This window comes from Paenibacillus sp. P13VS (assembly GCF_015143645.1).
GTDB classification, from domain to species: Bacteria; Bacillota; Bacilli; order Paenibacillales; family Paenibacillaceae; genus Paenibacillus; species Paenibacillus xylanilyticus_A.
The window spans coordinates 57,672-115,342 of sequence record NZ_WYEV01000003.1; the positions used below are offsets into that span (position 1 = coordinate 57,672).

General features: G+C 45.0%; 53 protein-coding genes and 1 riboswitch (2 of these 54 cut by a window edge). Of the genes, 35 read left to right on the top strand and 18 right to left on the bottom strand.

From position 1 onward, the window contains the following. Positions 1-805: the 3' portion of an ABC transporter substrate-binding protein gene (locus GUA98_RS05365; RefSeq protein WP_193722289.1), read on the top strand. The gene continues 209 nt to the left of window position 1, outside the view; only the last 805 of its 1,014 coding nucleotides appear in the window; its start codon lies beyond the left edge, outside the window; the stop codon is at positions 803-805. 107 nt (positions 806-912) lie between these two features. Here GUA98_RS05365 and GUA98_RS05370 read toward each other — a convergent pair whose 3' ends face one another. Both GUA98_RS05370 and GUA98_RS05375 read right to left on the bottom strand, forming a co-directional pair. Then, the gene (locus GUA98_RS05370) at positions 913-1,365 is read right to left on the bottom strand and encodes a hypothetical protein (protein WP_153978438.1); all 453 of its coding nucleotides are present in this window, start codon (positions 1,363-1,365) and stop codon (positions 913-915) included. 47 nt (positions 1,366-1,412) lie between these two features. Beyond that, complete coding sequence (locus tag GUA98_RS05375) at positions 1,413-1,859, bottom strand: hypothetical protein (RefSeq protein WP_153978439.1); 447 nt, start codon at positions 1,857-1,859, stop codon at positions 1,413-1,415. Positions 1,860-2,108: 249 nt separating this feature from the next. Here GUA98_RS05375 and GUA98_RS05380 point away from each other — a divergent pair, with 249 nt between their 5' ends. From GUA98_RS05380 to GUA98_RS05395, 4 genes are all read left to right on the top strand, one after another. After that, positions 2,109-2,450 (top strand): iron chaperone, encoded by a 342-nt coding sequence (locus tag GUA98_RS05380; protein ID WP_415753007.1) that lies wholly within the window; start codon positions 2,109-2,111, stop codon positions 2,448-2,450. 177 nt (positions 2,451-2,627) lie between these two features. Then, on the top strand, positions 2,628-3,713 hold the full coding sequence (locus GUA98_RS05385) for a threonine aldolase family protein (RefSeq protein ID WP_227779514.1): 1,086 nt from the start codon (positions 2,628-2,630) through the stop codon (positions 3,711-3,713). A 158-nt stretch (positions 3,714-3,871) separates the two neighbouring features. After that, positions 3,872-5,125: an MFS transporter gene (locus GUA98_RS05390; protein WP_153978441.1), complete on the top strand. Its 1,254-nt coding sequence runs from the start codon at positions 3,872-3,874 to the stop codon at positions 5,123-5,125. Positions 5,126-5,337: 212 nt separating this feature from the next. Continuing rightward, complete coding sequence (locus tag GUA98_RS05395; RefSeq protein ID WP_183521449.1) at positions 5,338-5,691, top strand: MmcQ/YjbR family DNA-binding protein; 354 nt, start codon at positions 5,338-5,340, stop codon at positions 5,689-5,691. Positions 5,692-5,809: 118 nt separating this feature from the next. On the opposite strand, the gene GUA98_RS05400 is transcribed toward GUA98_RS05395, so the two are convergent. The 3 genes from GUA98_RS05400 to GUA98_RS05410 all read right to left on the bottom strand — a co-directional run bounded on the left by GUA98_RS05400 (position 5,810) and on the right by GUA98_RS05410 (position 8,898). Continuing rightward, positions 5,810-6,640: a carbohydrate ABC transporter permease gene (locus GUA98_RS05400; RefSeq protein ID WP_095287216.1), complete on the bottom strand. Its 831-nt coding sequence runs from the start codon at positions 6,638-6,640 to the stop codon at positions 5,810-5,812. A 1-nt stretch (position 6,641) separates the two neighbouring features. Continuing rightward, entirely contained in the window at positions 6,642-7,514 is an 873-nt protein-coding gene (locus GUA98_RS05405; RefSeq protein WP_153978443.1) for a carbohydrate ABC transporter permease, read from the bottom strand. A gap of 70 nt (positions 7,515-7,584) precedes the next feature. Then, positions 7,585-8,898 carry an ABC transporter substrate-binding protein gene (locus GUA98_RS05410; protein ID WP_153978444.1) on the bottom strand — a complete coding sequence of 438 codons (1,314 nt, stop codon included), beginning with the start codon at positions 8,896-8,898 and terminating at the stop codon, positions 7,585-7,587. 209 nt (positions 8,899-9,107) lie between these two features. Here GUA98_RS05410 and GUA98_RS05415 point away from each other — a divergent pair, with 209 nt between their 5' ends. From GUA98_RS05415 to GUA98_RS05425, 3 genes are read left to right on the top strand one after another with little or no spacing between them, the layout of a single operon-like run. Continuing rightward, complete coding sequence (locus tag GUA98_RS05415) at positions 9,108-10,871, top strand: sensor histidine kinase (protein ID WP_193722292.1); 1,764 nt, start codon at positions 9,108-9,110, stop codon at positions 10,869-10,871. An 18-nt stretch (positions 10,872-10,889) separates the two neighbouring features. Next, positions 10,890-12,401 carry a response regulator gene (locus GUA98_RS05420; RefSeq protein ID WP_193722293.1) on the top strand — a complete coding sequence of 504 codons (1,512 nt, stop codon included), beginning with the start codon at positions 10,890-10,892 and terminating at the stop codon, positions 12,399-12,401. Positions 12,402-12,437: 36 nt separating this feature from the next. Next, positions 12,438-12,803, top strand: a complete 366-nt coding sequence (locus GUA98_RS05425; protein WP_193722294.1) for a hypothetical protein — start codon at positions 12,438-12,440, stop codon at positions 12,801-12,803. A 53-nt stretch (positions 12,804-12,856) separates the two neighbouring features. Here GUA98_RS05425 and GUA98_RS05430 read toward each other — a convergent pair whose 3' ends face one another. After that, positions 12,857-13,270 (bottom strand): MerR family transcriptional regulator, encoded by a 414-nt coding sequence (locus GUA98_RS05430; RefSeq protein ID WP_193722295.1) that lies wholly within the window; start codon positions 13,268-13,270, stop codon positions 12,857-12,859. 296 nt (positions 13,271-13,566) lie between these two features. Here GUA98_RS05430 and GUA98_RS05435 point away from each other — a divergent pair, with 296 nt between their 5' ends. After that, complete coding sequence (locus tag GUA98_RS05435) at positions 13,567-14,607, top strand: NAD(P)-dependent alcohol dehydrogenase (RefSeq protein WP_153978449.1); 1,041 nt, start codon at positions 13,567-13,569, stop codon at positions 14,605-14,607. Positions 14,608-14,751: 144 nt separating this feature from the next. Here GUA98_RS05435 and GUA98_RS05440 read toward each other — a convergent pair whose 3' ends face one another. Continuing rightward, a complete protein-coding gene (locus GUA98_RS05440; protein WP_193722296.1) occupies positions 14,752-16,242 on the bottom strand; it encodes a glycoside hydrolase family 43 protein in 1,491 nt (496 codons plus the stop codon). Between the two features lie 176 nt (positions 16,243-16,418). On the opposite strand from GUA98_RS05440, the gene GUA98_RS05445 reads away from it, so the two are divergent. After that, on the top strand, positions 16,419-17,342 hold the full coding sequence (locus tag GUA98_RS05445; protein ID WP_193722297.1) for an ArsR/SmtB family transcription factor: 924 nt from the start codon (positions 16,419-16,421) through the stop codon (positions 17,340-17,342). Positions 17,343-17,641: 299 nt separating this feature from the next. Then, positions 17,642-19,693: a methyl-accepting chemotaxis protein gene (locus GUA98_RS05450; RefSeq protein WP_227779433.1), complete on the top strand. Its 2,052-nt coding sequence runs from the start codon at positions 17,642-17,644 to the stop codon at positions 19,691-19,693. Between the two features lie 121 nt (positions 19,694-19,814). Here GUA98_RS05450 and GUA98_RS05455 read toward each other — a convergent pair whose 3' ends face one another. Continuing rightward, positions 19,815-20,687 carry an AraC family transcriptional regulator gene (locus tag GUA98_RS05455; RefSeq protein WP_153978452.1) on the bottom strand — a complete coding sequence of 291 codons (873 nt, stop codon included), beginning with the start codon at positions 20,685-20,687 and terminating at the stop codon, positions 19,815-19,817. A gap of 234 nt (positions 20,688-20,921) precedes the next feature. Between GUA98_RS05455 and GUA98_RS05460 the strand changes: the two genes are divergently transcribed. Then, positions 20,922-22,121, top strand: a complete 1,200-nt coding sequence (locus tag GUA98_RS05460) for an MFS transporter (protein WP_162009935.1) — start codon at positions 20,922-20,924, stop codon at positions 22,119-22,121. A gap of 86 nt (positions 22,122-22,207) precedes the next feature. Here GUA98_RS05460 and GUA98_RS05465 read toward each other — a convergent pair whose 3' ends face one another. After that, on the bottom strand, positions 22,208-22,897 hold the full coding sequence (locus tag GUA98_RS05465; protein ID WP_227779434.1) for a DUF421 domain-containing protein: 690 nt from the start codon (positions 22,895-22,897) through the stop codon (positions 22,208-22,210). Positions 22,898-23,144: 247 nt separating this feature from the next. On the opposite strand from GUA98_RS05465, the gene GUA98_RS05470 reads away from it, so the two are divergent. Together GUA98_RS05470 and GUA98_RS05475 are read left to right on the top strand one after the other, a co-directional pair. Next, positions 23,145-23,894, top strand: a complete 750-nt coding sequence (locus tag GUA98_RS05470) for a gamma-glutamyl-gamma-aminobutyrate hydrolase family protein (RefSeq protein WP_193722298.1) — start codon at positions 23,145-23,147, stop codon at positions 23,892-23,894. Between the two features lie 177 nt (positions 23,895-24,071). Continuing rightward, positions 24,072-24,689, top strand: a complete 618-nt coding sequence (locus GUA98_RS05475; protein WP_193722299.1) for a hypothetical protein — start codon at positions 24,072-24,074, stop codon at positions 24,687-24,689. Positions 24,690-24,825: 136 nt separating this feature from the next. Here the strand turns inward: GUA98_RS05475 and GUA98_RS05480 are convergent, their stop codons facing one another. Together GUA98_RS05480 and GUA98_RS05485 are read right to left on the bottom strand one after the other, a co-directional pair. Beyond that, positions 24,826-25,413 (bottom strand): hypothetical protein, encoded by a 588-nt coding sequence (locus tag GUA98_RS05480; RefSeq protein WP_193722300.1) that lies wholly within the window; start codon positions 25,411-25,413, stop codon positions 24,826-24,828. 368 nt (positions 25,414-25,781) lie between these two features. Next, positions 25,782-26,642 carry an alpha/beta fold hydrolase gene (locus GUA98_RS05485; protein WP_193722301.1) on the bottom strand — a complete coding sequence of 287 codons (861 nt, stop codon included), beginning with the start codon at positions 26,640-26,642 and terminating at the stop codon, positions 25,782-25,784. A 323-nt stretch (positions 26,643-26,965) separates the two neighbouring features. Between GUA98_RS05485 and GUA98_RS05490 the strand changes: the two genes are divergently transcribed. From GUA98_RS05490 to nspC, 6 genes are all read left to right on the top strand, one after another. Then, positions 26,966-27,544, top strand: a complete 579-nt coding sequence (locus GUA98_RS05490) for a TetR/AcrR family transcriptional regulator (RefSeq protein WP_193722302.1) — start codon at positions 26,966-26,968, stop codon at positions 27,542-27,544. Between the two features lie 168 nt (positions 27,545-27,712). Further along, positions 27,713-28,273, top strand: coding sequence for an NAD(P)H-dependent oxidoreductase (locus GUA98_RS05495; RefSeq protein WP_193722303.1), 561 nt, complete (start codon positions 27,713-27,715; stop codon positions 28,271-28,273). Positions 28,274-28,301: 28 nt separating this feature from the next. Then, positions 28,302-29,015 (top strand): SDR family oxidoreductase, encoded by a 714-nt coding sequence (locus GUA98_RS05500; RefSeq protein ID WP_193722304.1) that lies wholly within the window; start codon positions 28,302-28,304, stop codon positions 29,013-29,015. A 118-nt stretch (positions 29,016-29,133) separates the two neighbouring features. Then, positions 29,134-29,484 (top strand): DUF3221 domain-containing protein, encoded by a 351-nt coding sequence (locus GUA98_RS05505; RefSeq protein ID WP_193722305.1) that lies wholly within the window; start codon positions 29,134-29,136, stop codon positions 29,482-29,484. A gap of 946 nt (positions 29,485-30,430) precedes the next feature. Further along, entirely contained in the window at positions 30,431-31,669 is a 1,239-nt protein-coding gene (locus tag GUA98_RS05510; RefSeq protein ID WP_127535759.1) for a saccharopine dehydrogenase family protein, read from the top strand. 1 nt (position 31,670) lies between these two features. Beyond that, positions 31,671-32,798, top strand: coding sequence for a carboxynorspermidine decarboxylase (nspC, locus tag GUA98_RS05515; protein ID WP_095287195.1), 1,128 nt, complete (start codon positions 31,671-31,673; stop codon positions 32,796-32,798). Between the two features lie 96 nt (positions 32,799-32,894). Here nspC and GUA98_RS05520 read toward each other — a convergent pair whose 3' ends face one another. Continuing rightward, positions 32,895-33,773 carry an aminoglycoside phosphotransferase family protein gene (locus GUA98_RS05520; RefSeq protein WP_193722306.1) on the bottom strand — a complete coding sequence of 293 codons (879 nt, stop codon included), beginning with the start codon at positions 33,771-33,773 and terminating at the stop codon, positions 32,895-32,897. Then, positions 33,770-34,654, bottom strand: a complete 885-nt coding sequence (locus tag GUA98_RS05525; RefSeq protein WP_193722307.1) for an AraC family transcriptional regulator — start codon at positions 34,652-34,654, stop codon at positions 33,770-33,772. Before GUA98_RS05525 ends, GUA98_RS05520 begins: the two co-directional genes overlap by 4 nt. Before the next feature lie 168 nt (positions 34,655-34,822). Here GUA98_RS05525 and GUA98_RS05530 point away from each other — a divergent pair, with 168 nt between their 5' ends. From GUA98_RS05530 to asnA, 4 genes are all read left to right on the top strand, one after another. After that, entirely contained in the window at positions 34,823-35,539 is a 717-nt protein-coding gene (locus GUA98_RS05530; protein ID WP_193722308.1) for a DMT family transporter, read from the top strand. 43 nt (positions 35,540-35,582) lie between these two features. Beyond that, positions 35,583-35,915: a chaperone CsaA gene (gene csaA, locus GUA98_RS05535; protein WP_193722309.1), complete on the top strand. Its 333-nt coding sequence runs from the start codon at positions 35,583-35,585 to the stop codon at positions 35,913-35,915. A 227-nt stretch (positions 35,916-36,142) separates the two neighbouring features. Continuing rightward, a complete protein-coding gene (locus GUA98_RS05540) occupies positions 36,143-36,778 on the top strand; it encodes a LysE family transporter (protein WP_193722310.1) in 636 nt (211 codons plus the stop codon). Between the two features lie 134 nt (positions 36,779-36,912). Continuing rightward, the gene (gene asnA, locus GUA98_RS05545) at positions 36,913-37,926 is read left to right on the top strand and encodes an aspartate--ammonia ligase (RefSeq protein WP_227779435.1); all 1,014 of its coding nucleotides are present in this window, start codon (positions 36,913-36,915) and stop codon (positions 37,924-37,926) included. 60 nt (positions 37,927-37,986) lie between these two features. On the opposite strand, the gene GUA98_RS05550 is transcribed toward asnA, so the two are convergent. Then, on the bottom strand, positions 37,987-39,357 hold the full coding sequence (locus GUA98_RS05550; protein ID WP_193722311.1) for an amino acid permease: 1,371 nt from the start codon (positions 39,355-39,357) through the stop codon (positions 37,987-37,989). 295 nt (positions 39,358-39,652) lie between these two features. On the opposite strand from GUA98_RS05550, the gene GUA98_RS05555 reads away from it, so the two are divergent. Beyond that, the gene (locus GUA98_RS05555) at positions 39,653-40,123 is read left to right on the top strand and encodes a GNAT family N-acetyltransferase (RefSeq protein ID WP_193722312.1); all 471 of its coding nucleotides are present in this window, start codon (positions 39,653-39,655) and stop codon (positions 40,121-40,123) included. A gap of 537 nt (positions 40,124-40,660) precedes the next feature. On the opposite strand, the gene GUA98_RS05560 is transcribed toward GUA98_RS05555, so the two are convergent. The 3 genes from GUA98_RS05560 to GUA98_RS29365 all read right to left on the bottom strand — a co-directional run bounded on the left by GUA98_RS05560 (position 40,661) and on the right by GUA98_RS29365 (position 43,662). Beyond that, positions 40,661-41,941, bottom strand: coding sequence for a glycoside hydrolase family 27 protein (locus GUA98_RS05560; protein ID WP_193722313.1), 1,281 nt, complete (start codon positions 41,939-41,941; stop codon positions 40,661-40,663). Between the two features lie 108 nt (positions 41,942-42,049). Next, on the bottom strand, positions 42,050-42,931 hold the full coding sequence (locus tag GUA98_RS05565; protein ID WP_193722314.1) for a helix-turn-helix domain-containing protein: 882 nt from the start codon (positions 42,929-42,931) through the stop codon (positions 42,050-42,052). Between the two features lie 110 nt (positions 42,932-43,041). Continuing rightward, complete coding sequence (locus tag GUA98_RS29365) at positions 43,042-43,662, bottom strand: YczE/YyaS/YitT family protein (RefSeq protein WP_227779436.1); 621 nt, start codon at positions 43,660-43,662, stop codon at positions 43,042-43,044. Positions 43,663-43,823: 161 nt separating this feature from the next. On the opposite strand from GUA98_RS29365, the gene GUA98_RS05570 reads away from it, so the two are divergent. After that, a complete protein-coding gene (locus GUA98_RS05570; protein WP_193722315.1) occupies positions 43,824-44,342 on the top strand; it encodes a GNAT family N-acetyltransferase in 519 nt (172 codons plus the stop codon). A gap of 141 nt (positions 44,343-44,483) precedes the next feature. Here GUA98_RS05570 and GUA98_RS05575 read toward each other — a convergent pair whose 3' ends face one another. Continuing rightward, positions 44,484-45,815, bottom strand: coding sequence for an APC family permease (locus GUA98_RS05575; protein ID WP_193722316.1), 1,332 nt, complete (start codon positions 45,813-45,815; stop codon positions 44,484-44,486). Positions 45,816-46,076: 261 nt separating this feature from the next. After that, positions 46,077-46,184, top strand: a riboswitch (guanidine-I (ykkC/yxkD leader). A gap of 70 nt (positions 46,185-46,254) precedes the next feature. On the opposite strand from GUA98_RS05575, the gene GUA98_RS05580 reads away from it, so the two are divergent. The 9 genes from GUA98_RS05580 to GUA98_RS05620 form a co-directional block, all read left to right on the top strand. Continuing rightward, positions 46,255-46,977: an urea amidolyase associated protein UAAP1 gene (locus GUA98_RS05580; RefSeq protein WP_153978468.1), complete on the top strand. Its 723-nt coding sequence runs from the start codon at positions 46,255-46,257 to the stop codon at positions 46,975-46,977. Between the two features lies 1 nt (position 46,978). Then, positions 46,979-47,647 (top strand): urea amidolyase associated protein UAAP2, encoded by a 669-nt coding sequence (locus GUA98_RS05585; RefSeq protein WP_153978469.1) that lies wholly within the window; start codon positions 46,979-46,981, stop codon positions 47,645-47,647. Continuing rightward, positions 47,640-51,263 carry an urea carboxylase gene (gene uca, locus GUA98_RS05590; RefSeq protein ID WP_193722317.1) on the top strand — a complete coding sequence of 1,208 codons (3,624 nt, stop codon included), beginning with the start codon at positions 47,640-47,642 and terminating at the stop codon, positions 51,261-51,263. The genes GUA98_RS05585 and uca overlap by 8 nt, the downstream gene beginning before the upstream one ends. After that, the gene (locus GUA98_RS05595) at positions 51,260-53,008 is read left to right on the top strand and encodes an allophanate hydrolase (RefSeq protein WP_193722318.1); all 1,749 of its coding nucleotides are present in this window, start codon (positions 51,260-51,262) and stop codon (positions 53,006-53,008) included. The genes uca and GUA98_RS05595 overlap by 4 nt, the downstream gene beginning before the upstream one ends. Positions 53,009-53,418: 410 nt before the next feature. Next, complete coding sequence (locus tag GUA98_RS05600) at positions 53,419-54,234, top strand: aldo/keto reductase (RefSeq protein WP_227779437.1); 816 nt, start codon at positions 53,419-53,421, stop codon at positions 54,232-54,234. Between the two features lie 138 nt (positions 54,235-54,372). Next, on the top strand, positions 54,373-55,809 hold the full coding sequence (locus GUA98_RS05605) for a spore germination protein (protein ID WP_193722319.1): 1,437 nt from the start codon (positions 54,373-54,375) through the stop codon (positions 55,807-55,809). Positions 55,810-55,813: 4 nt separating this feature from the next. Further along, positions 55,814-57,016 carry a Ger(x)C family spore germination protein gene (locus GUA98_RS05610; protein WP_193722320.1) on the top strand — a complete coding sequence of 401 codons (1,203 nt, stop codon included), beginning with the start codon at positions 55,814-55,816 and terminating at the stop codon, positions 57,014-57,016. A gap of 12 nt (positions 57,017-57,028) precedes the next feature. Then, positions 57,029-57,256: a hypothetical protein gene (locus GUA98_RS05615; protein ID WP_193722321.1), complete on the top strand. Its 228-nt coding sequence runs from the start codon at positions 57,029-57,031 to the stop codon at positions 57,254-57,256. Between the two features lie 13 nt (positions 57,257-57,269). Then, positions 57,270-57,671 carry the beginning of a GerAB/ArcD/ProY family transporter gene (locus GUA98_RS05620; RefSeq protein ID WP_193722322.1) on the top strand. It continues 693 nt past the right edge of the window, so the window shows 402 of its 1,095 coding nt (coding positions 1-402); it begins with the start codon at positions 57,270-57,272; its stop codon lies off the right edge, out of view.

Genomic DNA, 57,671 nt, shown 5'->3' on the forward strand with positions numbered 1-57,671 from the left:
TGAGGTACCCAAAACACCGCAGCGTGTCATTGATTTGACGGCGTTTACGACAGGATACTTTGTAGCACTGGATGTTCCCGTGGTAGGAGCTCTGTCTGGAGCAATGGGCAATAAGTATATCAAGGATCAATTGATAAGTGAAGGAACGACTGATCTGGGTGAGCAGCCTACAGCGGAACAGCTGGTAAGCCTCAAACCAGATCTGATCATTGCTTATACGGGCACAGAGGGCCTTGATCAATTGTCTCAAATTGCCCCTGTGGTTCAAATTCAATATGGCAAACTCAACTATAAAGATCTTATGCTTGAATTAGGCAAGCTAACGAATAGGGAAGATGCAGCGAAAGCCTGGGTTACAAACTGGGAAGCGCAGATTAGCGAATGGAAACCCAAAGTAGAAGCCGCAGTCGGTGACCGCACTGTCTCCATTCTGAATCCATACGCGAAGGGATTGTACGTATTCGGCCATAACTATGGTCGTGGCGGTGAAATCCTCTATGGTGAATTTGGCTTGAAAGCCCCGACCAAGGCTCAGGCAGAAGCAATTGACAGCGGAACAGGCTTTGCTTCGATCTCCATGGAAGTGCTGCCGGAATATGCAGGTGACATCATCTTTACCAGCCCGTGGTCGGGCGATACAAGTGATGCCGAGGTCGTATACAGCAATACACTGTGGGAGAATCTGCCTGCTGTTAAAGAAGGACATGTCTTCCAGCTGGATAACACGTCGGACACTTATAATGATCCGATCACTTTGGAAGGACAACTGAAATTTATTACGGACAGCTTGCTTTCAGTGAAGTGAACATTGTAAATTAAGCATCTGTGAAGTAAACAAGCGAAGAGCACCCTTATGTCACTAACTTGACAAGGATGCTCTTTTTTTGTTTGAATTCATCTGTTTCAGGGCTCTTAGTCATCGGAATACACAGTTGCATTAAAACTTTCGGGTCCGAGCCTGACATTACTTACGCCGGTATCCGGACCATAAGAGAATGTCGCATAGGCGGAGTAGACGAGCTGGCCATTTGCCGGGGGAGCGACATTATAATCAGAGCCCGTAAAACTGAGCACACACGGACTGAAGAAAGGGTTGCCGAGGACAGTCCTTTCTGCACGGTACACCAGCTGCTGCGAGGCTCCCAGACCACGATATACCTCAACGGCAAGAGAACCGTTGTTAAATAACTGATTGGCGGTTACCGTTACGATACCTGAGAAAAGTGTGCGGATGATTGGTCCCGGATTACTTACTTGCAGCCCAACCTGAGCGAACAATAACGGAACACCGTTTGTGAAATTGGGAGTGAGAACGCCCTGACCTTTAGATCCTTGAGAAGTTCTTGCATCCAATAGCTTAACCAATTGAAGTCCTCCTTTCTTCGAAGCTGAGGAGTAATCGAAACGTAGAGTTAATCGTCGCTGTAAGCTACAGCATTGAAGCATTCCGGTCCAAGACGGGTGGCTTGTTCTGATGCGGATACAGGGACGAACGTTGCAAAGCAGGAATAGATGAGCTGCCCGTTGGCTGGTGCAGGCACATTATAATCCGAACCTTCAAAGCTCGCCAGAATCGTACTGTCGTTAGGAAATACAGGCTGGGAAACTACATAGATCGGTTGCCCCGTATAGGTTGCCCCTCTGAATATTTCAAAACGAATAGACGAAGGCAAGGAAGACACATTGGACACCGAGATACGATAGGTCCCATTAAATTGTGTTCGAATGATCGGCCCCGGATTAAAAATATTGAGTCCAACAATCCCCAGCAGGGTAGGAGTATTTGCGCCAAGCATGACGTTGAGCGGGGTAATTCCTGCTGATCCCAGTGACGTACGGGCGTCAAGTGTACGAACCATAGCAATTCCTCCAATCTATCAATTTGCCATATGATATGTTATTCAGTGGAAGGAGTTGTCCGCTTAGCGGCAAGAACTTTAAGCTGCTCCAGAGAGATACAGCACGAATCAAACGATTTTTTATTTGGAGACTTGAGATGAACGTGTATACTTGAGGAAAAGAGTAAGTTAACCAATAAACAAACGAACTTAACTAATTTCCATATAGGAGGAGTTTACTTGAAAGAATTTGAAGATTTTCTGACGCGGATGGATAACCCTGACCAGCGTGCTCGAGCCGAAGAAGTACTGAATTGGGTGGCTACAACATTTCCTAACCTAAAGGCCAAGATTGCATGGAATCAGCCAATGTTTACGGATCATGAGACCTTCATTATCGGATTCAGCGTTGCCAAACAGCATATGGCGATTGCTCCCGAGAAGGCAGGCATTCTTCAGTTTTCAGACGAGATTGTGGAGGCTGGCTATGATCACACGAAGGAATTGATTCGAATCAAATGGAGACAACCCGTGGATTTCTCTCTGCTGGAGAGAATTATTGCTTTCAATATTGCAGACAAGGCAGACTGCTCGACTTTTTGGCGAAAGTAAAAGCAAAGCATGATATAACGGCTTTTCACGAATGACAATGATTATGTAAAGGTTAAATAGAAAGGTGTGAGCCAGATGGGGCAACATACGGGTAACCAAGCTAAAGATCAGATCGAAGAGACATCTGCTGAAGAGACTGCGGGGTATGGCTTGAGCGATACACCGGATACATCATTAATGGATGCGTTCATGGAGGCTGAGTATATCATTGGCGGTCATGGCAGTCGCAAAATCAAGGTTCTCCAGGAAGCATTTCAGCACATTGACGGTGAGATGTACAGCGATCATTACGGGAGCGGAGAAACCATTGAACATTTCCAGCGGCGGATGGCTGAAGTACTGGGCAAGGAGGCAGCCATCTTTTTCCCAAGTGGTACCATGTCACAGCAGATCGCGCTGCGGATTTACTGTGATCAAAAGGAACTGAAGCGTGTAGCTTATCATCCCCTGTGTCACATTGAAATTCATGAAGAAAACACGTTGAAGGAGCTTCATCAGATTGAAGCGGTTCTGCTTGGTGACAAGGACCGGTTGATACGATTGGAAGATGTACAAGCGATCGAAGGCGACATAGCCTGTCTACTGCTTGAATTGCCTCAGCGGGAGATTGGCGGCCAGCTGCCTGCATATGAAGAACTCGAAGCCATCTCGGCTTACTGCCGTGAACGGGGAATCAAAATGCATTTGGATGGAGCCAGACTGTTTGAGATCACACCTTACTATCAGAAGTCGGCCGCAGAGATCTGCAGCTTGTTTGATAGTGTGTATGTATCTTTTTACAAAGGCATTGGCGGAATTGCAGGAGCAATACTGGCTGGAGATACGGATATGATAAAGCAGTCCCGAGTTTGGAAACGCCGGTTTGGCGGGGATTTGATCGGTCTATATCCATATATTCTAAGTGCCCAATTTTATTATGATCAACGCATCAATAAGATGGGAATCTATTACGAACAAGCGAAGCAGCTCGCTTCTTTGCTGAATCAGTGTTACGGAGTACGCACACTGCCCGAAATACCCGTGTCGAATATGTTTCATGTGTACATCGAACGAACCACGGCTGAGGCTGAACCCATTCTCAGCAGAATGACGCAGCAGTTTGGAATAGGGTTTACTTCATATCTAAACGAAAACAGCGAGACCGGGCATTGTTCATTTGAACTTTCTCTGGGAGACCGGTATGAAACCATACCGGAAGATAGGCTGCAATCTGCTCTGATGTGGCTGGATGAACAGCTGCGTTCGCATGGTCCGAAGGACTGAGTTGGACTTCATTGTTAAATTCAAGGAAATCGTCCAATTGGAAAAATCAGTCTTTAGTCGGTGGCGTGGGAAGATGATGTCCGTATAATTATGATTTGAGAGGAGACGTCAGATCATTAAAGTATGGACATCTTTAAGACAAATGGAGGTTGAGGGGATTGAATAGGCAAGTCCAAGGCACGAATGCACCAAGCCTGTTTCGCAATCGGTTTCTTCAGACAATCTTGTTATCCAGCGTTCTCCTACAGATCGGCATCTGGGTTCGGAATTTTGCAATTCTACTGTATGTGGCAGAGACAACGAATAATGATCCATACGCCATTTCACTCATTAGTGTGGCCGAGTTTGCCCCGATTTTTGTGTTTTCGTTCATCGGAGGTACCTTTGCTGATCGCTGGCGGCCCAAACGAACGATGATTTGGTGTGATGTATTATCTGCCGTATCCGTATTTGCAGTTCTCCTGACCATACATTACGGCTCATGGCATTCGGTCTACCTTGTTGCATTTATTTCGGCAATTCTGTCGCAGTTCTCCCAGCCTTCAAGCATGCGGTTGTTTAAGTATCATGTTGCAGAAGAACAGCTGCAGCAGGGCATGGCTCTGTTCCAATCCCTGATGGCCATTTTTATGGTGCTTGGCCCGATGCTTGGCACCTTCGTATACAGCACGTTTGGCCTGGAAATATCCATCGCTGTTATGGGCATCGTTTTCCTGCTATCCGCACTCGTTCTCGTTCGCCTGCCCGAGGATCAGATGCAGACACAAACGGCTGGGGCTAAAGGGCAGTTCCGAAAAGAATTCGTCGAAGGGTTTCGTTACGTTTGGCAAAGTCAGGTGCTCCGAATGCTCGGGCTGGCGTTTATACTTGCGGGTCTCTCCGTTGGCGTAGCTCAAGCGCTCAACCTGTTCATTGTTACCGAGCAGCTTGGCAGGAGAAAGGAATTCCTGCAATATCTTCTGATGGTGAATGGTGCAGCCATGCTAATTGGTGGGGGAATAGTAGCCACATTTGCGAAGAAGGTTCCACCACAAATTCTGCTGGCGATTGGAATGGTAGCCGGTGCGGTATGTACAGCCATCGTAGGTTATTCAACAAGTGTTCCCGTCACGCTGACCGTTCAATTTCTGAATGGATTGGTGTTCCCTTGCATTCATATAGGAATCAGCACCATGATTCTGAAATGGTCGGAGGCTTCGATAGTTGGCCGCGTAAATGGCGTTTTGAATCCGATGTTCGTAGGCATGATGGTCATTTCCATGTCCTTCGCAGGTCCGTTAAAAGATGCCTTTTCACTGAGCACGATCTATAGCGGAGCAGGGTTTTTGTTTCTTATTGGCGCATTGGCCATGATTCCAATCATGAACCACAAAGCTCCGGATAAATTACCGCAAGTTGCACAAGAGGTATAGTACAGCAGTAGCTTCATATTAAGTAATGCACGGGAATCGGCATGAAGTGCCGGTTCTTTTTTGTCATTCACGATGAAGTAACCTTGCATATAACCAGCGGTTCATCCAAAATGGGATGGGAAGGATCTCTCTACGAGCGTCGTTCGACACGGCCTGGTTCATTACAGCGAGGATGGATTAAACTCAGAGAACGAAAACGGAGGAAATAGATCATGACATTGGAAGAATTAACGGAATACTGCTTGTCGTATCCCAGTTCATATGAAGATCATCCATTTGGAGAAGGCTGGACGGCGATACGCCACCAAGGAAACCAAAAATTATTTGCACTCATATTGCACAACTATAACGGACATGTCAGTGTGAATCTGAAGTGTGATCCGGAACGTTCGGATTTCCTGCGAAACGCATTCCCGGAGGTTATTCCCGGTTACCATATGAACAAGGAACACTGGAACACCGTTAACGTGGAAGGTAATCTGCCTGTGGAAGATGTGCAAGGAATGATTAAGCACAGTTACGAATTGACACGGCCCAAGCGGGTAAAAAAGAAAAGCGAAGCTTAGTGCAGGATAGTAGCTCCCCATTAAGTTGAAGACAAAAGTTAAAAAGACAAAAACCCACCTTGTTAGGTGGGTTTCTTAGGGTTTAATTAAACATCATGAGCTTCGGTTGTAGAGCTGCTTAGCCTTTGACGGCTCCAGCCGTGAGGCCGCTTACGATGTATTTCTGACCGAATAAGTACAGGATGAATACAGGCAGCGAAGTCAGTACAAGATTGGCAAAAATCAAATTCCAGTCCCGGCTGTACTTGCCGTAAAAATTGTAAATTGAAAGCGGCATCGTCCACGTGGAGCTGTCTGTCAGGAAGTAAACCGGAATCGTAATATCATTCCATACCGACATGAACACCATGATGGCCACTGTCGCGTTAACCGGCAGAATGAGCGGCGTGACGATCCGAAAGAATACGCCGAACACGCTTGCACCTTCCAGAAACGCAACTTCGTCGAGCGCTCTTGGAATGGTTTTGATAAAACCACTGTACAAGAATACACTGAACGCCGTATTCAAAGCGGCATAGATCAGGATAACGCTTGTTATGCTTCCGTAGAAGCCCAAGCCCTGTACAACCCGAATCGTTGTAATGATTGACATTGGAGCAATGAGTCCCATGAAGAAATACATATAGATCGCTCCGGAGACTTTCGTTTCTCTGCGAGCTAGAATGAATGATGCTGCCGAAGATGCCACGATATTGATGACCGAGGATACGCCAGTAATCCAGATACTGTTGAGAAAAGCCCTGGATAGACCGCCTTCTTCGAAGACCCGCACGTAGTTCGAGAACTGCCATGTATCAGGTAAACTAAGCGAAAAGCTGAGTACCTCGGCGCTTGTTTTGAATGAACCGAAGATCAGAATCACGAGCGGCAGAAGAACAATCAGGGAGGCCAGAATTAGAAATCCTTCCACAATGTAATTGCGGATGGCAAGTTTGCGAGTATAGCCCATGTTATTCGGTAACCTCCTTACGACGCATAAAAATCAGCAGCGGAATGGCGATAATGGTGACAACGACGAACAGCAGTGTATTGACTGCGGTACCGAGTCCCCAGTTGCCTTCACCGAAGGAACGCAGAATAATGGTACCCACAACCTGAGAAGCATTACCCGGACCCCCGCCGGTCATGACGTAGACTTCGGAAAATACTTTGAGTCCACCGATTAGGGTCAGCATCAGGTTGATATTAATGGCTGGCAGCAGCAGTGGCAGCGTGATTTTAAAGAAGCTTTTCCATGAGCTAGCCCCGTCAATGGTTGCCGCTTCGTAATATTCCTGAGAAATGGATTGCAGCCCGGCCAGATAGATGGCCATTTGAAATCCGGCGCTTTGCCATATGGAGACGATGGCGATGGTCCAGATGACGATGGATGGATTGGTCAGCCAAGCCTGGCTTAATGAGTGCAAGCCTACAGCTTCGAGCAATTTGTTAATCGTGCCTTCGGTTCGCAGCATCGGTGTAAACAAAATACTGATGACGAGAATGCTCAGAATGGAAGGGGAGTAGAAAATGGCACGCAGCAGATTTTTGGTTCGTAGTCTCATGTTAAGTCCTACGGCCAGCAATAGACCGATGACATTTTTGCCAACGACAGTGACGATTGCGAAGATCGCCGTATTTTGCAGTGCCAGGATCAGCGTTTTGTCAGAGAAAATCTTCTTGAAGTTGTCCCAGCCGATGAACTGAAGTTCCAGTCGATCCAGCCGCCAATCCGTAAATGAGTAGTAGAATCCTGCGATGGCTGGGATGACGAAAAAGATGGAGTAGATCAGCAATGCCGGATAGATCATGTAGTACGAATACAGATTTTTAGCCCTTTTCATGTCTCACACTCCGTTATAGCTCGGGCAGCATAGATAACAAGAATCTATGCTGCCCGGTTTTTTTATCTTCTTAGAAACCGGCCACACCTTTGTCCTGCATCAGCTGGCTGAACTTCTCGTCCCAAGCCTTCAGTACTTCTTCCGGTGATAATCCGCCTGCAAATTGATCCTGCAGCAATCTGTACAGTTCACTGCGGTCAACGAGCATATAAGCATCAGTCGTTAGTACCGTTTTCTTAGGCGTAATGTAATTGTCTACGATATCCTGTTTATAGGCAGGCAGCTCAGGTGTTGTTACGTCACTGAAATTGGATACATAACCTTTTGAATCAACGATCTTCTGAGCAACTTCCTTCGAAGCAATAAAGTCGAGGAACTGTTTGGCTTCTTCCAGATGTTTGGATTTCTTCGGAATGAACAGCTGACCGCCGAGTGGACTCGCACCCAGACTCGCATCCTGTGTAGATGGAATAGGGAATACGCCGAGTTCCATGCTCGGGTCCTGCTCGGCCACACCTTCAATCAGCCAGTCACCCATAAACATCATGGCGACTTCCTTGTTCAGGAATTTACCCACGGCCATATCGTAGCTGTCGCTAAGCACGTCTGTGTTGGTGTAACCTTTGGTGTACACTTCGTACTGCTGCTCCAGGAAGGTTTTGAACTCCGGAATATCGGACCATTTTTTCTTATTGCTGTTCAGGTCATCAAAGAACGTAGGGTCATTCTTGGCTGCGAAGTCGGCAAAAGCTGCTGCTGGCCAGATGTTGGCTGCCCAGGCATCTTTGTAAGGCATAAATACGGGAGTGATGCCGCTCGCCTTAATCTTTTCGCATATAGCCAAAAACTCTTCATAGTTTGTCGGAATGGACAAACCAAGGTCTTCAAAGATCTGTTTGTTGTATACGACCCCTTGCATGCCTGTATCCTGGCTGACATGGAAACTGTAGAGATGACCGCCGGCAGAAAGGACGTCCTTGTTCACAATTCTGCTCGCCCAAGGCTCGTTATCCAGAATTTCAAAATTACGTTCCAGGTTCAGGTCCGTCACAGCACTCGCCAGGTTGTATTGAATGATATCGGGCGTTTCATCAACCGCCAGCTTGGTTTGCAGTACAGTCGTGGTCTGTTCTGCTGGAATAAGCTGCAGATTCACACGTACGTTTGTCTGTTTTTCAAACTCATCCAGAATGTCCTGTTGAATAAAGGCAGAGTCCTGCGAACTTTTGGAAATGGCGAGTTCCAATGTGACCTTGGAACCTTTGCTGTCTCCTCCAGCAGCTGTTCCGGAATCACTTCCTCCAGATCCGCATGCGGTTAATGATATGGATAATAAACTGGCCAAAACGATGGATGCTGCTTTTTTTCTTTTATGATTCTTCAATGCAAATCCCCCTCTAAAACGTTTAATGAATCCGTTTACAAATTTGATTATAAATTTTTATCTGTTCCTGGTACATGTCTGTGCTTGAACGTTCATGTGTAATATTCTGAACTTGAAATCGCTATCATTTCAAACGTTCACATGATACAGTAGGACATAAATGATTGAGAGACGCATCATGATGGGGGAACAGGAGGGCATGTAGAAGGATGATAAAGCTGATACATCGGGCAACACAATTCAGTTTGCAAACGAAGGTATTCTTGACATTTCTGGCCCTGCTAATGTTCGTGCTGGGCTGTTTTATCGTTTATGTAAACGTTATCGTTATCCGCCCGCTCAAACAAAAAACAGAGCAGGATATGCTGGTGACAGCGACTAAAGTCAGAGAGCAGGTTGATCTCTATGTCGAGCAGCAGAACCAGTTGTCCCAGCGAATTTTGGCCAGCAAGGATATCTTTGCAACGATGGAGAAGAGTTCCGCGGCTCACAGTAATTACGAGAGGCTGAATCAGATCCGGAAGCTGAAAGACATCATGTTTCAGGCCATCGGACCCAGCATGAATATGAAGGACATGACGATCTATGACAAGGAAGGGGTACTGCTCACCTCGTACCTGGGAAGTGGAGATCTTCCCGCCATGCTCAGCAGCATGGTGGCTAACAGCGGCGAGGGACGAGAGTGGGAAGGGAACGGATTCATTCTGGTGCGCCAAGAGGATACGATCTCCTTCGTCCGCACAATCAATGATCAGAACGGGAAGGTGTACGGTTACCTGAGTATTCAAATGGATCAGGCTTATATCCAAAAACTCACTGACGGAATTGCTGCAGGCGAGGTGTATATTCTGAACCAGCAAGGTAAGCAAATGACCGGATCGGAATCGGGAACCACGTTGTCGAAATGGACCAAGCCGATATCCGACGAAGGATTGGACGTGGACAAACAGAACAACTACGTCACGCATTCGACCTCCCCCAGCACGGGATGGATTACCTATATCGTTACACCGAAACAGTCAGTACTGGGCTCGATCCATTCGGTACAGAGTATGTCGATTCTACTGATTACAGCCTTGATGCTGGTGTCTTTTGTATACATCCTCTTGACCACACGCAATTTGCTGCTTCCGATCCGCAAGCTTCGCAGTCAGATCTGGCGTATCAATTACAGCAACATGAATCTGAAGGTCGACGAGAGACCGAAGAACAATGACTTGCTGCTGCTTAATGAAGCCTTTCAGGATTTGATGGAACGGTTGCAGCAATCGATAGACCGGGAAAAGGCAGCATTACATGAAGAAGTTATGGCGCGCAATTCGGCTTTGCAAGCTCAGATTGCTCCTCATTTTATACACAACGTTCTGTATCTCATCAGCATCGCAGCACAGGAGGGAAAGACCAAGGTTGTATCGGATATGTGCAAACATCTCTCGGACAGTCTGCGCTATATTGTGTCTTCTCCTTATGCACATGTGACTTTGGCAGATGAGCTGGAGCATACGAGACACTACTTGTCACTTGTACAGCAGAAGTATGAAGAAGATCTGGAGTGGGAGATTCATGCCGACGCCTTAGCGAGCGAAATACGTCTTCCGAGGCTGGTCATTCAACCTTTTGTAGAGAATTGCATTGAACATGCCTTTTCCAATACGGCCCCGCCTTGGCGCATTCAAATTACGGTGAAACAATATAACGGACTATGGGCTCTGGAGATTAAGGATAACGGAGAGGGCTTCCCACTTGAGAAAATGCAGGAGATCCTCGCAAAGGTTCAGGAATCTGCTGCTGGAGAGAACCATCTTCTCAACCATCCAGTATCCCTTGGTAATATGGGGATGATCAATAGTATCAACCGGCTTAAACTGATGTATAGCAATCGGCTTTTTTTCAATATTTTCAACAATCGCGCACATGGCGAAAACGGAGCCACCATTCAAATCATCGGCTCGCTGACAAAGGATTTTTACTAGGCAAAGGGGAGACATGTGATGTATAACATCATGATTGTAGAGGATAGCAAACCAATATTGCGTAATATAAAAATGCTTTTGGATGCGCTTACCCTGCCTGTTCATGTGGTGGCTACGGCAACGAATGGAGAGAATGCCCTGGCTGCAATTCAGCTTGAGCCCATTGATCTGCTGCTAACCGATATTCGGATGCCGAAGATGGATGGGTTATCGTTGATTGAGCAGGCGAAGAAAGCGAATCCGGACTTGAAAGTGATTCTGATTAGTGGCTATAGCGACTTTGAATATACTCGAAAAGCGCTCAACCTGCAGGTGTTCGACTATTTGCTGAAACCGGTGGAGCAAGAAGCGTTAGAAGAGGTCATGAGACGGGTGATTGACCAGCTTGATCAGCAGAAATCCAGAAATTTGAATGTCTTGCAAGAGCTTGTCGAGCCTCAGTGTTATGCTGAAGTTCAAATGGGAGAGGATTTATCGCTGTTTTCTCAGATGATGATCATTTTGCGCAAGCAGCCATTTACACCCGGGAAGGAACAATGGACACAGCAGACGATTCTTGGCGCCGTGGAGGTACTTTTTGCTCCGCAGCCTTGTCGTGTGTTACAGAGTCAAACGCCGAATCAATATATCGTTCTCGTAAACAAGAGAGCGCTTGCTGCATATTCCTCCATCCATGAATGTCTGGAATCACTTCGTCGGCATTTGGTTACGTATCATATGGATGCGATGATTGGAGGGCAGCTGCTGTCCTCTGATTCGGGACATCTCTCTGAAGTCTATCATCAAATAACGTCGATATTGTCCGCACAGCAGCGGTTGAACCAGGGATTGGCACTCGATACCGGAAATCCGGTTTCGACGGCCAGGCTGGAATCAGGATGTCTGGATTCCGCCTTGGAATCCACATTTGTGCAAATGATACAAGCCTATCAGAAAGATCGGTTCGCTCTGAAGCTCTCCGAGCTGCTGGATCGTTGGGCGGGAGAGCATGCGCATGTGAGAGAGGTGGAACGTTTCATTGGGTTATTAGTGGATACATTCGCTCATTTGTACGAAGAACAAGGATCGGGGATCAGGCTCGGTCTTGACCATCGGGCCAAACAGCTCTTGGAAGCGCCGACATATGCAGACTTCTGCCAGGAACTACAGGAATGGACAGGACAGTGTTTTGATATGCTGCAGTCGCAAGTCCGAAAAAGCAAGGAGCTCCTATTCGAGCAGATGGACGAGTATATCAAGCTTAATAAATATTCCCATTTATCCATCAACGACGTTGCTTTGAAGTTTCACGTCAGTCCATCTTATGTGAGCAGGGTGATCAAAAATGTAACACAAGCCACGTTTGTTCAGTATTACACCCGGCTGAGAATTCAGGAAGCTTGCAGGCTGATGGAACAGCAGCCTGATATGAAGTTTAAGGAATTATCTGACCTTCTATCCTTCAGTGATCAGCATTATTTCTCTAAGGTGTTCAAGGAGTATACAGGATACAGCCCTACTGAATACAAAGAATTGATGCCTGATAGATAGAATAATTTGTAATTATCCTTACTGGGTAATAGTTAGATGGAAGGAGGGATTTGCATTAGAGCATTCAAAGGTTCGTTAATGGTTTGTGTTGTTGTTATGTTATTTTTGTTGCTTGCTTGCGGAGCTGATGATATTAAACACAGCAAGACGGATCATTGGGATGTTTCGCTTCAGCGATCCACAGGTTCATACGGAATTGTCTATATAGGGGATGAGACAAAAATTAGCGATTTCAAATATGATGTTTCAGGAACAAACATCTCGCAGCAAGGTAGTGCTTTGAGTGAGCATACCACACCTTTTAATATGTCTAGAACGGTTACGGATTCTGAAAAGAACAGTGATCCCATTCAATTCGTGATTAGCTGGAACAATCAAATTGAATCCGTAACCTTTCAGTAAGAAAGACCAAAAAACCTAGCTCCCAAACGGATACTAGGTTTTTTGGTGTTTCTTTAATTGGTCACTGATTGACCCATTTTATTTTTTTTATGGATATCTTCCGTTCCGGCAGCGATGGCAGTTTTATAATAGGCGCATTTGTGTTCAATGACTTCCATGGTCTTTCTCAGTTCTTCCATTTGTGCTTGCACACTGGCCTTACGTTCAATGAACATGTCGTATCTCTCCTGCAGCGTGGAGTCACCTTCGGAACACCATTCAATGAAATCCTTGATATCCTTAATCGGCATACCAGTGAGTTTCAGGCACTGAATAATTTTCAGAAAATCAATGTCCGATTCTTTAAACTTGCGCACTCCGCTCGGGGTACGTTCGACGAAAGGCATAAGCCCTTCTTTATCATAATAACGCAATGTATATACGGTGAGATTCAATTCTTTGGCAACTTCGCTGATCGAGTATGTCATACGGATCTTCCTTTCTAACGGCATAGACTTCGAGTTAACTCTAGTTTCTGTGGGGAATCTTATCACGGTATATACAGGATGTCAAAGTCAGCAATGATAATAAGGGGACTTAGAAATATCTTAATCCATTTCAATAAAAAAAGTAGAAAAGATATTTGACCTAGAGTTAACTATAGGGATTAAGATGATTCTTGCCGAGAGAACAAGAAGAAAGATTGGTCATTGCATCAATCGTGATTCTTGCCCCTGAATGAGTGTATTCTCTTGGAAAATGAACATCTTAGGAGGTTTCAAACATGATAACTGCTAAAGCACGTGCTGTGGACGGACCGGATCAATCATTCCGGTCAGCTGAAATTAAACGACGCGATCTGGACACACATGATGTCCTGATTGAAATCAAATATGCCGGCATTTGTCACTCTGACATTCATACGGCTCACGGTGAGTGGGGCCCTGTGAACTATCCGCTGGTTCCTGGTCATGAAATTGCTGGAATTGTCACAGAAGTAGGACCTGAAGTTTCAAAATATAAAGTGGGTGACCGAGTAGGCGTCGGATGTATGGTGGACTCCTGTGGGGAATGCGAAAATTGCCGCCGCGGAGAAGAACAGTACTGCCTTAAAGGCAATATTCAAACGTATGCTGGGGTTGATAAATACGGTGAACCTACACAAGGTGGATATTCGACTCACATCGTTGTAACGGAAAATTTCGTTGTCCGGATTCCGGATAACATTGCGCTGGATGCAGCTGCACCGTTACTCTGCGCAGGGATCACGACGTACTCGCCTCTCCGTCATTGGGGAGCAGCTCCAGGCAAAAAAGTAGCGATTGTAGGTATGGGCGGGCTCGGTCATATGGCTGTCAAAATCGCACATGCCATGGGTGCCGAGGTAACAGTGCTGTCTCAGTCCCTGAACAAAAAGGAAGATGGTTTGCAGTTTGGTGCAAACCATTATTACGCCACAAGTGAAGCTGAAACGTTTGAGAAACTTGCGGGTTCCTTCGATCTGATCATTAACACGGTAAGTGCCAATATCGACATTAACGCTTATTTCGGATTGCTTACGCTGGATGGTACACTCGTAAACGTAGGTGCACCTGGTGAGCCGCTCGCAGTTAACGTCATGTCTCTCATCGGTCATCGTCGTTCATTTGCAGGTTCCATGATCGGTGGTATTCGTGAGACTCAGGAAATGATGGACTTCTGTGCGAAACATGACATCACACCTCAGATCGAAGTGATCTCGGCTGATCAAATCGACGAAGCTTACCAACGCGTACTTGCTTCGGATGTGAAGTACAGATTCGTTATTGATACCAGCACGATGTAAGTGCTGAATTAAAACTAAGCTTCATGTAAAATGACTGCGAGGATGTCTACAAAGTGTTTACTTTGAGGACATCCTCGCTTTTTTACTGACAGTTAGTCAAAAGTTAGAAACGTAAATTTCTATTTATAACTAGTAAATCTGCTTTTATATATAGTCGCACTTGAATTGAGAGAATTCTGCCTGAGCTCCTTCGCCATAGGCATACAAACCGATAACGACACCTGTAAACCCGCCGGCTACCTCAGAGGATAGGTATTTCGTATGTGCGCTGCCTAATTCAATCTCCTGGCCATGGGTATCCAAGCTAAAGGTATAACGATCATTGGTTGCCCGGATCTTCAATGTGGCTTGGTTAAGACTTCCGAGATCAACTTCTTTTTCAACCGATTTGATATCTCCGATATTCAGGCGCTCGATCACCTTATAACCTTCAGGGTCTTTTTGTATAGCCAGATCATAATGGTGGTGCTCATCCATATACAGGGTGATGCCTGCTTCTCCGTCTGTAAGATGAACATCACAAGAAATGATGGCATTGAAGTCCTTTTGCCGTATACCAATGAAGGTAGGCGTGCCCGGTTGATCCAGAGAGACGTCTGTTCCTCTCAGCGTTAGTTTGTTGGATTGCAGCATATAATTCTCTGAATGAGGATGTCTGAGATAACACCAGTCCTTGTCCCATTCCGTGTTGTCAAAAGTAAATGACTTCTTCTCCACCTGAACGACAGATTCGGATATCCGATCTGTTTCAAATGTTAGTATAGTCGTTCCATGGTGACCTGCTGTAAACCAGCCGTCTTCATCGAAGGTTACAGGTGCTACAAAAACTTCGCGTCCAAGATGGTGAAACGTCTGCCATTGTCCAATTTGCCGGAATCCCAGATGGAAGAGCCACCAATTACCCTCAACATCCTGAACCAGATCGCCATGCCCAACACCCTGCAGCTCATAACCGCCAAGGTTACGGTTGGTTAACACCGGATTGTGAGGATAGGCTTCGAACGGTCCGGAGACAGAGGATCCGCGTGCGTACGTTTCCATGTGACCGTATTCGGTGCCTCCTTCAGCAGCCAAAAGATAATAAAGGCCGTTGATCTTATACATATGAGGACTTTCCAGGTAACGTCCACCCGTACCTTGCCATATTGTTCGGCTCGGCGTAAGCTTTTTGCCCGTTTCAATCTCAATCTCACATTGAACGATCCCCGAGACACCGAAATCGTCAGAACCGTTACTCATAAAGTACGTTTTGTGGTCTTCGAAATACAAGTCCGGATCGATTCCGCCCTGATCCACGAATATGGGCTCAGACCACTCGCCATAAATATCGTCTGTCCACACATAGAAGTTCTGGCGGGTCGTATCATTCGTGGTTGTCATGTAGAATCGCCCGTTATGGTGCCGAAGGGTGGGAGCAAATACGCCTCCTGAACTGTTCACATGTGCAAGCTGAACCTGACTCGTTTTGGTTAGACAATGACCAATCTGTTCCCAGTTAATCAGATCTTTGCTTTCGAATATGGGTACTCCGGGGAAGTATTGAAATGAACTGCATATCAGATAATACGTATCGTCTACCCTGCATACGCTTGGATCTGGATAGAAACCTTTGATGACGGGATTGTTAAACTGCATCGTTCTTTCACCTCGATGATAAATTCATAAAAATAAGAATTCTGATAATAGGAAGCTACTGAAATTAAACACCAACCCACGGTCTAATTCAATAGAAGGGACTTGTAATTTCAATTTATATTCTTTAAATTTATATAAATGTGATTTCATAGAAGTGAGCAGGAGAGTGTGAAAAAATGATTCAATCGAACGGGGAGTCCCGGTTTATGCCTTTATACGATGCGCTGGCCAGTGAAGTTCGCTGGCGGATTATGGAGTTGATCGCCGAGCAGGAGAAGAGTGTCAAGGATATTGCCGCACAGATCAAACTAAGCCCGTCTATTGTCACGATGCATATTCGAAAACTGGAACAAGCTGAACTAATCGGAAGCCGAAGAGTCCGGCGTAATGGAGGAACACACAAAATGTGTTTTCTCAAACAAAAAAAGATCGAAATCGAGCTGCCCGCAGCCAGCAGAGTGACGAATATGAGAGAACAGACCATTTCAGTTGGTCATTATACTGCGTTTGATATTCATCCCACTTGTGGTCTGGGTACAAGGGAAAAGGAAATCGGGGTATGGGACGATCCTCGCTATTTCCTGGATCCTGAACGGGTTCAAGCTTCCATCCTATGGTTTGGGAGAGGTTATGTGGAGTATAAGACGCCTAACTATCTATATCCCAATCCCAATGCGGATGCTATAGAAATCTCCATGGAAATCGCTTCTGAAGCACCTGGTTTAAGAGATGATTGGCCATCAGATATTACCTTCACCTTCAATGGTATTAAGCTTGGAACCTGGACAAGTCCAGCGGATTTCGGCAGGGCGGCACGAGGCAAATATACACCCGAATGGTGGCATCGCAATGTGAATCAATATGGATTATTAAAGACGATTCGAGTGGATGCTTCGGGAACAACAATAGATGGAGAGTGGATGTCAGATGTGACGCTAAAGGATGTGAAGCTGGGTGAACCGTTCTGGACACTCAGGTTTGCGGTTGAAGAACAAGCGGATCATGTCGGGGGATTGACGTTGTACGGAGCTGGGTTCGGTAACCATGATCAGGACATTGTAATCCGAGTATATGTCGATGACAACCTAAATTATGGTTAACATAGCCGTTCGATCTATGCTATAATACAAAACAGATAAGGCTTGTTACTGATTTTGATCAGGCAATACCTGTGTATATGTATGCTCAACGTTTCTTTGAGTGTACATATATATGGGTTTTTTTGCGTTTACATACGGTAATACATCAACAATTACGGGAATTACATCACTGAAGTGAAGTCCTTTACAGAGCAATTATTAGCTATTAATAAAAATAAATATATACCATTAATTAAATTATTTACTAGATATACCGATATATAGTTTTGTTCATAATTTAACAAGAGAGGGAGATCCATTTGAACGAAAAGAAGAAAAAGAAAAAAGCGTCATTATTCACGAGACTAGCATCTGTATTACGTTTGATGAGTACCCGACTTATAGCTGCTTTCCTAACGGTTCTTATCATTCCAACAGCACTTATCGGATATTTCTCTTATCACAGTGCACAAGAACAGGTTCAAAAAAGCATGACCGATCCGATGAATACGATATTAACCATGGCAGGGCAGCATATTAATAATCTAGTAGGGACAAAAGCAGAACTGTTAAGTTACATAGATCGATTGTTAAATGTTGATGCCAGTCAGGTGAACATTGAAGCAGTGCAAGCAGAATTAAACCAGTTAGCAGATACATATCCTGATATTCTAGAAATTACTGTAGGTAACGATCAGGGCAGCTTTATTGCTTCTCCAGCGATCGGAGATACAACATATGATCCACGCAGTACGGAATGGTATACCAATGGTCAAAATAATAATGGATCGGTCTATTTTTCTAACATTATGAAAGACTCCGATTCCGGGGAGATTTATGTGGAGATATCCCAGGCTCTCTCAAGTGGACAAGGTGTAGCAAGCATAAAGCTTGATCTGGCACCATTAGCAGAAGAGATCTCCTACGTGGATGTTGGGGGTAATGGAAGTTTGATTATAGTCGACTCCAATCGAACCATTGCAGCTTGGGCTGGTGCTATTGTTGAAGGTGGAGGAGGAGAACTTGGCGGGGCACTTATTGACGGGATACCTGTCCATCCGAATACAGCATCTAGTGCTGATGAACCCATGGCATTCTCTCAATTTGTCCGAACGGACCTGGAATATGATTTGGAGGTTTACAACGGCGTTAATGCGTTAACCGGCTGGAATGTCATCGCTTTGATGGGGCATGAAGATTTCATTGCAGCAGCGAAACCAATATTGGTCACGAGTCTTACCGTAATTATCATTTCTACATTGCTGGCTGGCATTATCATATTCTTTATTTTGAGATCCTTCATGGTTCCTATGCAAAAATTAAGAACGGCAACCCGTCGTGTTCGGGAAGGGAATTTGACGGAACGGGTTGATCTTAAGAATAAAGATGAGTTCGGCATATTGGCGAATGATTTTGACCAAATGACCATTTCATTACAATCTGTCGTTACAGAACTTAATCAGACATCATCGCTTCTAAGCCATACCTCACAAATGATACAGGAAAGCACAGAACAAACGAACGCTTCCGTTCAACATGTTGCTGAAACGATCCAGCAGACCGCTGAAAGGGCAGTCACTGGTGCAGAAAGTTCTGAACAAACAGCGAACGCAGTGGAAGAGATGGCCAGAGGGATCAGTACCATAGCAGAGTCTGCCAGTGCTATTGTAGATTCGGCTGAGGAGACAGAGCGTGCTGTCACGAACGGTGGGAAAACCATCAACCAGGTTGGCGACCAAATGGAGAACATCTTAGAGGCTGTTCAGGAAACAACAGCATTGATTAACGAGCTGTCTAATCTATCAGCTGAAGCGAATAGAATGAACGAGGCGATTGCGGATATCTCTCGCCAAACGAATCTTCTATCACTTAATGCTTCGATTGAAGCAGCGAGAGCAGGAGAGCATGGAAAAGGTTTTGCCGTTGTAGCAGGTGAAGTACGCATGCTGTCCTTGCAATCCAAACAAAGCGCGGAGGAAATTGGCGCAACCATCGGCAAAATGTTCGACCTGATCGAGAAATCCACATCACTAATGAATGATAACGTTCGAAATCAAGTCGGCGAAGGGATGCGCATCAGCCGCGAAGCTTCAGCAACCATCTCGAACATTGAACAATATACGGCACATATCGTGGATCAGATCCAGGATGTGTCCGCAGTATCAGAGCAGCTGGCAGCAAGTACGGAGCAAGTCTCCGCTTCTGTGGCAGAAATGGCTGGTATCTCCAAAGTGTCTGCTGACAGTGCCCAGACTACTTCAGCAGCAGCCCAGGAGCAAATGGCTGCCATGGAGGAGATCGCTGCATCATCGGAGCAATTATCCAAAACGGCTGAAAATATGCAAAACTTGGTCCGTCGATTCACGCTCTAGGTTAATTATAAGTTCAGGTTTGAATGACAAAGGCGCTCCTTATCAGGAGCGTCTTATTGCATGTTATCTTAGTAGCCGTGATGGTGTGTTAAGAATTGACTAGATCAGGGAGATATCTCTTTTAAGATGAATGGGAGGTAGTATCCCCGAACATGTCTTTTTGATTTCGCTTGCGAAAGCTTCGCGGGGATTCACCGACCGTTTTGGTAAAAAGAATGGTGAAGTAATTGGGGTTATCATACCCAACCAGCTTGGAAATTTCCCATATTTTCTTCTTGGTTGAAACTAACAGCCGGGTTGCTTCACCCATTCGTCGTTGGATCAAGTAATGATAAGGGGAGGTGCCGTAGCGATTCTTATACATATGAATGAGGTAATAGAAATCGATATGAAACTGTTCAGCGAGTTCCTTCAGTTTAATGTTTTGCCGGTAGTTGGTATCCAGGTAGTCCTTAATACTCTCTGCAAGGGTATTGCTCCGTATAATCTGTTCAGAAGACTGTTGATGGCGGGACATGCGTTCGATGATCAGTAGTACGGCTTTCAACACATGCTGGGAGATGCGCTCGTATCCATCCTCACGAATGGAGTATTCACTGAATAAGGTCTGCATTAACGAATGCAGCTCTTCCGAATACCGGTTTGCACGAATGATTGGTTCACTACCTGGAGGTACGACCCAATCGGCATCGCTATGGATATCCTCTTTGAAACGAAAGCCACAATAAAAGGTGGATAAGGGATATTCGGGGTCAGACTTTTCTTCATGAAGTGTTCCTCTATTGTATATGAGCAGGTCTCCCTTTTGGGCCAAGTGCTTCGCACCATCAATGGTGAATGATCCTTTGCCTTCATTAACATAAATAATCTCGTGCAAATCGTCATGCTTATGAGTCGGAAAACTCCACTGGGGATTGCCGGCCAGCTTCCCGACATAAATAATGATACAATCCTGATCTTCATATCGTTGGCCTTGTTCGTGGCGTGTATCCATCTCTGTCTTCCCTTCGAGGTTCTATGATGAAAAATGACAACATACATCATGTTTTGAATCAATTCCACAACAACCTTGATTGTCGTCTGATAAGTCTGACAGTACAATTTCACTATCCAATATGTACTATATATCGAAATTGAAGGGATGGGAAAGCAGAAAATACATAGAGTAGGAGCTGTCCTAAGAATTGAAGCGCTTGCAACATTAGAAAGGATTAGTGAAATTAAATTGATGACCCGAACTAGAGAAAATCTACTTATCTTAACGCTTACGCTCGTCAGCTTTGTACTCGGAACAACTGAGTATGTCATTGTGGGTGTGTTGAAAGAAATTGAGAGTTATATGAAAGTATCTCTCGCTGCTGCAGGTGCACTAGTGTCCGGCTTCGCTATTGCTTATGCAGTGGGGACACCATTCGCCGTGGCATCCTTGGCCAAAATATCCAGAAGAAGCTCCATCTTGATTGGATTCGCTATTGTGCTGGTGTTGAATCTATTAACCGTCTTCTCAACAACTTTCCCTTCCTTGATGGCTATTCGCATCGTTTCGGCCGTTGCTTGCGGACTTACGATATCGCTTTCGATCTCTATTGCAAACGACGCCGTTCATCAGGAGCGAAGAGGGGAAGCTATTGCCTGGATTTTGGGCGGGTTTTCCATCGCGAATGTACTAGGTGTGCCGCTCGGTACATTTATTGGGCAGCATCTGAACTGGTCCATGACATTCGTAGTTACTGCATGCATCGGTGTTATTCCGTTTGTATTCATGTTCCGAATCCTTCCACGCCGCACAACTACCGTTACCGGTTCGTTTGGTGATCAGATGGTTCTATTTATGAAGCCTCGCATATGGTTAGCCTGCCTAATCCCCGTACTGGGTAACAGCTGCATCTTCGTTACTTTCACTTATATTACACCGCTTCTCAGTGAGTCTATGGGGGTGCCCGTACGTTGGATTAGCGCTATACTCCTGATCTATGGGGCATGCAGTATTCTGAGCAATTGGATCGGTGCCAAAATAGCCAAGGGTGATTTTCTACCCAAACTTAAGTGGCTTTTCGTCATCCAAGCGGTTATTTTCCTCGGACTGAGTTTCGCTGTGTCCAATCTGTGGCTTGGTCTAACGTTCCTGCTCCTGATCGGCTGTCTTTCGTCGTCAATGAGCGCAGCATCCCAGTTATATCTGTTTGATGTATCTGGATCAATTGCACCGGAATCCAAAGCTTTTGCATCCACACTGCTGCCTGTGGCGGCCAATGTGGGCATTGCTCTCGGTTCTGGGGTCGGTGGACTTGCCGTTAATCTTGGCGGGGTGGCATGGGTGCCACCGGTAGCCGTCGTATTAGCTTTGCTGGCTTTTGCAATTACAAAAATATGCCAGCGTACCATTCAGTTGAATGCGGATGAAGCGACAACTTCAAACGCTGCGTAGATATATGTGTACCAAAAAAAGACCAGGGATATGGGATTACCATTATCCTGGTCTTTATATCTATAAAGGAGCAAAGGTTGTTTGAATTAACCTTTTCCGTTTTTACTTTTCGGAATAATGTATAGTTCTCCGTCGTCACCATATTCCGCATAGGCGATATCCTTTATATCGTCATAGCCTTGCTTCTGAATTTCTGCCTTGATCATCTCCATATCGATATGTTTACCTTTCATGGACTTCTTAAGCAGCTCTCCTTTATCAATTACGGTTACCGCAAAACGATCAGGTGATGCCTCCATTCCCATATCTTCTGCGGTAGGTGGTTCGTACTCGGGCTTGCGAAGCACGGATAAAGATCCATCCGTCTCCAGAATGGCGTATTTCACTTCCTGAATAGAAAATACATTCTGTTTACGAAGCATGGAAAGCAGCTGCTTAAATTCAATGTCGTATTTTTTTAACAAGCCTTGATTAACTTCTCCATTATCAATTAAGAGCACGACTCGTCCTTCCGCGACATATCCGAACTTCACAAATCTTGTTGTAGCTTTCTCGAAAAGATAAGAGAGTGCAGTCCAAAGTGCTAATGCGAATAATAGATGAGATACCTTGATTTCATCATCGTACAGTGTATTTCCCACAATTTCACTAAGCACCAATGAGGATAGGAAATCGAGCGGTGTCAGTTGGCTTAGCGTTTTTCTGCCGGTAATAAAGGCGATGGCCCATAGGCCAAAAAAGCTAATGACTAGTTTGATGCTTAACTCCAGGAACATTCCTATCCCTCCAAGTTCGGAATCTTGATTAATCATTACCCGGGATATTCTATAAATAACATATTGGATTATTTACCAGTGAAGCTAAATCTGTAAAAGGTATGCAGGATTAAGATAGGCAATGGGTAGGAAAATGCAATGATTTGGTGAGTTTGTATATCAGGAGAAATGATAAAATGAATGAAAAGATTTCCGTTTTCTCGCAAAGTGATTAACATGAAAATGACCCCATTAGGAGGTAAAACCCATGAAGATGCCCATGATCGGAGTCCTGCCGCTGTATGATTCCAACAAAAAAAGTTACTGGATGCTTCCAGATTATATGAACGCCATCGAGAGTGCTGGTGGAATTCCAGTGATGCTGCCGTTGACAACGAATCTCGAAATAATCGCAACTTTGGCAAATGAATTTGACGGGTTCTTGTTCACAGGTGGACATGATATTAATCCGGAGCTTTATCATGAAAATGTAGAGGATACCTGCGGGGAGTTATGCATGGAACGTGATATGATGGAGTCCTTGCTATTTCAAAAAGTAATTGAACTCGATAAGCCTGCCTTCGGCATATGCCGGGGATTACAGCTGTTTAACGTGATACTGGGTGGATCTTTGTATCAGGATATTCCTACACAGCTTCAAGTAAGCAATACCGTTAATCATAAGCAAAGCCCACCCTATACGAATCTGATACACGATGTACATATTGACAAAGGTAATTTGCTCCATGCAATCATTCAATCAGATACGATTAAAGTAAACAGTTACCATCATCAAGGAATCAAAAGGCTTTCGGATAAGCTACAAGCAGCTGCAGTCGCTGAGGATGGAATTGTTGAATCCGTGGTGATGCCCAACCAAAAATTTGTACTGGCTGTGCAGTGGCATCCGGAGTACAGCTATACCGTAGATTCATACAGCCAAAAGCTATTTTCAGCCTTTGTTCGTTCTTGTACATTTGTTGGTTATGATATCGATATCGACGAGATAACAGCATAAATATAGTAAAGCAGTCGATCCGTGCGATCGGCTGCTTTTACTATTTTTATAGGCGCATCTAGGTACATACATTGTGGAAAGGATTACTCATTATTCTGGATAAATCTGAAAAAAATGTATGGTACAATGAAATGAACAGCTTAACTTTGATCTTCATACGGATTGGAGGTGAAAAATTTGCGATTGCGATATTACATAATGATCTTCTTGTTTGTACTAACAGGCTGTTCAGCAGATAGCGCTGAGGCTATTAAACCGGACCAATCGATAACTGACAGGATCACATTAACTCCGGTGGATCTGGCTCAAGGAGAAACGGCAAAATTAAGACCTTTCCTTGGCACCATGTCCGGTGCATTTAAGTTAAAATACGAGGGAGAGAAACCGAGCGCAACTTTGCATATGGATATCTGGGAGAATGGATCGAAGGTAGATTCTGCAGGAGCTATAGGGGACCTGTTCTTCAGTCCGGAAGGGCAGGTGATTAACAATAATGAAATTGAAGTCATTATATCCATTGATACGGTAAGAACAGAAGAAGACAAAGAAGTGTGCATTGTTAAAATCAGTACAGGGTCAGGCCTAGCTACGTTTACGCTTCCTTGGAATTCGGAGCTGAAAGGACGAGGGTTGTTTCAAAACACCGAAACTTTAACGTTTACACCAGATCATCCAGTTCATATATTCGCTATGAATGCAACAAGTACAAACCAGGTATTTGCAGGAGACTTATCAGAGGAAAGTTTAAGCAAAACCGAATGGGCTCTTGTGTTCACTTTGCGCTTTGACGAATAGAAGAATATGAAAAGGTAGCGTCTGAATATAAATCAGTTACTCAGATTAAAGTTCATACCTGATCATGAAGCAGCTGCAGTGGCAGCTGCTTTAGTTTTTTATTTGAAGTTAAATGAACTTCTGATCAAATACTAATCTAATCAATGTTTTCGATAAGCCAATGACCTTCTTTGTTCTTTGTGAAGAAATACGTTATAGCTTTATTCTCAATACTCCCATCCTCATGTTTCTTGGCGTATCGAACGCCAATCCGAATCTGATCACGGCCATCAATGGTTATCTTTTCTAGAAGGTCCAGATCATTAAACATAAACTGAGCGTTTTCTTCATCGAAGAAGAGTGATTCTTTCTGTGAACCTTCATAGAGATGGACTTTGAATTTCTCTTTATCATTTTCAACAATACCTTCAAGATTGCCTTTGAACTTTGAAATGATGTCATCATTAAAAAAGTCTTTTTTGTACCGTTCAAAATCAATGAACACGCCTTTTTTAAAATCCTCTGCACCAATCTCCTTAAAATCCAGCCCTTCGGGATCAATTAGTCTCTGCGATTCTGTTTTGACATTCGTTGAAGTAGGTGTTTGATTCACTGGTGTTTTGCTGTTTGAATGATTTGTTTGGTTAATTTCATTCATCGATTCTCCATCAGATGGTGTACAAGCAGATTGAAGCAAGAGCACAGCCAATACAACAGAGAAAATGCCATAATACCGTTTATTCATTAAAGAGATCCTCCAATTTCCAATGATTTTGTACCATCAACTGCTTCAATTAATGAACAAAATGAATGGCAAAAGGTTTGAACCACAAAGTAAAAGGGTAAATTTATAACTGTTTATAATATTTAAATATATGAAAAATTCATAATAGAGAGAACTTTCTACGTACTTTGTTTCTATCTACCGAATCATTCATATCTACTCACCCTCGTTGTTTAAAAAAGTTCACGATCCTTAAGAAAAACACAAGCACTTTTTCGAAGAAGTTGAATGATTCGCAGATTGATTCCTCTGAAATAAAAAAGAAAGAACCCCTTGGTTGTACTCAACTAAAGGGTTCTAAATGAGTCTCGTTCGATGACATCGATCGATTACAAGCTGCGCTGCGGTTCTACTGAATTTAGCGAATCATACTCCATTTTCATTCCATCGAGGAAGGTTAACAATTCTTCGTTGAATTTCTCCGGTTCATCGAACAGCATGGCATGACCACTATCTTCAAATCTTACGATGCGGGACCCCGCAATGCTCTGTGAGGTTAGTTCTCCCAACTCAGGCTCTACAATTTTGTCTTTTTGTCCATGGAACACAACCGTCGGGATTTGTATTGCAGCGAGGTCTTCACGAAGATCCTCATCTCGTAATGAAGCAGCAGCTTTGATTGTACCATGGTGTGATGCCTGGTAACAGAGCGATTCAAGCCACACCAGCATACCCGGATTTGATTTTGTTTTGGTAAATTTCAAACCGAATTTGTTAAGCATGGCAGGTCTGTTCTCATAGGTAGCATGTATTAACTGTGCTGTTACTTCGTCAGGCTCCATCCCATACTCCATACCAGGCCGACGGGTAAAAGCGGGAGTAGCTGCTCCTACCAAGAGAAGTCTCTTAATACCGTGGCCGTTATGACGTGACATATAGCGAGATGCTATGGCTCCACCCATAGAGAATCCAACTAACGCTGCGTTCTCCAGCTGAAGTTCATCAATAACTGCACGAAGGTCATCTGCCATACGATCATATGAATAACTCTCCCAAGGCGCATCAGATTTACCGAAGCCACGAATATCCATTCCGATGCAGCGGTAACCATGCGAGGCCAGCAAAGTATACTGATACTCAAACATAAGATGGTTGGCTGGCCAGCCGTGCAGGAAGATAACCGGAACACCTTGACCGATATCTTCGATGTAAATTTTAACCTTGTCATCCACTTGTACATATTGTCCCATGTAAAAATTCCTCCCTAACCATTTATAGAAAGTCTTTTTCCTAATACAGTTGGCACTCTAACAACCTGAATAGTACGGTGTCATGTTGATCACTATTAAACGCATGTCTGCTTGGGCAAACAACAATGTAATCTATAAATAGCTTGAAAAGACAGGGGGAATAAGCGAAAAATAAATATGAGAATGATCGGTAAAAATAATTCTTTACTGATCGTTCTCATTATGTTAGGATGAATTCACAGGAAAAACAAACCAATGAACATCTGTAGAATATTTTAAACGTTATAAACACATTACAATTGGTGAAGGGAGGGGAACCTGAGATGGCGAGAAGCAAGGAATTTGAGGAAAACGAAGTTTTAGATAAAGCCATGAAGCTGTTTTGGGAGCAGGGGTATGAGAAAACGTCGATGAGCGATCTCGTTGAACATATGGGTATTCATCGCAGAAGTATTTATGATACGTTCACCGATAAACGTACCTTGTTCTTCAAAGCAATGGAACGGTTCGGTAATCGTACCGATGCCAAATTGGCCGCAGGCGTCAAGCAAGCCAAAACAGCCAAGGAAGCTCTTCATTTTATCTTTGATTATATGAACAGTACCGAAGAGGGGGAGCCACCTGGATGCATGTTTGTCAATTCTGCAGTGGAAATGGCCTGCCGGGATGAAGATGTAGATGCCAAAGCGGTTGGGGCCTTTGAAAAAGTGGAGCAGCTTCTTGTGGAGCTCGTCACCTGGGGGCAAGAAAATGGGGAGTTCTCTAGCCAGTATGGCCCGCAAGAATTAGCGGAGTACTTGCATAATGCTCTAATCGGGATAAGGGTAATGACCCGGACATCCGTGCCTAAGGAAAAGTTAGTGCGTATTTCCACAATGAGTATGCTGTTGTTGGAAAAATAAGATGAAGTATTTCGTCCTGACGGGATATTAGAATGATCATACTCAATAAAAGCAAGGGCGGATGGTTGAGTGCAGGAGTTAGCTCCTGCCTTAACCAAATGCAGAGCATTATTTTTGCGCTATTTTTAGAACGATCATTCCCGTATAAAAATTAAGGAGTGTTTACACATGAAGACATTAATTATTGTAGCTCACCCGGATTTACAAAATTCACGGATTAACCGGGCGTTGGCTGATACCATGAGGGAACAGCCGGATACGACCGTACATGTGTTGGATGAGTTTTATCAAGGTAAATCAATCGATGTGAGCCATGAGCAAGGACTGTTGGAACGTCATGACCGGATTATTTTCCAATACCCTTTATATTGGTACAGCACGCCTCCACTCTTGAAGCAGTGGTTCGACGAGGTGCTCGCATACGGCTGGGCATTCGGCCCGGGTGGGGAGCATCTTCAAGGAAAAGAGATCGGCATCGCAATTTCAACAGCAGGTACTGCGGCTTCATATCAGCCCGGAGGATACAACCTGTTCACAATTCGGGATATTGCAAAACCAATGGAGGCGCTCGCCAACTATGTCGGGGCCCATTATCTGCCGCCATTTGCTATTCATAACGCCAATCATATCACGGATGAGCAGATCGCCATTAGCCAAGCGGCTTACGTGGATCATCTAAGAAGTGTAAGACATGTGCAAACATCGGGTTTGGTCACCATTAACAAATAATCATAAAATTTCTGAGGAGGAACAAAAAATGACAAACAATAAAATTGCATTGATAACTGGAGCGAATAAAGGAATCGGGTATGAGGTTGCAAGACAGCTCGGGGAATTAGGCATTACGGTTTTGGTAGCCGCACGCAACCAGGCAACAGCTGATGAAACAGCAAACCAACTAAGCAAGGAAGGCATTGAAGCCGTGGGTGTACAGCTGAATGTGACGGATTCGGAGCATATTGCGAAGGTAACCAGATGGATTAGTGACACGTATGGTCGATTGGATATCCTGATTAATAATGCAGGGGTATGGGCTGAAAAAGAGGATTACGAAGGCGATGCACTGCGTGATACGTTTGAGGTCAATACATTTGGTCCTTATTATCTCACAGAATCATTACTGCCTCTGCTTATGAAAAGTGAGGCTGGTCGAATCGTTAACCAGAGCAGTGCTCTCGGTTCCATACAATTTCTGCTGACCAATGAGCTTGCGCAGCGTATTGCCACACCTGCATATTCTGCATCCAAGGCAGCATTGAACATGCTGACAGCATATTGGGCCCAGAAAGCGCAAGGAACGAATCTTAAAGTGAATTCCGTACATCCCGGTTTGGTTAAAACACAAATGGGTGGTGAAAAGGCAGAGCTATCCCCAGAGGAAGGGGCCAAAACGGCTGTGCGTCTGGCTACTTTGTCTGAAGACGGTCCAACAGGCAGCTTTTACTATATGGATAGTCAGCTTCCTTGGTAAATCATCAAAGCCGCATATCGCGGCTTTTTTTGTTGATGGATGTTAGATGAAGAAGCAACAAACGTTTAAATCCAAACGTCTAATATAGGAGGTAGCTGTGTTGTAAGGAGGAATATAATTGAGAAAATCAGTCATAGGTGTGACGCTGCTCGTTCTTCTATGTATACTTAGTGGATGCCAAGTATTCTCGACAGGTGAAGTTGGGGATTACATCCTTCAGAAGGAAGAAGATCGAATTCTTGTAGCGGAAAATATATCTAGAGAAGATGCGGATCAACCTTTTGGCGATCTTAGAGAAAAAAAGGTCACCCTAATCCATTATATTGTTGAAGATTCGGAGCTCCTTGAGCAGCTTGAAGTAGGGGACAAAGTTAAAATTACTCCCAAAGTGAATGAGGAAGGGTTCTATCATGTTAGAAAATCCGACCCACCCCAGATTATCGCAGGCAGGATTGAGCGAGAAGATTAAACCATAAATTTTAATAATTTCTATAGTAAATAAGTACAAAGAACAGGGAGAACAATATAAATGGGTAAAGGTGTAAAGTATCAATAACTTTAGTAACTATACTAATGTCTGTTGGTAAACTTGATTCCATAAATAACTTATTGTATCCGGGAATGCATTATGGACTTGCATTTCTTGCGAATATGGTTCGTGACCTTATAAAATTGTTTTTTCTACAGTGAAAAAGATGATCACTCATATGTTCCTGTTACATTGTGCAAACTACAAGTAAGCATCAGAGCAAAAAGAAAACACCATAATGAAATGTCATTAACCCGCTCGGAAAGCTAAACCGAAAAACCATATCTGATTAAAGGATCTTCTGACCAGAATGAGGAAAAAAGTTTTTTTTGAGTTATCCCTTGATTTTTTTAAAAGTGTTTGTTATTGTTTAACCTGTGATTTTGGAAAGCAGTTATATCAATTGGAACGAGCACTTTCCAGCAGATAATTTTTGACCACTTCCATGAGGGAGTCAAGGCCATACGGACAGCCGGGTCAAACGCCGATTGGCAACTTATGTTGCCTTATTGATTGAGTTAAAAGCTCAAATTTTATAAGTTGGTTACTTTACAACCAGTGCAATAGCACATCAACTTGTGAAACGGTCAATAAGAGTGGTAAAGGCGAATTATTTGCTATATAGACTCTGATCTGATATTGATATACATGAGGGAGCTTTCCACCAGAGGAGTTCTTTTGAACTTTTTTGGTTATGGAGACTTTACGTTTTTTCACGATGTATATCGACAAGCAAGTGGGATGATGCGCGGATTGCGGCATTTATTCACCTTGCTTTTTTTGTTGTCAGGAATTGACGGAAGTTGAACAATGATGAGAAGACCTTGAAACGGACAATTGAATCAAAAACCAAAAAAATCTACATATGGGATAGGAGAATGTAAAAATGGGAAAAGCACTAATCATCGGCGCCGGCGGCGTGGCTTCTGTGGCAGTACACAAATGCGTTCAAAATAGCGAAGTTTTTGAGGAAATCTGTATTGCGAGTCGTACCAAATCCAAATGTGATGATCTCAAAGCGAAGCTGGACGGTGGCAAAACAAAAATTACGACAGCACAAGTGGACGCGGATAACGTAGACGAATTGATTGCTTTGATCAACGAAGTTAAACCGGATATCGTTATGAACCTGGCTTTGCCTTATCAAGATCTGACGATCATGGATGCGTGCCTTGCAACCAAAACGCACTACATGGATACGGCAAACTATGAGCCAGAAGATACTGCAAAATTCGAATACAGCTGGCAATGGGATTACAAAGAGCGTTTTGAAAAAGCAGGCATCACTGCACTGCTGGGCAGCGGTTTTGACCCAGGCGTAACTGGCGTATTCTCTGCCTATGCCCTGAAGCACTACTTTGACGAAATCGAGTACATCGACATCCTGGACTGCAACGGCGGCGATCACGGCTATCCGTTCGCAACCAACTTTAACCCGGAAATCAACATCCGCGAAGTTTCGGCAAACGGAAGATACTGGGAAAATGGTGAATGGATCGAAACCAAACCGATGGAAATCAAACGTGTCTACGACTTCAAGGAAGTTGGCGAAAAAGACATGTACCTGTTGTACCATGAAGAGCTGGAATCTTTGGCGAAAAACATTCCTGGCTTGAAACGGATTCGTTTCTTCATGACATTTGGCCAAAGCTACCTGACTCACCTGAAAGCACTTGAGAATGTGGGCATGACTTCCATCGAACCTATCGAATTCGAAGGCAAACAAATCATCCCACTGCAGTTCCTGAAGGCGGTACTGCCTGACCCGGCATCCCTTGGACCACGTACTGTGGGCAAAACGAACATCGGCTGTATTTTCAAAGGCAAAAAAGACGGCAAGGACAAAACGTACTACGTTTACAACATCTGTGATCACCAAGAGTGCTACAAAGAGGTTGGTTCCCAAGCTATCTCTTATACTACAGGCGTTCCAGCAATGATCGGCGCAGCTATGGTCATGACAGGCAAATGGAACAAACCAGGCGTATACAACGTGGAAGAGTTCAACCCGGATCCGTTCATGGAAGAGCTGAACAAATGGGGACTTCCATGGGTAGAAGACTTCAACCCGGTTCTTGTTGACGAACTGCCTGAAGAAGTGAAAGAATCGGAGCTCGTTCGTTAAGATGCGGTTTGAGCAATTACCGACACCATGCTTTGTTGTTGATGAGGCGCTTATTGAGAAAAATGTAAAAATCCTTAACGGTGTCATGCAGCGTACAGGTGCCAAAATCGTACTGGCTCAAAAGGCATTTTCCATGACAGCGATGTATCCACTAATCGGACAATATTTGAGCGGGGCAACGGCAAGCGGGTTATATGAAGCCCGTCTGGGCCACGAGGAAATGGGCAAAGAGAATCATGTATTTGCTCCAGCCTACCGCGAAGACGAGATCGATGAGATTATTTCAATCTGCGATCACATTATTTTCAACTCTTTTTCGCAGCTTGCGAAATTTAAGGATAAAGCACTTCAGGCTGGCCGCAAGATTGGCTTGCGTATTAATCCTGAATGTTCAACCCAGGAAGGGCACGAGATTTATGATCCGTGCTCTCCGGGTTCCCGTTTTGGTGCCAAACAGGAGGATTTCCGTGCAGAGCTGCTGGAAGGCGTCTCCGGTTTGCATTTCCATACACTATGTCAGCAAAATTCCGACGATCTTGAAACAACGCTGAACGCAGTCGAAGAGAAGTTCGGACAATGGCTTCCTCAAATGGAGTGGATTAACTTCGGTGGTGGACACCACATTACACGTGAAGATTATGACATTCCAAGACTGGAAGCATGCATCAAACGCATGCAGGACAAATATGGCCTGGAAGTTTATCTGGAGCCAGGGGAAGCTGTTGCGCTTAACGCGGGTTATCTGGTGACTTCGGTGCTGGATTTCCACAAAAACGGAATGGACATTGCCATTCTGGATACGTCAGCCACTTGTCACATGCCAGACGTACTGGAAATGCCATATCGTCCGCCGCTTGTTGGCTCCGGAGAAGCAGGAGAGAAGCCACACCTGTACCGTCTTGGCGGTCAAACTTGCCTGTCAGGTGATGTTATTGGAGATTATTCGTTTGATGAGCCTTTGAAAGAAGGCGATCGTCTGGTCTTTGAAGATATGGCGATCTATTCCATGGTCAAAACGAATACATTCAACGGAATGCCATTGCCAGCCATCGCTGTAAAACGCAAAGACGGCGATTGTGAAGTTGTCCGTGAATTCGGATATCAGGATTTCAAAATGAGACTGGCTTAATTAGCTATTATATATATTATCAATAACAAAACCGGATTCCCGATAAGGAATCCGGTTTTTATTTTTATGTTAGATGCACTACGATGAACGTAGGAACTACAGTGATTTATAATCTCGGATGATTACATCTATAACCCATTTTCCCCAGTTCGATGACTCTGAACCTGGTTCATTCCAGGAATAAGTGATAAGTGCTTTCCATAATGCCCATCCACGTGCACGGTTAATCATATCTTGGTCAGCATTCATTCGGCGGAGGAAAATATCACGACTCCTATCATCAAAAAAGTTCCATGCCATCACCAGGTCGCTGGAAGGATCACCTACGCCCATCGTTCCGAAATCAATGACGCCGCACAATCGGCCGTTTTGTACGAGCATATTTCCTACAGCGACGTCACCGTGCAGCCAGAGCGGTGCAGCCTCATACTGTGTGGCAAGGGCAAGCTCCCATATTTCCAATAACAGCGTAGGATCGTATGGTCTGGGTAAAACGTCTATGACGGATCTGGTGTCCTGGTCATAAACAGCCAGGTTTCCGCCGCGATGAAAATTTTGAATGCCGGCAGGAATGCCTTGGCTTGCATCAATCGCTTCCAGTTCAATTAGAAAACCAGCGAGATCCTCAGCAAATGTGTTCAGGTCCGTTACATTTTCAACTGTGACTGTGCTGCCTTTAATCCATTGGTTAACAGACCAGGGAAGAGGATATTCTGCCGTAGGCTCACCTTTTGCAATCGGAGCCGGAATCGGCAAGGAAAGATAGGGCTTGAAAACGGGCAGCCACGTCAATTCCTTCTGAACAGCAGAGGCATATCGCTCATGACTCGGTAAACGAACAGTCATCTCATTTCCTAATCGATAGGTCCGATTATCGTGTCCACTTTTGTCTACGGGTGCTATGGTGAGGTGTTTCCACTCGGGAAATTGACTCTGGATCAGCTGACGTACCAGTTCAGTCGTAATTTCAATCATTTCACTCGCCCCCTGCGGAAGTCGTTAGGTGTTCGTTGATGCTGTTTTTTGAAAGACTGAATAAAGTGATTCACATGATTAAATCCCACTCTATGGGCTATCTCCGTTATGGTATAGTCGGTCGAGCTTAATAACTCGCAGCTTTTTTTAATTCGATACTTGATCAAGTAGGCGTAAGGGGTCATATGAATTGTACGCTTAAAACTTCGGGTGCATTCCGAGACACTCAGATGAGCTGCATCCGCGATCTCCTGTAATGTGATCGGATCTGCATAATGACGGTGGATGAAACTGAGCATGAATTGAAGTCTCTCCTGCTGCCGCTTCACGTCCGCTGATGCTTCCTCTGTCGAGAGTGAGAAATTGGAGATTATGGTCAGCCACAGCTGTACCGTCTGAATGGAAACCTCGTACTCCCAGCCCCATTGTTTGGTCATTTCAAATTTCCTCTTCATATCCCACAGCATTTCTAATACTTGGATTTCCCAGTTAACTTCGCCTTTGATTACAAGGGATACGAAGGACGAGTTGGTATAGGGGAGGACATAGTTTCTCTCCATGGCACTATCCGAGTAGAAAGCCAGCAGTTTCTCCGGAAAATTAAAACTGACATACTGTCCGTTATGCGTCAAGTGGGTCGTAACATGAAGAATGCTTTTGTTGATCAGAATGGCCTGACCTGTATGTAATTCATGATTCATCCCGTTAACCTGGATCACCAGTGTTCCTTTGGTAACCAATGTGATCTGTAAATCTTCATGCCAATGCAGGTCATTAAACCCTCTTCCTTCAGGGATGCTGTCGTGGACCGTATGCGTGTACATGATATATGGGAAGGAAGTATCTGGATATTGGATGGTCTCATGCAAGGGTTTCTCCATGGGGTTAATTCCTTTCAATTGACGATATATCGATATAAATGTAAGATATTATTGCACTAATGACCGATAAGCGGTGATATTATTATATCAGATCTTAAGGTTATTAATACAATCCTGTGCACAGACGATTGGATAAAAGTACCATGGAAAGCCATTTGAATCTCTAAGATGAACAAGAAAGACTGGGTTACTGTAGGGGCAGCAGGGCTATTTCTAGGATTACATTTTTTATTTTGGATGGAATCCTTGGTCCATACTTCGGTGGCGAGTTCCATGGTCATCTTGTCATTGCAGCCTTTATTTGTAATGATGGGCTCTTATTTTATGTTTAGAGAACGAAACAGCATGCTAACGATCTGTAGTTTAATTGCTGCCCTCATTGGTTCAATCATCATAGCTTGGGGGGACCTGGGGATTTCGCGAGAGGCGATAATAGGAGATGGACTATCCTTGTTGGGAACCATTTCGGTTTCTGCTTATATGCTTGCAGGGCAGAAGGTCAGCCGTAAAATAGACTCGAATTTATACAGTATCCTTGTTTTTTTCCTGGGCGGGACCGTGATGCTGGTTTATTGCTTGTTCTATCAAATCCCTTTGGTGGGATACCGCTCTTCAGAATGGACCTATTTCTTGTTGCTCGCCGTAATTCCAACTATTTTTGGTCAGAATATTTTCAACCTGCTGTTAAAAACGATTGGTGCTACGACGGTTTCTGTAGGGATTATAGGAGAGCCTGTTCTGGCCATTCTTCTGGCTTATCTATTTTTGGGAGAAACGATAACCGCATTTCAATTCACAGGGGGATTCATTACCTTGTTCGGTATGGGCATGTACTTTTGGCTCCGTTCCTCCAGTCACATCGTAGCTAAACAAGAATGGATTTAGTGTATGATATTGAAATAAAACAAAAGATGAGGAGATTATATACATGGCAACCATTGATGATTTTATGAAGCTGGATATCCGCATTGGAACAATACTTCATGCTGAGTTTTTTGCTGAGGCAAAAGTGCCGGCGATCAAGCTGGAGATTGATTTTGGAGAAGAGATTGGTATCAAGAAATCGAGTGCACAAATTACGAAAAGATATGAAGCGGAAGTGCTCATAGGGAAACAAGTTATTGCTGTTGTTAATTTCCCGCCGCGCCGGATCGCCGGATTCAAGTCGGAGGTTTTGGTTCTAGGAGGGGTACCCGAAAAAGGGGATGTCGTGTTGTTAAAACCGGATATTGATCTACCACCAGGAACACCTATAGCGTAAAAGATACTCGGAATAGTAATCGAAGTAAAAATCGTACGATGTAGAGGCATCAAATAACGACATTATATATAAAGGCTATTACTAGACATGTTTATCTGTCTGTGAAATAGTCTTTTTATTTTTCATAGATAAAAGCGAAATAAACCGTTGTTATACTGTCATGTTAAACGTGATTGGATCATAAGATGGGGAAATAAACTGGACAAGCGAGTAGGAGTGAGGAAGTCTTGAGTGTTCAACTTCTGATCAGTTATATTTTCCTTGGTTTGACGCTTGCTGCTCCCATTGGGCCTGTCAATTCAGCCCGATTGGACAAAGGCATCAAAAATGGTTTTTGGCATGCCTGGATGGTCGGAGCAGGTTCCATGATCGCCGATGCTGCCTTTATGCTCTTGATTTATATGGGCTTGGTTCAATTCCTCAACATCCCCTGGGTACAAATTCTCCTCTGGCTCGTTGGCGGGTTCACGCTAACCTATACTGGCATTGAGAGTATTCTGCAAATGAACAAATTGAAGCTGTATTCGGCCAAAAATCGTAAGGATTCCCTCTTGCACTGCTTCATGCTGGGATTTTTGATGTCGATTACGAGCCCGATGTCCATCATTTTCTGGTTAGGGATTTATGGATCGATTTTGGCCAAAACGGCAGTATCATTTGGGACAAGTCATCTTCTGATTTACAGCAGCATGATCTTCATTGGATTGACGCTCTGGGATTTGCTTGTGGCGGGGTTAACTACAGGAATGCGGCGTTATCTCAATCAAAGAAGCCTCTCCATCATATCCGTTGTATCCGGTTTGTCTCTGGTTGGGTTCGGCGTTTATTTTGCGCTTCAAGGGCTGCATGCATTGTTCTCGTAGAGGATGGGCGTATACCCAAATGCTTCAATTCTGGAGTGGGACAACGCGACACCGCCATGATAGGCACATAGACTGCTCTCATCAGTTATGCAGAAAACTGCATGATAATCAAACTGAAGGGACGATGTACTTTCATGCTGCGAACGATTGTTGTACCGAACAAGTACAAACCGATGCTGAACCTAAGGGAAACTGCTGAGGCCATACATTTTTCAAAAAAAAAGTTTCAGGAACGATTGGAGCAGCATTTAAATCTCATACAGGTACCCTCACCTGTTCTTTTGCAAGAAGGTACAGGGATTAACGATAATCTGAACGGTATAGAGCGTATCGTTTCTTTCGATGTATTGGATATGGAAGAAGGACAGATTGAAGTTGTTCAATCTCTTGCGAAGTGGAAACGGATAGCTCTGAAGACCTATAGCTTTCAAGTGGGTGAAGGATTATACACCAATATGAATGCCATCAGACGGGATGAGTGGATGGATAATCTGCATTCCATCTATGTGGATCAATGGGACTGGGAGAAGGTCATTGCTGAAGATCAACGCAATCTTATGACCCTTAAGGAAGAAGTAAGCAAGATCTATCGATCGATTCAAGCAACTGAGCAAGAACTCTATACTCAATACTCCTGCCTTGAACCCATTCTGCCCGATCAGATTTTCTTCATTACAACACAGGAGCTGGAGAACCAATATCCGGATCTTACTCCAAAAGAGCGGGAGAATGAGATTACACGCCAATACGGAGCTGTTTTTATCATGCAGGTAGGTGGGCTGCTGAATTCAGGGATTGTGCATGACGGTCGTTCACCGGATTATGATGATTGGACGTTAAACGGAGATATATTATTGTGGTTTCCTGTGCTGGAGCAGGCCCTGGAAGTCTCATCCATGGGAATACGTGTTGATGCCGCTGCTCTTGAAAAGCAATTGAACCTGAGTCAAACGAACGAACGGGCCGCTCTTGATTTTCATCAATCCGTCTTGAATGGAGAACTTCCTTTCACAATTGGTGGCGGGATTGGCCAATCCAGACTGTGTATGTTTTTGCTGCGAAAAGCGCATGTTGGAGAAGTGCAGGCATCGGTGTGGAATGACAGAACGTGGCGTGAATGCGAAGAGGGAAAAATTCCTCTATTATAGATCGTTTGAAACGTTTGAAACAGAAAGAGGATATCCTTCGGGGGATATCCCATTTTTTTGCTACGCCTTGACCTTATGATTTTCCCACCATCTTGTCATGATCCAGGTGACCAGAGCTATCACAAAAATCATGATCAGACTTACATAAAAGCCTACCCGGATGTCCGGTTTCATAAGCGTCCCACTGACCGCGCCCAATAACAGAACCAGACCGGAAATGCCAAGTATGACATCTCTGGCGCGGATCTGAAGTATTTTGAAGGCAGCGATAATGATAAAGGACCAGTTATACATCTGCAATATACCGGCTGCAGTAGTGATGTACTCATAGATCTTTCCTGGAAGCAGCAGGGCTGTCACAATGGATGCGCACAATCCAACTGCAGCAAGCACCAGGGATGGCAGAGGAAGTTGCTTGAATTTTAATTTCGCCTTGAACAGCTTAGGCGCGTCTCCATCCTTGGACATGGTCACCAGAAGGTTGACGACAGCAAACAACGAAGCGCTCATGGCGGAAAAGCCTGCCAAGATGATGGCGCCATTGAATACATGAGGAAAGAATTCCAAATGATACGACGATAGCGCCGTAACAAACGGACTTTCCTTTTCATTCATCTTCATATAGTGCACCATGAACACGGCCATGCCAATCGATAACATATAAAGGATGGAGAGGCCGGTTAACATCACTTTCCCGGCTTTGGGGGCGTCCTTTTTATCCTGTAACTGGATGGACATGAGTCCAATGGTCTCTACACCGCCATATGCGTAAAACGCGTAGAGAAGTGAGGACCAGAAGGCTGGAAACTTGCCTGGGAACAGTTCTGCAGCTGAACTTGGCATGCCAGGCCGTTCATTACTTCCGCCATGTATCCAGCCGAACAGTGCTGCTGCAGCCAGCAGAATAAACATAACAATCGCTGTGGTTTTGACCACGGCGAGAACATTTTCAATCTTGTCAAACCATTGTGTCCCCAGTAGGACAACAAAAATGGAGAGTACCGCATAACACGCTGCAAAAAGCCACAGGGGAACGTTTGGGAACCAAAAGCGGGAGAGAATGGACAAGGCCGTTAATTGGCTTCCCATGATTAAAATTTTGGTACTCCAATAATTCCATCCACAGCCAAAGCGGGCCCAACGTCCAAAGGCTTTGCCTGCATAATAACAGAATGAACCTTCCTGAGGATCTGCAGTTGTCATTTTAGCCAGGAAGTGAAACACAATATAGGTACCCAGAGCGGCGATCAAAAAGGATAGTACCATTGAAGGTCCGGTCTGCTTGATGCCTATTCCCGAACCCAGAAAGTATCCGGTACCAATCGTACAGCCGATGCCAAGCAGGGATAGCTGCCACCATTTTAAGTTTCCCTTCTCCTTACCTTCCGATGAAGAGGAGGCATCTTGTGCAGCACAACTTAAATCCGTCAAAGTAGGTACACCTCTCCTTCTCAGATAAGGTGAACCAACAGGAGATAAAATATGCCTCTACTTGTTACTTTCGCTTTACCCGGAAAAAATACAGGATCGTTGACACGGCTCTAAATGGTGTCTTACAATCTAAACATTATTATTTGGAGTCGAATCAACAGACTTTCAAGCAAGTAAACTGTACAAAAACGGCAGTATCTACTTTAGAGACGAGCCTACGTCAGGTCTTCAAATGTCGGGGCTATTGACTGCTTACCTCATTGGAACAGAAACATACTTACGGAGGTTTACTTTTATGTTGATCAGAGAGATTGAAGAAAGAGATAATCAACAGGTGGAACATCTGATCAGAACGTGTTTGATCGAATTTGGCGCGAACAAACCAGGGACAGCCTGGACAGATCCACATTTGGGAGATTTCTATCATCTGTACCAGAAAGAGGGGTCTAAATATTGGGTAGTTGAGCAAGATACTGTGGTCGTAGCAGGCTGCGGTATTGGTCCAATTGACGGTTATCCTCAGATTTGTGAGCTGCAAAAGATGTATGCATTCCAGGAAACCAGAGGTACAGGTATCTCAAGCGAATTATTGCAGGTTGTCCTTGATTATGCGAAAGAACATTATGAACAATGTTACCTGGAAACCCTGAGCAATATGACGGCAGCCAACAAGTTCTATGCCAAAAATGGATTTATTGCTTTAGATAAGCCTTTGAATGGATCTGAGCATTATGCATGTGATACTTGGTATTTGAAAACATTATAAGTGACCTGATTATCTCGAAAATGTACATTACCGATAGACCCTGATTGGGTTTTATCGGTTTTTCTTTTTTTTATGAAAACTGGATAGTCAACAGTAGCTAACTGCATGCATTTACCTTTTTATGTATAATCAGAGTGTGAAATGGTTTATCCATGAACTAGTAATTAAGGATCTATTGGAGGAGGGAATATATGCTTGCTATCATCTTAATTTTAGGTTTGCTCTTTATTGTTGCTTACTTGCGTGCGATCTATATGAAGCTTGAAAGAATAGTTGAGGTCTTGGATCAAAAAGCGGAGTAATGGGATTAGATAGCAGTGAATCGAATGCAAAGGGCTCTGCAATTCTTATCATATCAATAAAGCAGCTGTGTCAGCCTAGAATTGCTACATAGTAAGAGGATGTTTTATAAGAATTTATTAACTAACTATAGGGCAATAAAAAATAATGAAAAAACGAAATGAGCCAGTCGCCATAATATTTCAGGTGACTGGCCCATTTCGTTATCGGAGTTGCTCTAAACCAGGTAACCCAGGTTCAATAGAATCGATAGAGTCGTACGCCGTGCGAAGGAATATTCGTCTGTAGAACGTCGCCTGCAAGTTCGGCTGGCGTTTCATTCCACAGCTCGGTGCCCGAGGTGAAGCCCGGAAGACCGATGTCATCAACAGACAGACTTACAGGGAGCTCTGAATCACCTACATTGAATAATGCAGCATAACGGGATTGATCAGCCGCTTCTGCTGTCCAGACAATGAGATTGCCTTGGCGCAGTATTTCCTTGGCTCCATGGCTATCCTGATTCAAGCGCAGCACTTCCTTGTTGGTTAACAGGGATAGGGTCCATTCATCACAGTCGCGAAGCTCACCGCCGAAAATAAGCGGAGAGCGGAAGATGCTCCAGAGCGACATCATGGTCAGCTGCTCATCCCGTGTGAAGCGAGTCCAGCGATCCGCGCCACCTCCGTCAACGGACCGGATGCCGATATGGCCGAGCGGGAGCATGTCACAGTCCGGCCAGCATCCTGCATCAGGGATACCTTGCCAGGTCCGGCAGCGGTCAAACATATCCAGCAGAAGCGGCCATTGATCCCAGAAGTCATCCGTGACCCGCCACATATTGGCATGTTCAGCGAAGAACGCGGCGTATTCTACAGGAGCAGGACCAGGAGAGAGACTCAGTACCATAGGCCGGCCGCAGCGTTCAATGGCTTGGGAGATTAGCTCGATCTCAGGCTGATGGGTATCATACAGTCTGGATGCAGCGATGTCGTCTACCTTGACCAAGTCCACACCCCACTCGGCGTAGAGTTCAAAAAGAGAGTCGTAATAGGCCTCTGCACCTATCTTCGATGCGTCAACGCCATACATGTCCGTATTCCATGGACAGATCGAATTGGTATGTGCAATATCACGTGCTGTAACGGTGGTATTCAGAATAGGGGTAGCTGCATGTGCAGCCTGCCTTGGAATCCCGCGCATAATGTGAATGCCGAATTTTAATCCAAGACTATGTACGTAATCGGCTAAGGGCTTGAATCCCTGACCGCCTTCAGCAGACGGAAAGCGGTTCTCAGCGGGCATAAGCCGGGAATATTCGTCCATTACCAAAGGAACAAAAGCGCGGTACTGAGAGGAATTCGCATAAGGTTCATACCATTGGATGTCGACGGTAATGTAGTTCCAGCCGAAGGGTTTGAGATGTTCAGCCATGTATTCCGCGTTCCCGCGAATTTCATCTTCCGTTACGGCTGCACCGTAACAATCCCAGCTGTTCCAGCCAAGCGGTGGTGTGGGTGCTGCATGCTTGTGATTCATGTGAAATCTCCTTTACTGATTAATTATTGCTCTGGTTAAGTTCATATTAATCAAGGAGATTAGCAATATCTATAGTAATCTTGGAAGCTGAATAGTACTATATTGCTGTTAATCAAAGAACAGTTTGCGATACGCAAGGCTCTCGCCTCCGCTGCGGAACTCCCCTGGTGTAAGTCCGGTCAGGGTACGAAATGCTTTAATAAAATAACTTCCGCTGGAATACCCGATAAGCTCGGCAATCAAGTCGATGCTATGTTCGGTTCCCCGAAGCAGTTCCATGGCTTTGTCCATGCGAATGCGAGTTAAATAAGCAACAGGAGTAAGTCCTGTGCTGGCCGAGAAGCGCCGAATCAGATGATATTTGGATAAAGAGACATGTTCGGCTAACTGATGAATACTAATCATTTGTGAATAATGCTGCTCTATAAATTCTGCTGCACGCTTGATGTTATCTGGCCAAGCATGCTTGTTTCGCAGAGTCGTAACCTGTAATCTGGCCAGTTCTGTCATGAATTGATATACCGAAGAGGATGCGATCAAGGGATCGGAGATTCGGCCGGCTGCTGCGTCGTTCACAATCATTCGCAATAATTTAACGGGTGCACAGTCTGCTGGGAGATAAGGGACCTCCCCTGCTTCGCGCAAAAATTTACGCCAGTGAGGCAGAATTAGATTTGGTCGGAAAAGCAAAAACAGAAATTCCCACGGCTCTCTGGATTCAGGGTGATAGTAATAGCGATGAGGTCCAGGGATCTCGGCAAGAAAAGCCTGTCCGGCAGAGACACGGTGATGCTGTTCTCTTGATTCGTATACTCCCTGACCAGAAAGCGTGTACTGGAAAAGAAGGAGAGGCCCGTCGCTTCGTGTCAATCCGTCCCAATGATAGGAAGGATTGCTGATGCTATCAGAGCCTGCCGCATATAATTTACATAGCTGCAGTTCCGGATCGTCAGCGAATCGAAAGCCATATGTACCTTTGGGTATGTCCATGAATATCTCCTTATGGGTCTAAGAATATATGCGATTTAGCTAGTGGAATAAGTATGATTATAATGGAAATTGTGACCGTTTGTTATGTTTACTGTTCGTACGGGAGGATTTCATGAATCTGACCAGGAGCTGGGCTGTTGGACGAAACGTTCCAAAATTCTTCTGGTCAAAGGCATGAAGATATTCAATAGGAATCCGCCTAAACAAACGGTTAGGATTGTTCCCATCCCGATGGGTCCTTTTAGGATCAATGCTAATCCAAGAAAAATAAGATAAATGCACGTTCTGGCTACAAAGAGATTCGTTCGCATAAGTTCCTGCACAATTAATGTTAATCGGTCCAAAGGGATCGGTGCAAAATGGGTCAATAAGTATGTAGCAGTTCCTAACCCGATGAGGATCAGGCCGATGACCATGCATGCCCATTTAGTTAGCCATAACTCAGGTACAGTCCAGCTATGCAATAGAAATAGCCAAATATCGATACCAATTCCCGTAACGAATGCGGTCAACAATCCTAAAACTTCAGGTCTCCTTCTCAGTATGAGCGAATTACAGCATAACAGAAGCAACGCTATGATCATCTCCCAGCTGCCTACAGAGAGCCCCACCTGAACGGATAAACCTACCAAAAGAGCGTCAAAAGGAGATGTCCCGAGATCGGAATGGATGGTTAGTGAGATGCCAAGAGTCAATATCAAGATTCCAACGCAAAAAAATACATATTTCAACTGCATCTACCTCTTATTTATGTTTTTTGTTGCAAATACAACATATTTGAAGTAGATTTAATATAATCGCATTTTATTGCATATGCAACAAAAAAAAGTGGGGATTCAAAGCGAAATAGGACTACGAAAACATTCATTCCATAAAGGGGCGATATTTTGACATGACAATAATAATTACAAAGTGCAGTCCTGAAGATCTGCTGACACTCCAAAAAATCAGTATAGACACGTTTCATGATACATTCAAAGATCAGAATACACCTGAGAATATGGAGGCATATTTGGCAAAAGCATTTCACTCGGAACAGCTGGAAAGGGAGTTAGCTCATCCATCTTCAGACATTTATTTCGTATATTTCAACGATGAACTAGCTGGCTATTTGAAAGTCAATGTCAATGACGCACAATCCGAGAAAATGGGCGAAGAGTTCCTTGAGATTGAGAGGATCTATATTAGAAGCCAGTTCCAAAACCATGGGCTGGGTAAGCATTTATTGAATAAGGCAATTGATATAGCGATGGACAAGAACAAAAGCAAAGTATGGCTAGGGGTATGGGAGAAAAACAGGAATGCTATTGCTTTTTATAAAAAGATGGGATTTATCCAAACAGGAGCTCATTCCTTTTATATGGGGGATGAAGAGCAAACCGATTTTATTATGAGTAAAACGCTTGTATAGCATAGCAAACTTCGCAGTTCCTGCATTTGACATCAAAAGAGAAGTACCGTAAAAAAAGAACCTGAATAATGCATTCAGGTTCTTTTTTTACGGTACACGCAGGGGGAGAAAGCCTGCTGATAAATGAATGATTGATTTCACTCACATGGCCTCTTCAATCTCTGGCAATGCCTTGGATACAGAAGAGGATCTCATACGTTGATTCACATACAGAACGAGGCCAAGACCGATCCAGCCCGTACCAAGGAGCAAAGAGGAAGCTTCAAGTTGAGTGATGAGATATAGAATGAACAATGCGCCTAACAAGGGAAAGATCATTCTCACAATCCAGTCCTGCACACTGCGTTTTTTCTCGCGAATGATGTAGTGACAGATAACGGAAAGATTAACGAACAGGAAAGCCGTTAGCGCACCGAAACTGACAAACATGATGGCGGTCTCCAGACTAATGAATAAGGCAGCCAGGGAAATGACGCTGACCAGCACAATGTTGAACACAGGTGTACGAAATTTGGGGTGTACAGAACTGAATTTCCGAGGAAGCAAGGAGGATCTACCCATGACGAACAGCAGCCTTGAAACGGTTGTCATGGAGGACATGCCCTGTGCGAGCACGGAGAAAATAACGACAAAGGTGAAGATGGATGCAAGCGTTCCTCCGCCTATAACCTGCATTAATTCGAATCCGGCAGCGTCCATATGTGTAAAAGTGAACGAAGGATACATTTGTTGAATTAAATATGCCGTTGCAAAATACATGATTCCGGCAACGCTAACGATAATCAGGATGGCCCGCGGTATCGTTTTTTCGGGTTTTCGCGTTTCTTCCGCCATCGTTGTGATGGAGTCAAAACCAAGGAAAGAGAAACAGACAAGAGATGCACCTGCCATTACGGCGGAGAAAGGAACTCCTTCTACGGAATGAAGAGGATTAAATCCTGCGGACACGCCTTGGGTCACTGCTTTGTATACAAGAAAGGCACAGAAACTAGCTATAAAAATGATCTGCATCATAACAAAGATTTTATTGACGTTTGCTGACGTTTTGATGCCGATGATGTTGATGGTCATCACAATTAGGGTTAGAAGCACAATCCAGACAGGAGAAGGGATGGAGGGAAACTGAGCATGTAGATTAATGCCAAACATGAGTACAGCTACAATGCAGGAAAACAGATAATCAAGCAAAATCACCCAGCCCACCAGGAAACCGATAAACGGATTCATAGCCTGGCTTACATACGTATACGCCGAACCTGACACTGGAAAAGCCTTGGCCATCTGCCCGTAGCTGCCAGCTGTAAATAAAATGGCTACAAAAGCGAGGACATAGGCGGCTAGGAGCATACCTTGTGAACCCTCATGCAGCACGCCGAAACTTGTGAAAAAAATCATGGGAGACATCCAGGCCAGTCCCATGGTCACCACATGGCTCAAGGAGAGATTTCTTTTTAGTGTTATATTTTGTGACATTTTAGAACCTCCTTTAGAATCGAGAATGATACATCGTTATGCTATGTCATGACACTTCACATTTTTACAGGGGTTTTACCAAAAATCAAGTTATTTTTTTTGAGATATACGAACATTAGAGCATTTATAATAGTAGGTAATTCGTTATTTGGCGAAGATTAAGAAAAAAGTGCAAGTTTAATTGGTGTTTTTATCGTATTATTTTAAAAAAAGTATTGTGAAATGTAATTTTACATGTTAGTATTCATAACATCAATTAAATAAAATGTTTTCTAGGGTTCCGAGCCACCCGACTGGCTGACTGGTCCGAGAGAAAACGCATTGGGAGATTAAACCTGATGTACACGGCGGGATAAAAGCCCGGGAGAATCGATCAAAGAGCAATCTTTGATGTTTCTCCCGGGCTTTTTTCTATACTTTTCTACAGGAGGAATGAACAATGACAGCCCTATTTACAATGACGATGCAGCCTGGAAGCAAATGGTCTGCTCATGTAGGAAGAGGAAAATCCATTACATTAAAGGCAACAGGGGATCGTGCCAATGTGTCGGCATTGTTCTTCCATGCACAAGATCCAGCGGAACGGTACAACATGCCGGATACGCTCAAAGCCCAACATACCGCTTTTTTGACACGAGGCAATATATTGATGACGGATCAAGGAAAGGCACTTGCTTCCATAACGGAGGATTCCGTAGGGTGGCATGATCCTTTATCGGGATATACAACCCGAGAGGGTACGGATGACAAGTATGGAAAGACCACATATCAGGATCAGCGCAATGACTGGCTGAGAAGCGGTGAAGAGAACTTCAAGGTTGAACTGTTCCGGAACAATCTGTCACCACGTGATATCGGGGTGCCGGTCAACTTTTTCTCCAAAGTCGTTTGTGAGCTGGACGGAACGATGAATTACTCGCTGCAGGAAACGGCAGAACGCTCAGTGACCCTCCGGACAGAAATGGATATGCTGCTGGTGTTATCGAACACACCTCACCCGCTTGATCCTTCGGGACAATACCCGGACGCATCGATCGTTGTTTCCGTTGCAGATGCTGAACCTGTTTCTGACATGGACCCGTGTGTACTGCACTGTGATGAGAATCGGAGAGCCTTTGAAAATACGTGGAACGCTTATGCTTTGTTGAAAGGAGCGAACTAATATGAGTACATTTCAACCTGTCCAGAGTCCATTACTGACCGAAAAAGCCTTGTATGAGAAAGTCATCACTGCGGGTGATGGCTGGATACATGATTTGCTCCCAGGCCAGGTTCTTCGCATTGTTGATATGGAAGGCAATCAAGCTGTTGATACGCTGTTTTATTCGACGGAGGATCCATCGGATCATTATAGTGCAGTGAGAACGATTACCCGCCAGGGCAATCTGTATTTGACAACAGGTTCAACGCTGCTCGCTGAATCAGGCCGAGAGTTGTTGCGGATTACCGCCGATACCTGCGGCAGGCATGACACCATTGGCGGTGCCTGCTCAGCTCAGAGTAATACCGTCCGCTATGCTCATGATACATTGCCCATGCACAACTGTCGTGACACCTTTATGTTAATGCTGTCTCAGCGAGATGAATATACCAAGCGGGATCTCGCCCCGAACGTCAACTTTTTCATGAACGTGCCAGTGACACCGGAAGGAGAGTTGACCTTCGCTGATGGTCTATCTGCACCGGGGCGCTATGTCGAACTCCTTGCTTTGGCACCGGTAACCGTGCTGATCAGTAACTGCCCGCAATTAAACAATCCATGTAATGCCTACAACCCAACACCAGCCAAAGTCCTTATATGGGATGCAGAAGGAGTGAGCGCCAATGTTTAAAAAGGTACTGATTGCGAATCGGGGTGCCATTGCGGTACGCATTATTCGAACTTTGCGTCGGATGGGTATCTCCAGTGTAGCTATTTACACAACAGCAGATCGAGACAGCCTACATGTTGAGCTTGCCGACGAAGCAGTACTGATCGGAGAAGGCCCCGCAAGAGAGAGTTACGTCAACGCTGAGTTGGTACTCCAGACAGCTGCAGAGACAGGGGCAGATGCGATTCATCCCGGGTATGGATTTCTGAGTGAGAACGCGGCTTTTGCCAGAGCGTGTGCTGAGCGAGGTATTACGTTTATCGGTCCCTCTCCTGAACATATTGAGCTCTTCGGCTTGAAGCATACGGCACGAGCAATGGCTGCAGAAGCTGGAGTGCCCTTACTGCCGGGCACAAGCCTGATACAATCTCTGGATGATGCGGTTCAACAAGCTGGAAACATTGGTTATCCTGTAATGTTGAAATCCACTGCCGGTGGTGGTGGAATCGGCATGCGGGTCTGTGAACACGAGGATGTGCTTAGGGAGGCATTTGAATCCGTAACCCGTTTGGCATCCGCCAATTTTAATGATGGGGGCGTGTTCATTGAAAAGTATATTGCACGTGCACGTCATGTCGAGGTTCAGATTTTTGGCACAGGTAACGATGAAGCAGTCGCATTGGGAGAGCGTGATTGTTCAGTGCAGCGGCGTAATCAGAAAATTATTGAAGAAACCCCGGCGCCATGCCTGCCGGATGTAATCCGGCAAGGGATGCATGAGTGTGCCCGCAGACTGGCGATTTCGGCAGGTTACCGTAACGCGGGAACGGTTGAGTTCCTGTACGACCCTGATGAGCAGCGGTTTTATTTTCTCGAGGTGAACACCAGACTTCAAGTGGAGCATGGGGTGACAGAAGAGGTGCTTGGCATTGATCTGGTGGAATGGATGGTCAAGGAGGCAGCTCAAGAGAGCGATTCATTGAACGTAACGGTTCCCGCACCAACAGGACACAGTCTCCAGGTACGTCTGTATGCTGAGGATTGCATGAATGATTTTCGTCCAAGCGATGGACGCATTGATGCCATTCACTGGCCTGATGACGTCCGAGTTGAAAGCTGGATTCAGCCTGGATTGAACGTAACTACCTTGTATGATCCGATGCTGGCCAAATTAATTGTGCACGCGAGCACCCGCATGGAAGCTATAAACAAAATGAAGAATGCTCTTCGTGAACTACGGGTATACGGGGTCACCACCAATCAGGCTTATATTGAAGCATTTCTGGATAACGATGCATTCGCTAATGGAGAAGTATATACCCGAATGCTTTCGGGCTTTAAACCGACGGAGCGTGCGATCGAAGTTCTGGACGGAGGTGTTCAGACGACTGTACAGGATAGTCCCGGCAGAATCGGCTACTGGGATATCGGCGTACCGCCGTCAGGCCCGATGGATCAGCTTGCCTTCCGTATTGGCAACAGACTGCTGGGCAATGACGCACAAGCGGCCGGACTGGAAATGACGTTGCGTGGGGGAACGTATCGTTTCCGGGATGAAATGACCTTTTGCCTGACAGGAGCAGATATGAAAGCCGAACTGGATGGCGTTCACGTGGAACCCTACACACCGACAAATGCACTTCCTGGTGCGGTGCTGACTTTGGGTGAAGCCAAACAGGGAATGCGAACGTATCTGCTCGTATCCGGGGGGCTCGACATGCCGATCACACTTGGCAGCTCAGCAACCTTTACATTGGGGGGATTCGGTGGGCACAGGGGGAGTGCGCTGCGAACGGGTGCAGTGCTCCGTGTGCATGAAAGAGAAGGAACTACTCCGGTTCTGCTTGGTCCTCTCCGTACAGAACGCAGACCACAATACAACAATGAATGGACGATTGGTGTGATACCGGGACCTCATTGTACGGATGAATATGTCCTTCCGGCTTATCTAAATCAGCTTACGGAGACGACATGGGAAGTGCATTTCAACAGTTCCAGAACAGGTGTCCGATTGATTGGTCCGGCCCCGCTGTGGGCAAGAACCGACGGTGGAGATGCAGGACTTCACCCTTCCAACATTCATGACAACGCCTATGCCGTCGGTGCACTGGATCTGACAGGCGATATGCCGATCCTGCTCGGTCCGGATGGTCCCAGTCTTGGTGGTTTTGTCTGTCCGGTGACAACGGCGACCGCTGAATTATGGAAGCTGGGTCAACTCAGCCCTGGTGATAAAGTCCGTTTCAGACTCATTACCGTCGAGGAAGCCGAGCAATTAAGAGCAGAACAGGAGTTGTACCTGCGGGAACTGGACGTTCCGCATGAGTTGCCGGTTTTAGTCGAAACATCAACTGGTGAGTATATGCCGATTTTGGCCCAAGCAGTGGAAGGCAGACGTTTCTCCATTACTGTACGCTGCTCTGGTGATGAAAATATTCTGGTCGAATACGGAGAACGCGAGTTGAACCTGTTATATCGATTCCAGGCATACGTACTTATGGAAGCAATCAAGGAGAATGGAAACATTCCATATATCGAACTGACACCAGGCATTCGCTCTCTGCAGATCCACCTGGATGCTACCCGTATGACGGTAAAAGAAGCGGCAGCACGAATTATGGATCTGGATTTGCAGCTTCCCGAGCTGGAAACGATTGAAGTACCTTCGCGAATTGTCAAATTACCATTGTCGTGGGATGACCCGGCGACGAAGCTCGCCATTGAGCGATATCAGCAAAACGTTAGACCTGATGCACCATGGTGTCCCAGCAACCTGGAGTTCATCCGTCGCATGAATGGACTCGGTTCGCTGGAAGAAGTAGCGGAAATTGTATTCAACGCCTCATATCTCGTCATGGGACTTGGTGACGTGTACCTGGGAGCACCTGTTGCCGTACCACTGGATCCGCGCCACCGGCTCGTAACCACCAAATATAATCCTGCACGGACATGGACTCCGGAAAATGCTGTAGGCATAGGCGGCGCGTACCTCTGCGTGTATGGCATGGAAGGCCCCGGTGGATATCAATTTGTTGGTCGTACCGTGCAAATGTGGAACTCGTTCAGGGAAACAAGCAATTTCGAAGCAGGAAAACCTTGGCTGCTGCAGTTCTTTGATCAGCTTCAATTCTATCCTGTTTCGGAAGCCGAACTGCTGAAAATGCGTGAAGAATTCCCGCGAGGAGGATTCGAACTTCAAGTTGAGGAAACCACATTTCATCTGGGGTCCTATCTGAACTGGTTGCAAACGATTGAGAACGAGTCCGGAACTTTTCGTCAGCAGCAGCAGAGTGCATTCCAGGCTGAACGAAATTACTGGAAGGAACTTGGTATTGCGGAGTATGTATCCGAACCTGAAGCCGCGGCAGCGCTGGAAGAGGTGGAGATGCCGGAAGGGAGTCAGGGCATGAGCAGTTCTATGTCGGGCAGTGTATGGAAGGTACTGGTTGAGCCCGGCCAGGAAGTGCGAAAGGGAGACACTATTATAATAGAAGAAAGTATGAAAATGGAGTTTCCGCAGCTCGCTCCAACAGATGGAATCATAGCTTCCATTTACGTCTCGCCGGGTGATCAGATCAAGTCGGGAGACTGGATTGCTGCCATTATTCCAACGATTAAGGAGGAGGTTGCACGATGACGGTAAATGCCATCCCTGAATTGATGTCGATCAGTGCTCTGCGTACAGGATATCTACGAGGAAGCTTCACACCGGCGGAAGTGGTGGAGAGCATCATCGAGCGGGCAAAGGATACGGAGGATTACCATGTCTGGATCACACGGCCGTCTAGGGAACGCATTACGCCATACCTGGAGAAACTTCAGCACTTGTCCATTACCGAATATCCACTGTGGGGCATTCCATTTGCGATCAAAGATAACATTGAGGTTCAAGGGTGGCCTGTAACGGCTGGCTGTCCAGAGTTCTCATCGGTTTCGGAACAACATGCTATTGTTGTGGAACGACTTATTGCTGCAGGTGCCATACCTGTCGGGAAAACCAATCTGGACCAATTCGCCACAGGATTGGTTGGTACGAGAAGTCCATATGGGGAGACGTGTAACGCACTGCGGCCCGAACTGATCAGCGGAGGATCCAGTTCAGGCTCGGCCGTAGCCGTGGCACTGGGGCAAGCAGCGTTCTCACTTGGGACAGATACCGCCGGGTCAGGCCGAATTCCGGCTGCACTGCATGGTCTGGTTGGTTACAAACCTGCAGTAGGCGCATGGCCTTCCACTGGTTTGGTGCCTGCATGCCGCAGTATTGATTGCATTACCGTGTTTACCCATGAGCTCGAAGACGCTGTTTCCGTTGACCGGATCGTACGAGGCCCGCATGCCGAAGATGCTTTCTCTAAAACCCGTCCTTTAGGACCAACCCGTGCACCAGCCAAATGGTTGTTACCTAAGGGAGAATTAACTTTCTTTGGTCCCTTTGCTGAAGCGTATGAGACGGCTTGGCAAGGCGCCAAACAAACCTTGCTGCAATCAGGAGTAGATGTCGAGGAGGTGGATATCTCCATGCTGCAAGAGGCCGCAGCACTTCTGTATGAAGGACCGCTTGTAGCTGAACGATGGGCAGATCTGGAGATGTTCGCCCAGCAGCATCCAGGAGCGTTGTTTCCTGTAACGGAGAAAGTGCTCCGAACAGGCGGCAAGGATACATTTACAGCTGCTGCACTTTTCAGGGCACAGCACCGATTATCCGAAATTCGGCGAAGCACGGCTGAATGGCTGCATAACGCCGTTCTTGTATTGCCAACCTGCGGAGGAACATGGACGAGAGAACAAGTGCAGCAGGATCCGATTCAAACCAACAGCCACATGGGATTGTACACGAATCATTGCAATTTGCTCGACTTGAGCGCCATTGCTGTTCCGGCAGGTAAGGCTGCAGAGGATATGCCTTTTGGAATAACCCTGTTCACATTGCCTGAGCAGGAAGCTTCCATGGTTGAAGCCGCAAGAATATTCGAGCCGCATCACAACCGTCTTTTGGTAGCTGTCTGCGGACTGCATATGAGAGGCATGTCACTGGAACCCCAGATGACTGGGTTAGGAGCCTTTTTTGTGGAGGAAACCCGAACCGCTCCAGAATATCGTCTGTACAAACTGATCACAAGTCCTGCAAAACCGGGCTTGGTGCACACCCTTGAAGAGGGGACATCCATTGATCTGGAATTGTGGAGCATGCCGCTATCCTCCTTTGGTTCATTCACTGCATCCATTCCTGCTCCATTAGGTATAGGGAAAATTAAACTTCAGGACGGCAGGCTGGTATGCGGATTCATCAGTGAAGCTTCGGCTGCCCAGGATGCGGTAGATCTGTCTCATCTCGGAGGGTGGAGAAACATCGTTGCTGGTGATACAGTAGGCACGAAATAGTAGTTTTTGTTTACGGAGGATAAGAAAGACTAAAAAGTTGATTAATCATTCATTTGGTCATAACTCACATTAAAGTCGCTATTTTTAGCGGCTTTTTTTGTGGCTTTCTTTTTTTGTTTGAACATTATAGGAATATTAGTATAGAAAAGAGAGAGTGACTTTATTTAGAAAACACATCTTCAAACTTTAAAGTTTTCATATTATTTATTATGTAAACCTTTATTCTTTATATTGATAACTAATTAAAAATTCTACAGTTGGTAGGGGACAGCGGTCTCTTCTGTAATAGAGGTAACAACACTTTTTCATCTGCGTAAGAGGAATAGGCAAACATATGAGACAAATGAGATAACTGATATTATTTCATTTGTTGCATAATAGGGTTAGGCGTTTCGTGGATTATTTATAGCTTGAATAGGAGAGTTTATCAAATTCCGGATCAGGACGAATGTGAAAAATGTGTGCTTGATGCGATAAGTGTTGGATATCGTTCCATTGATACGGCACAGGCTTACCGGAATGAAGAAGCCGTGGGTCGTGCCATCCAGAAAAGCGGTGTGCCGAGAGAAGAGTTCTTCATCACGACGAAAGTCTGGATATCCAATGCAGGTTATGAAAGGGCGAAGGCTTCAATTGAAGAGTCCCTGAGAAAACTCCAGCTTGATTATCTGGATTTGCTTCTGATCCATCAGCCGTTCAGTGATTACTACGGTACATACCGGGCAATGGAGGAATACTATAAGGCTGGTAAGATCAGAGCTATTGGAGTAAGCAATTTCTATCCGGATCGATACATCGACCTGGTACAATTCAGTGAAGTAGTACCTGCAGTGAATCAGGTGGAGACACATGTTTTCAACCAACAGATTAAGGCGCATGACATTATGAAGAAATACAATACGCAGATTGAATCGTGGGGTCCTTTTGCAGAAGGAAGAAAGGATCTGTTCACGAACTCTACTTTGCGAGAGATTGGGGATCAATATAACAAGTCGACAGCACAAGTCGCTCTGCGCTTCCTCATTCAACGTGGTGTGGTTGTAATTCCGAAGACGGTCAATAAAGGTAGAATGGAACAGAATTTTAATGTTTTTGATTTTCAATTAACCGCTCAGGATATGGAGAAAATAGCTGCTTTGGATACTGAAGAAAGTGCTTTTTTCTTTCACTATGACCCGCAAACGGTTGAATTTTTGACGGACTACGCCAAAAAAGGGTTTGAATAAAGTTGTAATATACGTGTACTAGTGATGGCCGTCCAATTGGACGGTCTTTTTTAGCTTCTGTGATAACGTGATTCTGCCGGGGAGAAGTTTATTATTCGAATTAGTACCAATACTACATATCCAAGGGGATGGTGAAATATGAAGTTACAACACGAATTTTCCAAGCAAATTTACCAAAATATAGAACTCATATGTGACTTCATGGGGAATAGTTCGGATTTTGTTGTTCGCGAGATCACCGTTGGCAGTTGCCACGCGGCCCTTTTTTATTTGGACGGTATGACAGACATGCAGAAGATACAGGATAACGTCATTCGTCCGTTGCAGGAGACTTCTGCAGAAGAGTTAAGTTTATCTTTCCTAAAAGATAGCGTTCTTGACGTCGGTGGAGTAAGTTTCTCTGACAACATTGAAGATGCGTTGGAACAGATTCTATCAGGTGGACTTCTCCTGCTAATCGACGGGATGGGGGAAGGGTTGGTCGTTTCCCTACCTGGTTGGGAAGAACGCAGTATAACGGAATCGAAGACGCAGCCTGTGATCCGAGGTCCACAAGAATCGTTTACGGAGAATCTTCGTACCAATACAACAATGGTCCGTCGCCGAGTGAAGGACACAAGAGTTCGGCTAACAAACGTCAAGGTTGGCGAAAAAACAAAGACCGACATATCGGTCATGTATATGCATGGAGTTGCTGATGATGAATTGGTACGAAACGTGATATCTAGACTGAAAAATATGAAAGTGGATCGCGTGCTTGAAGGGGAGTACCTCGAAGAATGTTTAGTTGAGAAAAAGCAAATGACCATATTCCCAATCTTTTATAATTCGGATCGCCCAGACTCTATTGCAGCAGGTGTGATGGAAGGGAAAATAGCGATATTTATCGACGGAACTCCCTTTGTCATCCTTGCGCCAGCAGTATTTGTTGATTTCATTCAATCCGCGGAGGATTATTATCAATCTTTTATTTACAGCAGCATCATTCGAGTCTTAAGGTACATCTCCCTGGCAATATGTTTGCTGGCTCCAGCTATATATGTGGCACTAACTACATTTCATCAGGACATGATCCCAACGGTTCTATTACTAAGTTTATCTGCGCAACGTGAGGGTGTACCCTTTCCTGCATTTGTTGAGGCGATGATTATGGAGATCATATTCGAGATCCTGAGAGAAGCTGGTCTACGAATGCCGCGAACGGTTGGTCAGGCCGTTTCGATTGTTGGATCCATTGTCATTGGCCAGGCCGCTGTAGAAGCTAACATCGTTTCACCAGTTATGGTCATTGTTGTTGCGATTACAGCGATTTCAAGCTTTGTCATCCCGTCCTACACCATGGCTATTCCCATCCGGATATTACGGTTTGCTTTTATAGGAATGGCTGCCATGTTTGGCGTATACGGATTGACGGTAGGCATGCTTATACTCCTTGTACATTTGAATAGTCTTCATTCATTCGGCGTGCCATATATGAGTCCAGTAGCCAATTTTCAATCGTCGAAACAAAGTGATGCTGTACTGCGGTTTCCATTTAAGAACAAAGCAAATCATCACAACAAACCAAGGGAGTAAGCCGATGAACTCGTACCGATCCACCATGTCTACATTGTTTGTCTACATCTTGCTAATGGTCATTGTTACGGGTTGTTGGAGTAGTAAGGAGTTAAACGAAATATCCGTCGTGATGGCTATGGGTATTGATTCCGTAGATGACCAGTATGAGATTAGTCTGCAAGTGGTTGATCCGTCTCAGATGTCTCGTAATCGAGCGATGGAACGGTCACCTACAATCGTTTTTTCCAGCCGAGCAAACACGCTGTTTGAAGCTCTCCGAAAACTCACCACGGAATCATCAAGGAAGATGTATCTGTCTCACTTGAAGTTTGTAATCTTTGACGAAGATACAGCAAAAAAAGGAATCAAGAAGCCGCTGGATTTCCTGTTTCGTGATCATGAAGTTCGGCCTGATTTTCATTTGGCTGTTGTCAGAGGCAGTTCAGCTAAGGATGCGGTTACGTTTGTGGCTCCAACCGAGGTTTTGCCTGCAATGGATATGTACAAAGCTTTGAATGTGTCTGAAAAGACATGGGCACCCACTTCTGCGGTCAATGTCAAAGACCTTCTGCAGCGTTTAAAGAAGGATGGCATTGAGCCGGTCTTGACTGGCATTCGGCTAAACAATCTAGACAAAGGCTTAAAGGTGGATAATGTGACGAAATCGCCACAACACGCGAACTATTTATTTACCGGCATTGGTGTCTTTCAGGGAGATCGTCTGATCGGCTGGATAGAAGAGTCCAAAAGCAAGGCGTTTACCTACATATCAAACCGTGTTTCCAGTTCTGTAGCTTCCGTCACATGTCCGAATTCAGAAGGGGAATTTGCTTTTGAAGTCATACGTAACAATGTCAAAATGAAACCGGACATAAAAAATAATGAACCGATTGTCTCTCTTGTCGTGGAAACTGAAGCTAACATCGGCGAGGTTGGATGTGATGCTGACCTGAAGGATGACAAGACATTTAATGAATTTCAGGCAGCAGCCAGAGAAGAACAAGAACAGATTCTGAAGGAGGGTATTGAAAAGGCGCAGCAGATCGGTTCCGACATATTCGGATTCGGAGAAGCCTTTCATCAAAGGTTCCCTCGCGAGTGGCACGAATGGAGAGGGGACTGGAAGCAGAAATTTCAAAGGCTTGAGGTCAAGCTGGATATCCGTTTCCATTTAAACCGGGTTGGGAAAATTACCAATCCTATTGACTCTGAACCGCAACATTAGGAGTGAATGTATATGCTGTATGCGATACTAATCATCTCGATTCTGACCATGTACTATGAGTATCGTCAATTGAAGGAGAAGCATCATGTGCGTGAAATAGTGGTTAGTTTAACCTTGTTCACCGTAGGGACGACATTGATCATTCTGCAGCTAGCACACGTTGAGCTTCCGAGTCCATTAACAGGTATCCGGTGGGTTTTCCAACCGGTAAGCCAGTACATTGCACGTATTTTATCCTAAAGGGGGGACGGAAGTGGGGAGTAAATTAACTGTTCGACAAGCCATCACTTGGTTTGTATTGTATCAGATTGGAAGTGCGTACTTGGTGCTTCCAGCTGCCATAAGTTCTGTTGCCAAACAGGATGCCTGGCTTTCCATTCCCATTTCCATTGCTTTTCATTTGCTTTTGATACCGTTATATTATTCTATCGTCAGGCAGATGAAAGGCAGATCCTTTGTTGCGTATCTCCGAAGCGTGTTTGGTCCCTTGGGCGGGACGATTAGCATCCTCTTTATATTTGCCTTTCCCTTTCTGGAGTGCATCATGACACTTCGAAATCTGGGAGACTTTGTCACGACCTCAATTATGCCCGAAACTCCCTATGATGCCATATATTTTATTATGCTCCTGGCAGTCTATTTTGCTGTTCGCTCG

What these genes read in the sequence shown, in the direction of transcription:
- GUA98_RS05430 (WP_193722295.1), bottom strand. Translation starts at nt 13,270, where the DNA reads ATGACATACTCGATCAGCGAAGTTGCCAAAGAATTGAATCTCACCGTA.
- GUA98_RS05385 (WP_227779514.1), top strand. Translation starts at nt 2,628, where the DNA reads ATGGATGCGTTCATGGAGGCTGAGTATATCATTGGCGGTCATGGCAGT.
- GUA98_RS05575 (WP_193722316.1), bottom strand. Translation starts at nt 45,815, where the DNA reads ATGTCACAAAATATAACACTAAAAAGAAATCTCTCCTTGAGCCATGTG.
- GUA98_RS05380 (WP_415753007.1), top strand. Translation starts at nt 2,109, where the DNA reads ATGGATAACCCTGACCAGCGTGCTCGAGCCGAAGAAGTACTGAATTGG.
- asnA (WP_227779435.1), top strand. Translation starts at nt 36,913, where the DNA reads ATGCTGCGAACGATTGTTGTACCGAACAAGTACAAACCGATGCTGAAC.
- GUA98_RS05480 (WP_193722300.1), bottom strand. Translation starts at nt 25,413, where the DNA reads ATGAATAAACGGTATTATGGCATTTTCTCTGTTGTATTGGCTGTGCTC.
- GUA98_RS05585 (WP_153978469.1), top strand. Translation starts at nt 46,979, where the DNA reads ATGAGTACATTTCAACCTGTCCAGAGTCCATTACTGACCGAAAAAGCC.
- GUA98_RS05435 (WP_153978449.1), top strand. Translation starts at nt 13,567, where the DNA reads ATGATAACTGCTAAAGCACGTGCTGTGGACGGACCGGATCAATCATTC.
- GUA98_RS05470 (WP_193722298.1), top strand. Translation starts at nt 23,145, where the DNA reads ATGAAGATGCCCATGATCGGAGTCCTGCCGCTGTATGATTCCAACAAA.
- GUA98_RS05455 (WP_153978452.1), bottom strand. Translation starts at nt 20,687, where the DNA reads ATGGATACACGCCACGAACAAGGCCAACGATATGAAGATCAGGATTGT.
- nspC (WP_095287195.1), top strand. Translation starts at nt 31,671, where the DNA reads ATGCGGTTTGAGCAATTACCGACACCATGCTTTGTTGTTGATGAGGCG.
- GUA98_RS05560 (WP_193722313.1), bottom strand. Translation starts at nt 41,941, where the DNA reads ATGAATCACAAGCATGCAGCACCCACACCACCGCTTGGCTGGAACAGC.
- GUA98_RS05615 (WP_193722321.1), top strand. Translation starts at nt 57,029, where the DNA reads ATGCTGTATGCGATACTAATCATCTCGATTCTGACCATGTACTATGAG.
- GUA98_RS05460 (WP_162009935.1), top strand. Translation starts at nt 20,922, where the DNA reads ATGACCCGAACTAGAGAAAATCTACTTATCTTAACGCTTACGCTCGTC.
- GUA98_RS05440 (WP_193722296.1), bottom strand. Translation starts at nt 16,242, where the DNA reads ATGCAGTTTAACAATCCCGTCATCAAAGGTTTCTATCCAGATCCAAGC.
- GUA98_RS05375 (WP_153978439.1), bottom strand. Translation starts at nt 1,859, where the DNA reads ATGGTTCGTACACTTGACGCCCGTACGTCACTGGGATCAGCAGGAATT.
- GUA98_RS05495 (WP_193722303.1), top strand. Translation starts at nt 27,713, where the DNA reads ATGAAGACATTAATTATTGTAGCTCACCCGGATTTACAAAATTCACGG.
- GUA98_RS05510 (WP_127535759.1), top strand. Translation starts at nt 30,431, where the DNA reads ATGGGAAAAGCACTAATCATCGGCGCCGGCGGCGTGGCTTCTGTGGCA.
- GUA98_RS05415 (WP_193722292.1), top strand. Translation starts at nt 9,108, where the DNA reads ATGATAAAGCTGATACATCGGGCAACACAATTCAGTTTGCAAACGAAG.
- GUA98_RS05425 (WP_193722294.1), top strand. Translation starts at nt 12,438, where the DNA reads ATGGAAGGAGGGATTTGCATTAGAGCATTCAAAGGTTCGTTAATGGTT.
- GUA98_RS05525 (WP_193722307.1), bottom strand. Translation starts at nt 34,654, where the DNA reads ATGGAGAAACCCTTGCATGAGACCATCCAATATCCAGATACTTCCTTC.
- GUA98_RS05530 (WP_193722308.1), top strand. Translation starts at nt 34,823, where the DNA reads ATGAACAAGAAAGACTGGGTTACTGTAGGGGCAGCAGGGCTATTTCTA.
- GUA98_RS05555 (WP_193722312.1), top strand. Translation starts at nt 39,653, where the DNA reads ATGTTGATCAGAGAGATTGAAGAAAGAGATAATCAACAGGTGGAACAT.
- csaA (WP_193722309.1), top strand. Translation starts at nt 35,583, where the DNA reads ATGGCAACCATTGATGATTTTATGAAGCTGGATATCCGCATTGGAACA.
- GUA98_RS05405 (WP_153978443.1), bottom strand. Translation starts at nt 7,514, where the DNA reads ATGAAAAGGGCTAAAAATCTGTATTCGTACTACATGATCTATCCGGCA.
- GUA98_RS05570 (WP_193722315.1), top strand. Translation starts at nt 43,824, where the DNA reads ATGACAATAATAATTACAAAGTGCAGTCCTGAAGATCTGCTGACACTC.
- GUA98_RS05400 (WP_095287216.1), bottom strand. Translation starts at nt 6,640, where the DNA reads ATGGGCTATACTCGCAAACTTGCCATCCGCAATTACATTGTGGAAGGA.
- GUA98_RS05610 (WP_193722320.1), top strand. Translation starts at nt 55,814, where the DNA reads ATGAACTCGTACCGATCCACCATGTCTACATTGTTTGTCTACATCTTG.
- GUA98_RS05580 (WP_153978468.1), top strand. Translation starts at nt 46,255, where the DNA reads ATGACAGCCCTATTTACAATGACGATGCAGCCTGGAAGCAAATGGTCT.
- GUA98_RS05490 (WP_193722302.1), top strand. Translation starts at nt 26,966, where the DNA reads ATGGCGAGAAGCAAGGAATTTGAGGAAAACGAAGTTTTAGATAAAGCC.
- GUA98_RS05445 (WP_193722297.1), top strand. Translation starts at nt 16,419, where the DNA reads ATGATTCAATCGAACGGGGAGTCCCGGTTTATGCCTTTATACGATGCG.
- GUA98_RS05520 (WP_193722306.1), bottom strand. Translation starts at nt 33,773, where the DNA reads ATGATTGAAATTACGACTGAACTGGTACGTCAGCTGATCCAGAGTCAA.
- GUA98_RS05605 (WP_193722319.1), top strand. Translation starts at nt 54,373, where the DNA reads ATGAAGTTACAACACGAATTTTCCAAGCAAATTTACCAAAATATAGAA.
- GUA98_RS05500 (WP_193722304.1), top strand. Translation starts at nt 28,302, where the DNA reads ATGACAAACAATAAAATTGCATTGATAACTGGAGCGAATAAAGGAATC.
- GUA98_RS05420 (WP_193722293.1), top strand. Translation starts at nt 10,890, where the DNA reads ATGTATAACATCATGATTGTAGAGGATAGCAAACCAATATTGCGTAAT.
- GUA98_RS05595 (WP_193722318.1), top strand. Translation starts at nt 51,260, where the DNA reads ATGACGGTAAATGCCATCCCTGAATTGATGTCGATCAGTGCTCTGCGT.
- GUA98_RS05465 (WP_227779434.1), bottom strand. Translation starts at nt 22,897, where the DNA reads ATGTTCCTGGAGTTAAGCATCAAACTAGTCATTAGCTTTTTTGGCCTA.
- GUA98_RS05485 (WP_193722301.1), bottom strand. Translation starts at nt 26,642, where the DNA reads ATGGGACAATATGTACAAGTGGATGACAAGGTTAAAATTTACATCGAA.
- GUA98_RS05565 (WP_193722314.1), bottom strand. Translation starts at nt 42,931, where the DNA reads ATGGACATACCCAAAGGTACATATGGCTTTCGATTCGCTGACGATCCG.
- uca (WP_193722317.1), top strand. Translation starts at nt 47,640, where the DNA reads ATGTTTAAAAAGGTACTGATTGCGAATCGGGGTGCCATTGCGGTACGC.
- GUA98_RS05395 (WP_183521449.1), top strand. Translation starts at nt 5,338, where the DNA reads ATGACATTGGAAGAATTAACGGAATACTGCTTGTCGTATCCCAGTTCA.